The following is a 57,321-nucleotide window of genomic DNA, read 5'->3' on the forward strand; positions in this document are numbered from 1 at the left end:
CGAAAGTCGCCGTCGCCAGCAGCGCCGCCGCCCTCGTTCAGTGAGCGGACTTATAAATCCACCCAACCAAACAAGTCAACACAGCAATATCAAAAAAAACAAGAAATGTGATATCTAACTGATTGTAAAAGGGAATTTCGTTTTCATGAGCTTATCGGCATAGAAAGACGCAACCACACTCCTGGTTTTGCACAGGAGAACAGGCCGCCGGGCGTCAAGGCAGGGCTCGCGCCTTCTTTTAGCCCCCTTCCTCGCTAATTGCTTCGTCAACGAAGCGTTAATACGAGACATGCCTGCGCGTGTCCTTATATGGGCTGCTGCGACATGTCCCGCTGGTGCGTCGACCGATTTGACTCCCAGCTTTGAAAGTTGCACACCTTCGCCTGAAGTTTCTGGAGAGCGCATGACCGACGGGGCACAGCTGGTATGACTGCGGATCGCAATGTGATCCGGTCGCTAGGCACGGAACCGCCAATTCTGGCGGAAGGGCGCCGTGCACCCGATCGTCGCGAAATTTCGCTCCGATGGCTTTCCGGCACGTTCCTCACCGGCATTACCTCTTCCATATTGATGGGCGTGGCGCTGTTTGCCGCTCTTGATGGTCGCCAGCAGCTTGCCATTCCCGCCGAAGCCTTCGCCAAGGCGGATATGGGCAACAATGCCACCGAAGCCGCCCGTCGCGGAACGCGCCTCGTCGCACCGAATATCGCGGCCCGGCCGTCCGACCGGTCGATCATGGAAGTCTCCACCGTCATCAATGAAGGCGACAAGGAAGTGGTCCGCAAGGTTCCCTTCTCCCACGTCAAGATTCCGCTGGCGTCAAATTACGCCAAGCAGGATGACTATCCCGCCTTCGATCCCCTGAATATTTTTGCCAGCAACGAGGACAAGGACGCATCGGCACCCGCGCCTAGCCGGACGGGCACGATCTATGGTTCCGAAGTTGAATCCGAAGTCAGCCTGAAGACTGTCGCCTTTCCCGTCCAGCATTCCAAATATGCCTTCGCCGGCTCATTGAGCTTCGACGAGGTCGAGGAGGCGGTGCGCTCGAACGGTTCGATCCTGACGGATGGCAACGAGCAGCTGGCAGCGCTCTATTACATCGACCCACGCCGTTTCGATAATGACGACGGCGATGTCGATATTACCGCGGGCCTTGCCGCCCGTGTCGTCGAACAGAACATGTCGGTATCGACCCCGCAGTCCGCCTCAGTGCCTGTCAAGGAATATGCCGACGACGTGATCCCTGCCCGCCAGACCGAAACCATCGAGGCCGCCCTGTTCGGCGCCGGCTACTCCAAGGCGCAGTCCTCGGAAATCGCCGGGCTGCTATCGCCGCAAATCCAGTCGAACAATGTCGAAAGCGGCGATGTGCTGCGCGTCGGCATTATTCAGGAAGACGAGAAAAGCGACATCGTGCGCGTGAGCCTTTACCGCAAGGGCCGCCACATGGTCACCATGGCCATCGATGACAGCAAGCGCTTCATCAAGGCCAGCGAACCGCCGAAGCTCGATGCCGTGGCGACCGCCTTCGACAGCACCCCGGCGCCTGCCGCCGGACGCGATCTGCCGAGCGTTTATGACGGGGTCTACCGTGCGGCTCTGGCTTACGGCATGAACCAGGGCATGGTTTCGCAGCTCATCAAGCTTCTGGCCAGCAGCGTCGATTTTCAGGCGCAGCTCAAGCCGGCGGATACGCTGGAAGCCTTCTTCTCCGTGGAAGACGCGGATGGCAAGGCGACGGACAAGTCGGAACTGCTCTACGTCAACGCCAAATTCGGCGACAACGAGACACGTTTTTACCGTTTCCAGAACCCGGACGACAACAGCATCGATTATTTCGATGAAAACGGCAAAAGCATCCGGCAGTTCCTGTTGCGCAACCCGGTTCCGAACGGCCGCATGACATCCGGTTTCGGCATGCGCCGCCATCCGGTTTTGAAATTCAGCCGCATGCATACCGGCACCGACTGGGCCGCCGCCCGCGGCACGCCGATCATCGCGACGGGCAACGGCACTGTCGAGAAGGCCGGCTGGGCCTCCGGTTACGGCAACCAGACGCTGATCCGCCACGCCAATGGCTATGTCTCTTCCTATAACCACCAGAGCGCCATCGCCAAGGGTGTCACCGAAGGCGCAAAGGTCCGGCAGGGTCAGGTCATCGGTTATGTGGGATCGACCGGCCTTTCGACCGGCGCTCATCTGCATTACGAGCTGATCGTCAACGGCACCAAGGTGGATGCGATGAAGGTGCGCCTACCGGGCGGCAAGTCGCTTTCCGGCGAGGCGCTGGCGCGTTTCTCCGACGAGAGAAAGCGCATCGATAATCTGCTGAATATTGACGAAAAGCCCAATCAGGTGGCGAGCCGCTGATCTGCGGAGAGACCCGAACGACAATCCCGGTCATGTGAAAAGGGCCCGGTCATATAAAAAGGGCTCCGTTTCCGGAGCCCTTTCATTTTATGCCGCATCGGCCGTTTCAGCTTCGGCCTCGCCCTTGGCGGGCTTGACCTTGAACAGCAGCCGGTCCGTGCCCGAGGTCACCTTGACCCGCGATCCATCCGGGACTTCGCCGCCGAGGATCATTTCGGCAAGCCTGTCCTGAACCGCCTTCTGGATCACCCGCTTCAGCGGACGGGCACCGTAAGCCGGATCGTAACCTTTATTGGCAAGCCAGTTGCGTGCATCCTCATCCAGTTCGAGCGAAATCTTGCGATCGCCGAGCAGCGAGATGAGGCGCTTGAGCTGGATTTCGACAATTGCACCCATTTCGTCGCGCCGCAGGCGGTGGAACAGGATGATATCGTCGATACGGTTGAGGAATTCCGGCCGGAAATGCGACCGGACCCGCTCCATCACCAGATCACGAACCGAATCCACATCGTCATTGTCGCCCATCTGCGTCATGAATTCCGAACCGAGGTTCGAGGTCATGATGATGATGGTGTTCTTAAAATCGACGGTCCGGCCCTGGCCGTCCGTGAGGCGGCCATCATCCAGCACCTGCAAGAGGACGTTGAACACGTCCGGATGCGCTTTCTCGATCTCGTCGAACAGCACGACCTGATAGGGCCGGCGGCGAACCGCTTCCGTGAGCGCCCCACCCTCTTCGTAACCGACATAGCCGGGAGGCGCACCGATCAGCCGGGCAACGGAGTGTTTCTCCATATATTCCGACATGTCGAGGCGAACCATCGCGGTTTCGTCGTCGAACAGGAAGCGAGCGAGCGACTTGGTCAGCTCGGTCTTGCCCACGCCCGTCGGGCCGAGGAAGATGAACGAACCGATCGGCCGGTTGGGATCCTGAAGGCCAGCGCGCGAACGGCGAACCGCCTTGGAAACCGCCTGAACGGCCTCGCCCTGTCCGACAACGGACTTGGCAAGCTCGTCTTCCATACGCAGCAGCTTTTCGCGCTGACCTTCCAGCATCTTGTCGACCGGAATGCCGGTCCAGCGGGAAACGACATGGGCGATATTGTCCGCCGTCACCACTTCCTGAACCATCGAGCCGGCACCGCTGCTATCGCGGGCTTCCGCCGCAGCCAGTTCCTTTTCGAGACCCGGAATGATGCCATAGGTCAACTCGCCGGCGCGCTGGAACTGGCCATTGCGCTGGGCAATCGCCAATTCATTGCGGGCTTCGTCCAGCCGCTTCTTGAGGTCTGCGGCATGGCCGAGCTTCTGCTTTTCCGCCTGCCAGCGGGCCGTCAGCGCATCCGCCTTTTCTTCCGTATCGGCCAACTCGTCCTCGAGCTTCTTGAGGCGGTCGGCGGACGACTGGTCCGTTTCCTGCTTCAGGGCTTCGCGCTCGATCTTGAGCTGAATGATGCGACGATCCAGTTCGTCCAGTTCTTCCGGCTTGGAATCCACCTGCATGCGAAGACGCGAAGCGGCCTCATCCATCAGGTCGATTGCCTTGTCGGGCAGGAAGCGGTCGGTGATATAACGGTTGGAAAGCGTCGCAGCCGCAACCAGGGCCGAATCCGAGATACGGACCTTGTGATGCTGTTCGTATTTTTCCTTCAGGCCGCGCAGGATCGAGATCGTGTCCTCAACGGTCGGCTCATCCACCAGCACGGGCTGGAAACGGCGGGCAAGGGCCGGATCCTTTTCCACATGTTTGCGGTACTCATCGAGCGTGGTGGCGCCGACGCAGTGCAGCTCACCGCGGGCAAGCGCGGGCTTCAGGAGGTTGGACGCATCCATCGCACCATCGGCCTTGCCGGCGCCGACCAGCGTGTGCATCTCATCGATGAACAGGATGATGCCGCCATTTTCGGCCTGCACTTCATTGAGCACAGCTTTCAGACGCTCTTCGAACTCACCGCGATATTTCGCGCCGGCGATCAGCGCGCCCATATCGAGCGCCATCAGCTTCTTGTCCTTCAGGCTTTCCGGCACGTCGCCATTGACGATGCGCAGCGCAAGGCCTTCGGCAATCGCCGTTTTACCGACGCCCGGTTCACCGATCAGGACGGGATTGTTCTTGGTGCGGCGCGAGAGCACCTGGATGGTGCGGCGGATTTCGTCGTCGCGACCGATCACCGGGTCGAGCTTGCCTTCGCGGGCCTCTTCCGTCAGGTCGCGCGCGAACTTCTTCAGCGCATCGAAGCCCTGTTCGGCATTGGCGCTGTCGGCCGTGCGGCCCTTGCGGATGTCATTGATGACCTGATTGAGAGCCTGCGCCGTTGCACCGGCCTTCTTCAGGGAAGCCGAAGTGGTGGCGGAACTTTCAATCGCAAGCGCCTGCAGCAGACGCTCGACGGTGACGAAACTATCGCCCGCCTTCTTGGCGAGATCTTCCGCGGTCGAGAACACTTTGGCGAGCGGCGCGGTAAGCGAAAGGCCGCCATTGCCGCCGGAAACCTTGGGCAATTTCGCAAGCGCCGCATCATTGGCAAGACGCGCTTCCTTGGCGTTGCCGCCGGCGCGCTCGATCAGCGATGCCGCCATACCCTGCTCGTCATCGAGCAGAACCTTCAGAACGTGTTCGGGCGAAAACTGCTGATGGTTCTCCGCCAGCGCAAAGGTCTGCGCCGATTGCAGAAAACCGCGAACGCGCTCGGAGTATTTTTCAATATTCATAGTCGAACCTCCATAGACCGGCCCGCCCGCTTTCGGCACGGCTCCGGGTGTTAGGGTTGAGGCTCCCTCAAAAGGCAAGCCCCGCTGCGACAGCCGTGCTTAAAGGATTTCACGATTGCCGCCTCTCGACGGTCGGTTGCCGGCGAATGCGGCTTCCGTCCGTCCTGCACGAATATGGGAGGCATTTTCATCGGTTTAAAGGGAGAAAAACCCATCATCCGGGAAATTTTCATATGATTTGACAGGCATCAAATCCCATCGGCTGCGAACGGAATGTACATAGCCAACCGCCGAAAACAAAAAACTCCGGCAAGCCGGAGTTTTTCGATCGCAGAGTGGTTTGCAGAAGCTGCTTATTCGGCAGCGTTCTCAAGCGTGGCAGGTGCCGCCTCTTCACCGGCCGGCGCATCTTCGCCTTCGGCGCCTTCCGCAGCGGCGGTGCGGCGCGGGCGGCGCTGGCGCGATCCGGTTGCACGGCGCGTCTTCGGTGCGCGTTCGCCAGCCGGAGCTTCCGCCTGCTGCTGCTCTTCCTCGACGGCCACTTCCATGGGCGTGCCTTCGATGACGGGCTGCGGCGCCTGGCTAGCGTCGTATACCGGCGGCTGCTGTTCGGCGGCCACCTGCGGCTGGCGCGGCTGACGCTCCTGCCGCTCGCGGCGGTCCGGGCGCTCACGACGCTCCTGGCGCTGTTCGTTCCGCTCAGCACGCTCCTGACGTTCCGGCTGCTGCGCGCGCTCGGCCTGTTCGGCCTGCTGCTGCGGTGCAACGACGCCTTCATCGCCGTCGTTCACATCCATATCGTCGCCATCGGCAGCATTATACTCGCCGCGGTCGTCGCGCTGGAAACGTTCCTGCATCTGGGCCTGAGCCGAAGCGATGATGCGGTTATAATGTTCAGCGTGCTGCAGATAGTTCTCAGCGATCACGCGGTCGCCGGAACTCTGCGCGTCGCGCGCCAGAGCCGCATATTTTTCCGCTATGTGCTGGGCTGTGCCACGGATTTTAACATCGGGGCCGGAACTGTCATAAGTCCTGGTGAGCGGGTTGCCGCCCTTGCGGTTGAAGTTGTTGTTACCGCCACCATTGTTATTGTTGTTGTTTCCACGCCCCCGGCCGCGCTTGTTTTGCTGTCCTGGCCTCATCAATTGCTCACCTGAATTCTGTTTTGCTGACAATCTGGTTGTTTTCATGCAATTCCGGGCGGAAAACCGCTGGAAATTTTTCCTGAAATTGCTCCATCACGCGCCTTGCCGAAGATAACCCCAGGGCAAGACCTCGCGTATGACGACCGGCTGCGCAAATGCTGCACCGAGCCGCCTGCGAACAAAGTTTACTGATTCACATGCCGGAAACGCCCAGCCTTTCAGGGCTCTTTAAAGAACCCGCTTCGGGACTGACCCATACCCTGACGAATCTGTGCTCGTCCTCAGCCACCCGGCATGTGGCCGCAAACTATCCCGCTTCCTGCGGAAATCCAAGCCTTTTCTTTTGCTGTGCAAAATATCCTTGCAAAAAATCCGCATACATATCGCGAACAACTATCTCCGGAAGGTCAAAACTCTGTCGTTACCGCCATAATCCTTCACGGCGTCCAGAAGAGAGAAGCCGTGGGAAGCAAATATAGCGGAAACATCAAGCCTTTGATCGAAACCGATCTCCACACCGACAATCCCGTTTTCCACAAGAAAGCGGCCTGCATCGGCAGCGATGAGGCGGTACGGTGCAAGGCCGTCCTGACCTCCATCCAGCGCCGCCATCGGGTCGTGGATACGAACCTCCTGGTCAAGCGTTGCGACGATATCAGTCCTTATATAAGGCGGATTCGACACAATTATGTCAAAGCGGCCAGAGATTTTTTCAAACCAGTCGCTGCGGATGGCCTCGAAGCGCGCGCCGAGATCGTTTCGGGCCGCATTCCGGGCCGCCGTTTCCAGCGCATCGGCGGAAATATCGCTACCGATACCGGTTGCTTCGGGACATTCCTTCAACAGCGCCAGACAGATCGCGCCGGTCCCGGTGCCCATATCCAGAATGCGGGCGCTGCCCTTGGCGGAAACGGCTTTTTTCAGCGCCGGCAACAGCGTATCGACAAGAACTTCCGTATCCGGCCGGGGTTCAAGCGTCTCCTTCGACAAAAGAAGGTCGAGGCCATGAAATTCCCGGTGACCGAGAATGCGGTGAACGGGCTCGCCATTCGCCCGCCTTTCGATCATGGCGGCGATACGGGCGCTTTCTTCCGGTGTCACGACACGATCGGGCTTCATCACGAAATCGGTCAATGAAAAACCGACGACCTCCGCAATCAAAAGCCGCGCATCGAGAAGCGGATCGGCGATCCCCGCCGCCTGCAGCCTTTTGCGGGCTGCGGCAAGCGCGTTCGCAACACTCGCTTCAGCCGCCGTGCTCAAAGCTGTTCGCCGAGCTGTGCAAGCTGCCCCGCCTGATAGTCGGCGATCAGCGCATCCACAAGTTCATCGATCTCGCCTTCGATCATCCGGTCCAGCTTGTAGAGCGTGAGGTTGATGCGGTGATCGGTAACGCGGCCCTGCGGAAAATTATAGGTGCGGATACGCTCGGAACGGTCGCCGGAACCGACCTGGCTCTTACGGTCGGCCGAACGTTCGCTATCCACTTTCTGGCGCTCGATGTCGTAGAGACGCGAGCGCAGAACCTGCATGGCCTTGGCGCGGTTCTGATGCTGCGATTTCTCCGAGCTGGTGACGATCAGGCCCGTCGGCAGATGGGTGATGCGAACGGCGGAGTCGGTGGTGTTGACGTGCTGGCCGCCCGCACCCGAGGCACGCATCGTGTCGATGCGAATGTCTTCCGGGCGGATTTCGATATCGATATCTTCCGCTTCCGGCAGCACAGCAACGGTGGCCGCAGACGTGTGGATACGGCCGCTCGCTTCAGTTTCCGGTACGCGCTGCACCCGGTGCACGCCGGATTCGAATTTCAGCTTGGAGAACACCCCGCGCCCGCTGATCGTCGCGATAATTTCCTTGTAGCCGCCCGCTTCGCCCTCGCTTGCGGAAAGCACTTCCACCTTCCAGCCCTCGGTCGAGGCGAAACGTTCATACATGCGGAACAGATCACCGGCGAAGAGCGCGGCCTCGGACCCGCCGGTGCCGGCGCGAATTTCGAGAATCGCGCTTTTTTCGTCCGCCGCATCCTTCGGCAGCAGCAGGACCTGCATGTCCTTTTCAAGCTCGCCGATGCGGACCTCGACATCCGGCAGCTCCATTTCCGCCAGGTCGCGCATATCCTTGTCGGTCGACTTGTCGGCCAGCAGCGCCTCGAGATCGGCGGCCTCGGAAACCGCCTTCTCGTAGTCGCGGATTTTCTTCACCACCGGCTCGAGTTCGGAATATTCCGAAGCCAGCTTCACATACACATCCGCAGCAGGCCCGGCCGACATACGCGCTTCGATCTCACCAAAGCGTCTTTCCAACTCGCGCATTTTTTCGACGGGAAGCTTCGCCACCAGTCACTCCAATAATGAAACAGATCTTTTAGAGCGTTTTCGCTTTTCTTCGAAACGCGAAAACGCTCTAACTTTTTGCTTTAACGCATTTCCGGACGGAAAACCGGGGTCCACTTTTCCTGGAAATGCTCTAAACGGGAATGGAATGCGTCGCGGCAAAGCGTAACAACACCTCGCGCGCGCTTTCCAGCGAATTATGGTCGTCCAGCGCCGCGTTCAGCTCTTCGGCCAGGCGCGCGGCATCGAGCCCGAGCAGCATGGCCTTGACCGGGCCGATGGCCGTCGGCGACATGGAAACAGAACGGAAGCCGAGGCCGATCAAAGCCATGGCCGAAAGCGGCTTGCCCGCCATTTCGCCGCACAGCGTGACCGAGGTGTGGTGCCTTTCGCCGGCGCGGACGATATCGCGCAGAATGCGCAGGAACGGCTTGCCCAGATTATCGAAACGATCCGAAACACGCGCATTGCCGCGATCCACCGCCATCGAGAACTGGAACAGGTCGTTCGAACCGACGGACACGAAATCCACCTCCTGCATCAGCTCATCGAGCTGCCACATCAGCGATGGCACTTCCAGCATGGCGCCGAATTGCAGCTTTTTCGGCAGCGCATGGCTGAATTTCGAAAGATGCTGCACTTCCTTCTGCAAAAGGTCGCGAGCGGCGCGGATTTCCGACACTTCCGTCACCATCGGCAGCATCATGCGCAGCTCGGCGCCCGAGGCGGCACGGAGCAGCGCGCGCATCTGCGTGCGCATCAGGCCCGGCCGGTCGAGCGACAGGCGGATCGCCCGCCAACCCAGTGCCGGGTTTTCCTCTTCCTGACCGCGCATATAAGAAACGACCTTGTCGCCGCCGATATCGAGCGTGCGGAAGGTGACGCTCTTGCCCTTCGCCTGCCGCAGAACGGAGCGGTAGAACGCCTCCTGCTCCTCGCCCTTCGGCATGTTGGAGGCGATCATGAATTGCAGCTCGGTGCGGAACAGGCCAATGCCGTCGGCGCCGGATTCGTCGAGCTGCGGCAGGTCCACCAAAAGGCCCGCATTCATCTTCAGATTGACCTTCTGGCCATCCTTGGTGATCGGCTCGACGTTGCGCAGCGCGCGGAACTGCTCCTGCCGCTTGGCGCGCAGGCGCACCTTTTCTTCATAGGCACGCTGCAAATCCGACATCGGGCGCAAATGCACCTGACCGTCATCGCCATCGATAATGATGGGATCGTTGTTTTCCGCCAGAGCGACGATACCGGTCGCCTGTCCGATGATCGGAATGCCCATGGCGCGGGCCACAATGACGACATGGCTCGTCACCGCGCCGTCTTCCAGCACCAGACCACGCAGTTTTTCACGCGGGTAATCGAGCAGTTCGGCAGCACCCATGGCGCGGGCAAGCACGATGGCGTCGAGCGGGAAATCCTGCTCCGGCCCACGACCGCCAAAACCGATCAACTGCCGCAGCAGCCGGTTGGCGAGATCGTCGAAATCATGCATGCGCTCGCGCAGATAGGGATCGGTCAGGCGCATCATGCGCGCCTTGGTGTCGCTCTGCACTTTCTCGACCGCCGCTTCCGCCGTCAGGCCGTTGCGGATCGCCTCTTCCATGCGCCGCACCCAGCCCTGATCGTGGGCGAACATGCGGTAGGTTTCCAGAACCTCGCGGTGCTCACCCTCGGTCGGCACATCGCGACGCTGCAGCATGTCATCGATGGAGAGACGCAGCGAGCCGATGGCATCGGCAAGACGTCGGATTTCCGTATCGGCATCTTCATTGAGCAGGTTGGTGACGACGATGCGCGGATCGTGCAGCACGACGTGGCCAAGACCGATGCCTTCGCCATAGCCGTCGCCATCGATGGAAACGGCGCGCGTCAGATCCAGCTCCACTCCGGGGCGGGTGATCTTCTTCAACTCGCCGCTCGCCACTATTTCGGCAATGAGCATCGCGGTTGTCTCAAGCGCTTCCACTTCATCCTCCCGGTATGTTCGGCTGGCCTTGTTCTGGACCACAAGAACGCCAAGAGTGCGACCGGAACGCAAAATCGGCACGCCGAGGAAGGAATGATAAATTTCCTCACCGGTTTCAGGGAGATAGCGGAAAGCGGGATGCGCCTGCGCATCGGAAAGATTGAGAGGTTGGGCGGAAGCGGCGATGGTGCCGACAAGACCCTGCCCCATTTTCAGCTGGGCAAGATGCACGGCATCCTTGTTCAGACCTTCGGTCGCGTAAAGCTCGAGCACGCTGTCGGAGCGCAGCACATAGACCGAGCAAACCTCCGCCACCATGTTGCTGGCAATCTGACGGACGATCTGGTCCAGACGGTCCTGCGGTTCAAGGTGCTCCGCCATCATTTCGCGCAGCCGCTTGAGCAGGACGCGCGGACCTGCGGAAAGGTCTCTCATCGCGTTTGCTCCCCGACACTTCCGATCCGAATGTCATAATATTCGAGAATCAAAAGGTCATTTAAAAATTTATAGCGCGAGAAGCGCGTCCCGCAAGGGACACGCTTTCATGAAACGCCACATCGGAAGAACGCAACTCCGAAGAATCGGAGCATCGGGAACCGATGTCTCGGCTTAGCTCTTATCGAGACCGTAGGCGGAATGCAAAGTGCGAACCGCAAGTTCGGCATAGGCGCCGTCGATCAGGATCGAAATCTTGATCTCGGAGGTGGTGATCGCCTTGATGTTGATGTTCTTCTCGGCAAGCGCCTTAAACGCGCTTGCGGCAACGCCGGCGTGGCTGCGCATGCCGATACCGATGACCGAAACCTTGGCGAGACCTGTCTCGTTCTGCGCAACATCGAAGCCGATCTGGGCCTTGTTGTCTTCCAGAAGCTTGATCGCCTTGGCAACGTCGCCCGAAGGAACGGTGAAGGTCATGTCGGTGCGCGAACCGTCTTCGGAGATGTTCTGCACGATCATGTCGACGTTGATATGCGCTTCGGCAAGCGGCCCGAAGATCGCGGCGGAAACGCCCGGACGGTCGGCCACGCGGCGCAGCGAGATCTGTGCTTCATCCTTGGCATAGGCGATGCCGGTTACGACTTCCTGTTCCACGATTTCATCCTCGTCACAAATCAAAGTACCGGGCGGGTTGATGAGGTCGCCCATGCCCGGCGCATCGGGATCCTCGAAACTGGAGCGAACGAAGGTGCGCACCTTGTGTACCATGGCAAGCTCAACCGAGCGAACCTGCAGAACCTTCGCGCCGAGAGACGCCATTTCGAGCATTTCCTCGAAGGCGATCTTCTTCATGCGGCGAGCCTTGGGCTCGATGCGCGGATCGGTCGTATAAACGCCGTCGACATCGGTATAGATGTCGCAACGATCCGCCTTGACGGCGGCGGCAATCGCAACGGCGGACGTATCCGAACCGCCGCGACCAAGCGTCGCGATGCGATTGTCCGGGCCGATGCCCTGGAAACCGGCGACAACGGCCACCTGGCCTTCACCCATGCGATGGATGATATCCGAACCGTCGATTTCGAGAATGCGGGCGGCGCCATGCGCATTGTCGGTGCGGATCGGGATCTGCCAGCCCTGCCAGGAGCGCGCATTGATGCCCATGGATTGCAGCGTGATCGCCAGAAGACCCGATGTCACCTGTTCGCCGGATGCGACAACCGCGTCATATTCGCGCGCATCGAAAAAGGAGGCGGCGTTGGCGCCGGCCACCTTCGCGGCGTTCTGCACCCAGTCCACCAGCTCATTGGTTTTGCCGGACATGGCGGAAACGACCACGGCCACTTCATGGCCGGCATCCACTTCGCGTTTCACATGCCGTGCGACATTGTGAATGCGTTCGAGGTTCGCGACGGACGTGCCGCCGAATTTCATGACAATGCGAGCCATAGCCTTGACCAGTACCATCCCATTTTCCCGCCGGCTCCTTCGAAGAGCGGACGGACAAGAACAAACCCAGTCGGCTCTTCCTGACAAAGAGCCTCAAGTTGCGGGTCTCTTAGCGAAAAGGCGGGGGGCACGCAATGCCGTTTATGAACCATGCGGTACGCCTTTTTCGCAGCATCGCTCAGGAACAATGGCGGGATGAAAACGTCGACGGGATAAAGCACCCGCAAAAGAGCGTACCGCAGTGCACTGTACAAACCGGCCCATTCGCAGTATGAGCGCGGCAATGCAACCGGCCAGATGGCCGAAATGGCCTGCATTGGCTGCCCCGGAGACTTTAGGACCTATTGGTTTCGGGCGGATGCGGGCGGCTTCATATCCGAAAGACGGTAGATGACAGACACCCAGGGTATCGCCCCGGCGATCGCGCAGGCGTTGGAAAAACGCGGCTATAAAGATTTGACCCCCGTGCAGCAGGCCATGCTTGCGCCCGAACTGGCCGACAAGGATGCGCTGGTTTCCGCACAGACCGGTTCCGGCAAGACCGTTGCCTTCGGCATTGCACTGGCGCCGACGCTGCTGCCGGAGAGCGGCCGCTTCGGTCAGGCCTCCGCACCGCTGGCGCTCGCCATCGCGCCGACCCGCGAACTGGCCATGCAGGTCAAGCGCGAGCTGGAGTGGCTCTATGAATTCGCCGGTGTCTCGATTGCCTCCTGCGTCGGCGGCATGGATGTGCGCAACGAGCGCCGTGCGCTCGAACGCGGCGCTCACATCGTCGTCGGCACACCCGGGCGTCTTTGCGACCACATCAAGCGCGGCGCGCTCGATCTGTCGTCCATCCGCGCCGTGGTGCTGGATGAAGCCGACGAGATGCTCGATCTCGGTTTCCGTGAAGATCTGGAATTCATTCTGGAAGAATCGCCGGAAACCCGCCGCACGCTGATGTTCTCGGCCACCGTTCCGCGCAGCATCGCCAAGCTTGCGGAAAGCTATCAGAAGAACGCCGTGCGCATCGCCACCGCTTCCGAACAGAAGCAGCATGTCGATATCGAATACCGCGCCATGCTGGTGACGCCGGCCGACCGCGAGAACGCCATCATCAATGCGCTGCGCTTTTATGAAGCCCGCAACGCCATCGTCTTCTGCTCCACCCGTGCGGCGGTGAACCATCTGACGGCGCGACTGAACAATCGCGGCTTTGCCGTCGTGGCCCTTTCCGGCGAACTGACCCAGAATGAGCGCACCCATGCGCTGCAGGCCATGCGCGACGGCCGCGCCCGCGTCTGCGTGGCGACCGACGTTGCCGCCCGCGGCATCGACCTGCCGGGTCTCGAACTCGTCATCCACGCCGACCTGCCGACCAATTCCGAGACGCTTCTGCACCGCTCCGGCCGCACCGGCCGCGCCGGTCAGAAGGGCGTCAGCGCCATCGTCGTGCCGATCAACCAGCGCCGCAAGGCAGAGCGCCTGCTGGAAGGCGCCAAGGTCAGCCCGGCATGGGTTCGCCCGCCTTCGGCCGAAGAGATCGTCGAGCGCGATGGCGCCCGGCTTCTGGCCGACCCGTCGCTGACCGAGGCCGTGGCCGAGGACGAGCGCGATTTCGTCACCAGGCTTCTGGAGCAGCATGGCGCTGAAAAGGTCGCCGCCGCTTTCGTGCGCCTGTACCACGCTGGACGTTCCGCGCCGGAGGACATCGCCGAAGTCTCGCTCGATAACAACCGCAAGCCGCGCCGCGACAGCTTCGAGACGGTCGAGAACAATGCGCCGCGCCGTGAGCGTTCCGATTTCGCCGACAGCGCCTGGTTTTCACTGTCCGTCGGCCGCAAGCAGAGCGCCGAACCGCGCTGGCTGATCCCCATGCTCTGCCGTTTCGGCAAGATCACCCGCCAGGATATCGGCGCGATCCGCATGCAGCAGACGGAGACCTTCGTGGAACTGGCGGCCGATGCCGTCGACCGTTTCACCTCCGCCATCGGCAAGGATATGACGCTCGAAAAGGGCATCCGTCTGAGGGCGCTGGAAGGCAAGCCGGAAATGACCGGCGGTTTCCGCGAAGACACGCGCCCGGCCAAGGCGCAACGGAAATTCAGCAAATCGGACAATGCGAGCGGCCCCCGCGATGACCGCAAGGGCGACGACAAGCCCTGGAAGAAGAAAAAGCCCTTTGGCGACAAGCCGAAATACGAGGGCAAGAAGGACAAGCCCTTCGAAAAGCGCGGGCCGAAGCCGACGAAGGGCTGAGGACGTCCCGGCTTTCAGGCTTATCGAGATAAAGGTCCCGTTTGCGCGGGACCTTTTTTATTGCGCCATTCTACGACATGACCGCTGCTACCGCTCCTGAGGTCAGTCTTTGGTTGTCACTTCGACAAGCGCCGTGACCGGCTTGCCGTCGACCAGAACAGGCTGATGGTGATCATCTGCCAGCAGAATGCCGATGACGTGCCGGCCGGCCGGACTTGGGCAATGTCCGAACCGTGCCTTGATGAGATCACCGCCGAAATCGCTGTTCATGCTGTTATAGGCGCGGTAGGGAATGTTGCATGTATCGCCCGAAGGGTCGATTTTCATATGTACATGGCCGCATTGGCCGTCTCCTCCACACTGCCCGGCGGGAAGCAGCTTGAAGCTGCTCTTGACAACGACGCCGATAGCCCGTTCGGGATCATTGCCCAATTCGATGACATCACCGGCCTTTGGCCACACGATTTCCAGCTTCGGGCTGTCCTGCGCATGAGCGGCGACGATCGGGAAAAATGCAAATGCGAGAGTGATTTTTAGAACCGGGTGCAACATTGAAATCTCCATATCTCAATGTAATCGATGCTTACATAAAGCTTCATTCCGACGCAATAAAATAATCAGTGATTACATCCCGATTTGGTGCTACCCAATGGCCTATGGAAAAAGCTCAGGACAAGAAGACGGGACGCGACAGGCCCTACCACCACGGCAACCTTGTCGATGAACTTATTGCGGCAACAATCGCAATCATCGAGGAACGGGGTGCTGAAAATGTTTCCGTCCGTGAGGCCGCCAAGCGTGCCGGCGTCTCACCGGGAGCGCCGTTCAGGCATTTCCGCTCAAAAACGGCCCTGATGACTGCTGTCGCGGAGCAGGCGATGAACCGGCTGACCGAATCCGTCGAAACCGCGAGAGCGCAGGCCGGCGATGAGGACCCGCTTGTCGCCTTCGAAGCCATTGGCCACGGCTATCTGCGCTGGGCGCTGGCCAACCCGACGCATTTTGAAGTCATAAGTTCGCGAACGCTGATCGACTTCAATTCGTCTGATATTTTACGCGAGCAGAACGATGCCATAAGGCGCTTGATGATAAATCTGCTGATGCAGGCGCGTGAAAACGGCCAGCTCCCCCACGGCCTCGATCTGGATCAGCTCGTACTGGGCGCCCGCGCGCTGGTCTATGGCCTTGCCCGCATGGCAATCGATGGACATTTTCCGGAATGGCATGTTGCCGAGCCCCCTTCGGAGGCAATGCATAAAACGCTGCATCTGTTCATAGGGCAACTCACCAAAAGCTGAGGCCGCCATTAAAAAAGCCCCGCTCTCGCGGGGCTTTCTATTTAACGCAATCACAACACCGGCAATCAGAATTCCAGCGCGCGGTCGCCGTTTTCGTCCTTGATGCGGTTCGGAAGGCCGATCCTGTTCAGAATGTTCAGGAATGGCTTCGGCGGCAGTTCTTCCACATTGGCCATCTGCTTCACGTCCCATTCGCCGGTGGCGATGAGCATGGCGGCGGCGACCGGGGGAACGCCGGCGGTGTAGGAAATGCCCTGCGAGCCGACTTCTTCATAGGCTTCCTTGTGGTCGGCCACGTTGTAGATGAAGACTTCGCGCTCCTTGCCATCCTTGATACCCTTGACGATATCACCGATGCAGGTCTTGCCGACATAGTCGGGCGCCAGCGAAGACGGATCGGGCAGCACGGCCTTGACCACCTTCAGCGGTACGACTTCGAGACCTTCGGCGGTCTTGACCGGCTTTTCGGACAGGAGGCCGAGGTTCTTCAGCACCGTGAAGACGTTGATATAGTGATCGCCGAAGCCCATCCAGAAGCGCACATCGGCGCCGTCCATGTTCTTGGACAGCGAATGCACTTCGTCATGGCCGGTCATATAGGCCTTCTGCTTGCCGACGACCGGCAGGTCGAATTCCTGGCCGACTTCGAACATCTGGTTCGTCTGCCACTCACCCTTCTGCCAGGAATAGACGACGCCGGTGAATTCGCGGAAGTTGATTTCCGGATCGAAGTTGGTCGAAAACCAGCGGCCGTGGCTGCCGGCATTGATATCGACGATATCGACCGAGGTGACCTTGTCGAAATAATCATCCTTGGCGAGACGCGCATAGGCGTTCACCACGCCCGGATCGAAGCCGACGCCGAGAATGGCGGTAATGCCCTTTTCCTTGCACTCTTCCGCGCGCTTCCACTCGTAGTTTCCGTACCACGGCGGCGTCTCGCAAATCTTGGTCGGATCCTCGTGGATCGCCGTATCCATATAGGCAACACCCGTGTCCATGCAGGCACGAAGAACGGACATGTTGACGAAAGCCGAACCGACGTTGATGACGATTTCCACGCCGGTTTTCCTGATCAAGGCTTTCGTCGCCTCGATATCCATCGCGTCAAGCGCATGGGCCTCAAGTTTCACATCTGTCTTGAGGCTCTTCTTTTCGCGTACGGACTCGACAATCTTGCGGCACTTTCCCAAAGTCCGTGACGCAATATGAATGTCTCCCAATACATCGCTGTTCTGGGCGCATTTATGCGCCACGACCTGTGCTACGCCACCGGCGCCGATGATCAGAACGTTCTTCTTCATTTCAGGTGATGCCTCCTTTTCCCCGCAGGGATGAGCTTCGTTTCATGTTAAAAACAGGGTTTAAGACAGGCTTTGCTCGAAATCGGCAAAGTCGAATTCACGAACGGCGCGAACGGTGCCGTCCAGTTCCTTGATGGCGATGGTCGGCATCTTCACGCCGTTGAACCAGTTCTTCTTGACCATGGTGTAGCCGGCCGCGTCCTGGAAGGAGATGCGGTCGCCGACCTTCAACTCCTTGTCGAAGCGGAAATCACCGAAAATATCGCCCGCAAGGCAGGATTTGCCGCAGACCATGTAGGGATGCTCGCCCTCGTTCGGCGACACCTTGGCGGTTTCCCGATAGATCAGCAGATCGAGCATATGCGCTTCGATGGAGCTGTCGACGATGGCGAGGTTCTTGCCGTTGAACAGCGTGTCGAGAACCGTCACTTCGAGCGTCGTGCTCCTGGTGATCGAGGCCTCGCCCGGCTCCAGATAGACCTGCACGCCGTATTTTTCCGAGAAGGCCGCCAAGCGGTCGCAGAACTGGTCGAGCGGATAATTGTCGCCGGTGAAATGAATGCCGCCGCCGAGGCTGACCCATTCCGCACGCGACAGAAGCGATCCGAATTTCTCCTCGATCTGCGTCAACATGCGGTCGAACAGGGAAAAATCGCTGTTTTCGCAATTATTGTGGATCATGAAACCGGAGATACGGTCCATGACCTTGTCCACCTTGGCCACGTCCCATTCGCCCAGCCGGCTAAAGGGGCGCGCAGGATCGGCAAGATCGAAGCTCGAAGAGCTGACCTGCGGGTTGAGGCGCAGACCGCGCGTAATGCCGGAGGCCTTGTCGGCGAAACGCTCCAGCTGACCGATGGAATTGAAGATGATCTTGTCCGCATTCGCAATCACCTCGTCGATTTCATAGTCGGCATAGGCGACGGAATAGGCATGGGTCTCGCCGCCGAATTTCTCGCGGCCGAGACGCACCTCATAGAGCGAGGACGAGGTGGTGCCGTCCATATATTGCGACATGAAATCGAACACCGACCATGTGGCGAAGCACTTCAGCGCCAAGAGCGCCTTGGCGCCGGATTTTTCCCGCACATAGGCAATCTTCTCCATGTTGCGAAGAAGTTTTGTCTTGTCGATGAGGTAATAGGGCGTCTGGAGCATGTCGTTTCACATATTGATTGAAGTCAAGGTACGTCTCGATGATGGGCCTTATAGGATGCTTGTGACAGGAAAACAAATGTCCGGCACCGAATTCCTCGAAAATCGCCCCCGAGCCGAAGTGCCGTCAAGAAAACCCGTCCCGTTGCGGAACCAAGCCGGCATCGGCGCGTTTGACTGACGGACAGGCGGGTGTTTCGGCCGCCGAAACGAAGCTTCACGGACGGCGGCGACGTGTCGTCGTCCCCTCAATGATGTTCAGGAAGGACCTCCCCTATGGCAAGCGTGCGTAGCAGCGTCAGCGACAAGATCCAGCAATCCCTCGAAAACGGCGATGCGGCCGATGTGGCAGCGCAGCTCGCCCAGCTTCGCGAAGATCTGGCTAGTCTTGCCAAGAGCGTGAAGGCGCTCGGCGTCGGCGCTTCGCATGAGCTGAAGGCGCAGGCCGCCCGTGTGGCCGATGACGCCCTCACCGCATCCGGCGAAATGGCCGACAGCGTTCGCAATGAAATCTCCACGCTCAACGACAACCTCACCGACCACGTCCAGAAGAACCCGCTCCAGTCCCTCGGCATCGCCGTCGGCGTCGGTTTCGTGCTCGCCCTTCTGACGCGTCGATAAGGCCGCGCTCATGCTTGAGGCATTGCTGGTCTATCTGGGGGAGACCCAGCGCGAGGGGCGCGTCGTTACACGGCGATTGCGCGCGACCATAATCCTGTCGGTTCTGACCGGGATATTTTTTCTGATCGCCTTCATCGCCGCCGTGGTGGCGGGGTCAATCTATCTTGCCCGGCACGTGGGTGCAGGCCCTGCCGCGCTCGTCGTCGCCGGGACCGCGTTCCTGCTCGGCGTCATCATGCTGGTGGCGCTGGCGATCGTCAAACGTCCGAGGGTCTATGCCGCACGGCCCGCTGTCGCGCCGTTGACGGCGGCGCCGCTTGCCGCAGCGCCGCTCGCCCTGCAATCGCTGCTGACGCTGGCGATCCAGGCACGTCCCTATGCGACGCTCGCCGTGGCTGTCGCGGCCGGTTTCCTGGCCACAAGGGTCAATACGAAAAAGTCCAAGTAATTTCTTGGCGACACGACAAGGCAAACCGCGCGTCCAGACGATGGATGCGCGGTTTTTTTTATGTTACCCGCGAAGGATAGACTGGTTGATGGCGTTACCCGCCACGCCGCCCTTATTTGAACAAAGTGACATACAGTCTCGGGCAGTCTCGGCGCGTCCGTAATTTTCTGAAAGGCAATTGATGAAGAAGAAAGTCCTTGTCGTCGGCGGTGCCGGCTATATCGGTTCGCACACCTGCCTTCTCCTGTCTGAGCGAGGATATGAACCGGTCGTTTTCGACAATCTGTCCAACGGGCATGAGGAATTCGTCCGCTGGGGACCCTTCGAACAGGGCGATATTCGCGACCGGGCGCGGCTGGACGAAGTCTTCGCCAAACACCGGCCGGAAGCCGTTCTGCATTTCGCCGCGCTGATCGAAGTCGGTGAATCCGTAAAGCAGCCCGTGGCTTTCTACGACAACAATGTCATCGGCTCGCTCAACCTCCTCTCCGCCGCCATCGATGCCGGCGTCACGGCATTCGTTTTTTCGTCCACCTGCGCAACTTACGGTTTGCCGGAACAGGTGCCGATCGACGAGACGCACCGGCAGGCGCCGATCAACCCCTATGGCCGCACCAAATGGGTGGTGGAGCAGGCGCTGAAGGACTACAGCACCTATAAGGGGCTGCGCTCGGTGATGCTGCGCTACTTCAATGCCGCCGGCGCGGATTTCGAAGGCCGCATCGGCGAATGGCACAAGCCGGAGACCCACGCGATCCCGCTGGCCATCGAGGCCGCCCTCGGCCGGCGTCAGGGCTTCAAGGTGTTCGGCACGGATTACGACACGCGCGACGGCACCTGCGTGCGCGACTATATCCACATTCTCGATCTCGCCGATGCACATGTGCGAGCCGTGGATTATCTGCTGGCCGGCGGGGAGACCGTCGAACTCAACCTCGGCACCGGCACCGGCACCACGGTGAAGGAATTGCTGGCGGCGATTTCGGACGTTTCCGGCCGCCCCTTCCCCGTCGAATATACCGGGCGGCGCGACGGCGATTCCACGACGCTTGTTGCCAATAACGACAAGGCGAAGGAGGTTCTCGGCTGGGAACCGCGTTATTCCCTGTTGGACATCATCAAATCCGCCTGGGCGTGGCATTCCTCCCGCAATGCCGGGGATTGAACAGCCGGCGAACAAACATAAAAAGACACCGGCCTGTTGGCCGGTGCCTCCCGCGGGACAGCCGATTGAAGCCGGTCCCGCTCCTGCCTCCCAGGGACGGGAATTAGGGCTTGGTGGCGGACGTCGTCGTGCTGTCGGGAGCCGCCGGCATTGCCGCATTCTTTTCGCTGGCCTTCTGTTCCAGCGTCTTGAATTCAGGAGCGGCCTTCAACGTTTCCGCCGTTTCGGTCGTTGTCAGGCGGATGGTGCCGTCCTGCGCATTGCGCGTCATCGTTACCTTGTCCATCGGAACGGCGACGTCCTTTGCGCCGATACCCAGGAAGCCGCCGACGCCGATCACGGCCGCAACCAGACCACCATCTTCTTCCATGATGAGGTTGGTGACGTTACCGATGCTTTCATCGGCCGCAGTATAGACCGCCTTGCCGATATAATCGTTGGCGCTGACCTGCGTTTCGCCCTGTTCGGTGAGATAAGCGCCGCCTGTCGTTGTCGCCGCGCTGTCATTGGTCGAAGGAGCAGCAGGCGTCATCGGGGTGGCGGGCGGGGTTGCCGGCTCCGTCTGCGCAATCGGATTTGCCGGCGCAGGCTGGGTCGTGCCCTGAGCGATGGCCAGCGGCGCGAAAGCCGTCGTGCCCATCAGAGCGGCAGTGACGAGGATTGTAAGTTTCTTTGCCATTTCGTACCTTCCTTTCATCGTTCTCAACTGGCCGGCGGTGATGAATTTCATGTCCGCTTCTCGGCCGGTTCGTCTGGCAAACGGGTTGGTCGTTGAAATAGTTCCGATTTTTTCAACCGGGCCGGTGCAATTGTGACCTGCCGCAACAACCGAAGGTAAAAATCAGGCATTGCTAAAGGGGGACGGCACGGTATTATCCGTGTCGTAACAATGCCATAACTGCCGGAGTTTTTTTGTATGCCTCGACCCGGCGACAGACTGAAAGACATGATCTCGGCTTTGCGTCGGCGCAGCGCGAATTTTTTCCCGACCGCCTCCATCGGCACCTATCTGGTCGTGATGGCTACCGTCATCACCCTGCCGCTCATTCTTTTCGGCGGCTATCTGATGCTGCGCCTCGAGGCGGAAAAACGCGACGACCTGCAACGGGAAACCATCGAGGATGTGCGGGTGGTCTCCCGCAACATCGACCGCCGCCTGCAGGAAATCGCCACCTCGCTCAATCTCCTGTCGCAATTCCCGGAACTTGAGAGCGGCAACCTCGCCGCGTTTCAGGGGCGCGTCGCCGACAGTCTGAAGCGGGAGGGTCTCTACGCCATTCTCGCCACCAAAGATGGCCAACAGCGTCTCAATACGCGCGTGCCCTATGGCCAGCCGCTCGGCAAGGTGCCAACGGAAGCCAATCTGGCCAAAGCGATCGACTCCCGCCGCATCACCGTCTCGGACATGTTTTTCGGCTCGACCAGCAAGGAATGGGTGTTCAACGTCACCATGCCGCTCGGCCCGGACCTGGACCCCGCCGGAGACGCCCTGATCCTGACGCAGAATACCAGCGACCTCAGCCGGCTCATCCCCACGGAAAACCTGCCGCGCAACTGGGCGGTCGCCATCATTGACGGCAACAACCGCGTTGTCGTCTCAAGCGCGCCCGAAGAGGCGGAAGTGGGCAAGCCGTTTGTCACCCCCGATGTCCTTTCGGAAATGCAGGCCTTCAGCGGCAATTTTTTCGACGGCAAGGGTAATCTCTATGCCTATGCTCAATTGCCGGGCTGGCAATGGAAGACGGTGATGTGGGGTCCGCTCGCCGCAAGCCAGGCGGCGCTGATAGACACCTGGCGGCAGATGATGATCGGCAGCCTGCTGCTGGTGCTGATTGCCATTGGCGGCGCCTATCTGGTCGGCCGGCAATTGCGAAGCTCCATTCGTGACCTGACCCTGATGGCCGAGCGCATCGGCGAGGGCGAGATCGTCGCACCCGTCGATACCAAGATAAAGGAGGCCAACCAGGTCGCCATCGCGCTCTCCAACGCGTCCTTCGACAGAAGTCAGTCGGAAGAGCGTCTGCAATTGCTGCTGCACGAGCTGGTTCACCGTTCCAAGAACATTCTGACACTGGTTCAGGCGATGATACGGCAATTGGGACGCGAAAATAAAAGCATTCCGGAATTTCAAAAGGAGGTGGATCACCGCCTGCGCGGCCTTGGAATGTCGATCCGGGCTCTGGCGGAGGTTCAATGGCAGGGTCTGCCGATCCGCAAGCTGATCGAAACCCACCTCGATGTTTTCGGAACCGTGGCGCAGCGCATCGTGCTGGTGGGAGACGATTTCATGCTTTCCCCGGAAGCGGCACAGAATTTCGGTCTGGTGATCCATGAGCTGACGACGAATTCCATCAAATATGGCTCATTGTCGGTTCCATCGGGAAAAATTACCCTGCGCTGGCAGTCGCTTGAAAAAGACGGGCGGCAGATGATCCATCTCGTCTGGACCGAAACCGGCGGACCGCCGGCCAGAGAACCGAGCCGCAAAGGCTTCGGCACCACTGTCATCAAAAGGCATGCGGAAGGCGCCTTCGGCGGGCAGGTGCTGACGGAATATCGTGAATCCGGCTTCGAGTGGTCGCTGGAAGCGCCGATGCGTTATTTCACGCCCAAACGATCGGAACAGACAGGCACGCATTGAGGCCGAGACTTGCGTACCTATCCGCCGTGCAAACGGCAAAAAACTGGGCAAAAATGGCCGGTATTTTGCACAATGTTAAAAAAACGCATTTTTTGGGAACCGAATCCGGTCGAGCGTGTTTCTACTGCAGGCCAAGCAATTCCCCCGTCCCCGCCTGAAGCTTGGCTGAAAATAAACAGGTTTCGCCCCTGAAAACCTGTCATAAAAATAGCACGGCTCTTTCATGAGCCGTGCTTTTTGTTTTGGTTTTCAGGAAATGAAAGAGGGACCCGGCGCTGCGCGCAATCTTGAGATTTCAGGCATCCGCGCCGTCGCCGGAAGGAAATTTCAGCCGGTAGACGATCCGCTCCGGCGTCAACTCGTATTCGGCGCTTCCCCCCAATGCGGACGGAACCACCTTTTCCAGCACCACGCTGCCGAAGCTGCCGCGCCGGGTCTCCGCCGGCTCTTTCGACGGCATCATCGGCTCATTCCATTCAACGATATAAAAATCGCCCTCCTGACGACATTGCAGGGATATGGGCGGGTGATAGGCTAGATTGCCGCTATGACTGACGGTGTTGACGACCAGCTCATGGAAGGCGAGCCCGATATAAAGCGCGCCATTCGGATTGAGCAGCAGGTTTTCGCCTTCCATGTGGATGAGGTTCGGATATTCCGGCACATAAAGATCGAATTGCTGGCGCAGCAACTCGAATATGCGCGCGCCCCGCCAGTCCGAATCCGTGATGAGATCCTGACTCTGGGCGAGAGCGTGCAGTCGGCCGCGGAACTTACGCAGGAAATCATCCTTGGTCAGGCTGAAACGGGCCGTCTGGCCGGCAAGGCTCTGGATGATCGCCAGGAGATTCTTGGAACGGTGACTGACCTCGCGCAGCAGCGAGCGCAGAAGCTGCTCGCGCCGCCTTTCCGCCGTTACCTCCCGGATGGTGGTTTTCAGCACCGTCTGGTTCGACTGGTTGAAGGTGGAATGGACCTGAAACTGAAAAACCCGGTCCTTGCCAGCGTTGACTTCCAGCATGCCGCGGCTGCCGGCCGTATTCATGTCCTTTTTAAGTTCGGCAAGCCTGGCGGAAAGGTCGTTACCGAACAGATTTTCATCGGTCGGATGGGAATCGACCGGAAGTTTCCAGACATCCGGCAGATTGGCCACGAATATATAGTCGCGGTTCCAGTCCTGCAGCATGACTGTCTCACCCGAATCGAGCAAGGCGAGGACGAGCGAATCGTGAAGTTCGCTTTCGTCCCTCTCCGCGTTATGCCATGCCAGCCGATGCAAATTCGTCTCCTTGCAGAAAGCCGCGGGGCAGTCCCACGACCGTAACCGCCAACGCCCGGGCACCAGAGTGGTTCCCGGTCAGCCTGCGGTTTCGGCAAAATTCACGCCGCGACGCGTGAGCTTTCGTTGAAAAACAGGGCCTGGCTGATAAGCGCTTTCACCATGTCCGGATTAAACGGCTTCGTCACAAGGAAGGTCGGCTCCGGCCGCTCGCCCGTCAGAAGACGCTCGGGGAAGGCGGTGATGAAGATTACCGGCAGCGTGGTCATCTGCAGGATGTCCTTCATCGCATCGAGACCGGAACTGCCATCGGCGAGCTGAATATCGGCAAGGATCATCTTCGGCTGGGTGCGATGGAAGAGATCGAGCGCTTCCGTGTGGGTGCGGGCGATGCCCGTGACGCGGTGGCCGAGATCGGTGACCATCTGCTCGATATCCATGGCGATCAGAGGTTCGTCCTCGATGATCATGATATCGGTCGCCACCTGCCGGGCGATTTCAGACGCTGCCTCGTCGATCAGCTTGCCGACCTGATCCTCGGAGACTTTCAGAACCTCTGCGGTTTCCGAAGGCGTGAATTCTTCGACCGTGGTCAAAAGGAATGCCTGACGGGCCAGGGCCGGCACGGCGGAGAGGTTGGCCGAGGCGCGTTTTTCCCATCCCGAGAGATTTTCGTCGGTCTTAATATTGATCGTGACGGAACTAAAGATCGATACGAACAATTGATAGAGCGAAACGCGATCGCTGCTTGTCTGCGGAAAAATGCTGATATCGGCGATCAGAGCTTCGAGTGTTGCCGCAACATAGGCATCGCCCGTCGATTGTGAGCCGCAAACGGCACGCGCGAACCTGCGCAGATATGGCAGGTGCGGTGCGATGCGTGTAGAAACTGACATGGAATTCTCCCCTTTCATGCGGTCTGCAACGCAAACCCACGATAGCAACGTGCGCATTGCAAAAAAAGTTCCGGAGCGCCGGAACTATTTTTTTCACGGCGCATTCTTTGCCACGACGCAAAAGGAATACCGGACGTTATGAGCATATTTCAATCGGACCAAGATCAGCCGGACAATTCGGCCGCCCCCCAGGTTCCACACTCCGGGCGGGCGGTGATTTCCCGTAAGCTCAGGGAGCTTTATGATGCCGTTCAGGATGAAGGCATCCCTGACAAATTCCTCGACCTTCTCGAAAAACTCGATGAAGCCGAAAGCAGAGCCAAAATGAAGGCTTCGGAGGAATGATGGCGAAAGAGCCGGAGCAGACAGAATACAATTTCAAACGGGAAATGCTGGCGGCGCTGCCGAACCTGCGCGCCTTCGCGATCTCGCTCATCCGCTCGCGGGACCGTGCCGACGACCTCGTGCAGGACACGATCATGAAGGCATGGGCGAAACAGGACAGCTACCAGCCGGGCACCAATATGCGGGCATGGCTAGTAACGATCCTGCGCAACGAGTTCTACAGCCAGATTCGCAAATCCGGCCGTGAGGTGCAGGATACGGACGGCGTCTATACCTCGCGCCTGTCGGTGCCGCCGGAACAGCATGGTTCGGTCGACCTTCAGGATTTCCGCGCGGCACTCGCAAAGTTGCCGGACGACCAGCGTGAAGCGATCCTGCTGATCGGTGCTTCGGGTTTTGCCTATGAAGAAGCCGCCGAAATCTGCGGTTGCCCCGTCGGCACCATCAAGAGCCGTGTCAGCCGCGCAAGGCTGCGCTTGCAGGAATTGCTCGGGATCGAAAACGAAAACGAGTTCGGTCCGGACGCGCAGATGAGCGCGGTCACCGCCGCCGCCACGGCGCGCTGAGAGCGCTGAATTCGGACAGTGGCGAACGGGCAGGCCTGCGTCTGCCCGTTAAAACGATGACAAAGGCCGCAAACCTCTCCTCCGTCATGCCGGACTTGATCCGGCATCCAGCCACGGCGCGTCTGCGCCGTGAAAGGACTCTCTCGCGATCAATGACTTGATCGCACTGGACCCTGGATCTAGTCCGGGGTGACGGTGTGCGGATGATACGGCGAGCGCGCGCCCGCCACTGTCTTCGTGTTACCCCTTCAGATACCCGTTTCCTTGACCGATTGCATGACCACGAAGGTCGAGGTGTTGGCGACGGATGGCAGGCTTGAGATTTTCTCGCCGAGCACCCTTCGATACTTGCGGATATCGCTGGTGCGCACCTTCAGAAGATAATCGAAGGCGCCGGCGATCATGTGGCACTCCTCCACCTCCTTGATCTTGCGCACCGCCGCGTTGAACTCCTCCAGCGCCTTTTCGCGCGTATCGGAGAGCTTTACCTCGGCGAAGGCGATGTGATCGACACCGAGCTTCTGCGGATTGAGCATGGCGCGGAAGCCGAGAATATAGCCCTCATCCACCAGCCGCTTCAGCCGCGTCTGGCAGGGAGTCTTTGAAAGACCGACCCTTTTCGAGAGCTGCAGCACGGACATGCGCCCGTCTTCGCTCAGCGCCTCGAGAATCTTGAGATCGAAGTGATCCAGATCGTCTGTTTTTTGACTATTTGCCATGTAATTTTACGCCATATCTCAAAAATAAAAGTTCATATTGCCTGTTTTATCCTGAAAATAGGGCCATAGCAATTTCTGCGGTGATGATATTGTCTGCCACAGGATGACAAGCGGCGGGCGGAGGACACGCTGCCGCCGAAGGTCTGTCTTCAACAGCGTTTTCAGGATTTTCAGAATGGCCGATGGTGCAAGCAACGCCGGTGTAGTGGCGAACGGTATCTTCCAGAATTTTGCGCCACCAGTGCGCGAGCAAAGCCTGCTGCGCAAGGCGATCACCGCCGCCTATCGCCGCCCGGAGGAAGAATGCCTGGCGCCGCTGATCGAGGCGGCGACGGTGACGGCGGAAGAGACGAAAGCCATTCGCGACACGGCCCGCAAACTGATCGAGGCATTGCGCGCCAAGACCAAGGGCACCGGCGTCGAGGGACTGGTGCAGGAATATTCGCTCTCCAGCCATGAGGGCGTGGCGCTGATGTGCCTTGCCGAAGCGCTGCTGCGCATTCCCGACACCGCTACCCGCGACGCGCTGATCCGCGACAAGATCGCGCGCGGCGACTGGAAATCCCATATTGGCGGCGGGCGTTCGCTCTTCGTCAATGCCGCCACCTGGGGCCTCGTCATCACCGGCAAGCTGACCTCGACGGTAAACGATAGCGGCCTTTCGGCGGCGCTGACCAAGCTGATCGCTCGCGCCGGCGAACCCGTCATCCGTCGCGGCGTCGATATGGCCATGCGCATGATGGGCGAGCAATTCGTGACCGGCGAAACCATCGGCGAAGCGATCAAGCGTTCGAAGCCGCTGGAAGAGCAAGGCTTCCAATATTCCTACGATATGCTGGGCGAAGCCGCGACCACCGCGAAGGATGCGGAGCGTTATTACAAGGACTACGAAAACGCCATCCACGCCATCGGCAAGGCGTCTGCCGGGCGCGGCATCTATGGCGGGCCGGGCATTTCCATCAAGCTTTCGGCGCTGCATCCGCGTTACGCCCGCGCGCAGGCGGAGCGGGTGATGGCGGAGCTGCTGCCGCGCGTCAAATCGCTGATGCTGCTCAGCAAGAAATACGACATCGGCCTCAATATCGATGCCGAGGAAGCCGACCGGCTGGAACTGTCGCTCGATCTTCTGGAAGAGCTGGCGCTCGACAGGGACCTCGCCGGCTGGAATGGCCTCGGTTTCGTCGTGCAGGCCTATGGCCGCCGCTGCCCCTTCGTTCTGGACTACATTATCGATCTCGCCCGCCGTTCGGGCCGGCGCATCATGGTGCGCCTCGTCAAGGGCGCCTATTGGGATGCCGAAATCAAGCGGGCGCAGGTGGAGGGGCTGGAGGACTTCCCGGTCTTCACCCGCAAGGTCCACACGGATGTCTCCTACATTGCCTGCGCCCGCAAACTGCTCGCCGCGCGCGATCTGGTTTTCCCGCAATTTGCGACCCACAATGCGCAGTCCATGGCGACGATCTACCATCTCGCCGGCCCCGGCTTCAAACTCGGCGACTATGAGTTCCAGTGCCTGCATGGCATGGGCGAACCGCTTTACAGCGAAGTTGTCGGCAAGAAGAAGCTCGACCGGCCCTGCCGTTTCTATGCCCCCGTCGGCACACATGAGACGCTGCTGGCCTATCTCGTCCGCCGCCTGCTGGAAAACGGTGCGAACTCTTCCTTCGTCAACCGCATTGCCGACCCAGCCGTGCCGGTGGATTCCCTGCTGGAAGACCCGGTTGCCGTCGTCAAGGCCTATACCGTTCCCGGCGCACGTCACGACCGCATCGCCGCCCCCGAAGGCCTGTTCGGCCCGGAACGTAAAAACTCCGCCGGCCTCGATCTTTCCAGCGAAACGACGCTCGCCGCACTGGACAAAACCCTGAAGGCAGGTGCTGCGACGGAGTGGAAAGCGTCGGCACCGCAGGCAGGCGGCAACACGCGCCCGGTTCTCAACCCCGGCGACCACAATGATATCGTCGGCCATGTGACGGAGCCCACCGAATCCGATGTCGAAGCGGCCATGCAGCGGGCGGCGGCCTCAAGCTGGCCCTCCACCCCGGTGGAAGAGCGTGCCGCCTGCCTGGAGCGCGCCGCCGACGCCATGCAGGCTGAAATGCCCGCCCTGCTCGGCCTCATCATGCGCGAGGCAGGGAAATCCATGCCCAACGCCATTGCCGAGGTGCGCGAGGCGATCGACTTCCTGCGTTATTATGCGGCGGAAGCCCGCAGGAACTTCAAGTCCGGCGAAACGCCGCTCGGCCCGGTCGTCTGCATCAGCCCGTGGAACTTCCCGCTTGCGATCTTCATCGGTCAGGTAACGGCAGCGCTGGTTGCCGGCAATCCGGTTCTGGCAAAGCCCGCCGAAGAAACGCCGCTGATCGCAGCGCAGGGCGTACGCCTGCTGCATGAGGCCGGCGTTCCGCAGGATGCCGTGCAGCTTCTGCCGGGCGACGGCAAGACAGGGGCCGCACTTGTTGGCTCACCCCTTACAGCCGGCGTGATGTTTACGGGCTCGACGGAAGTGGCGCGGCTCATTCAGGGCCAGCTTGCCGGCCGGGTTCTGGCCAATGGCCAGCCGGTGCCGCTGATTGCCGAAACCGGCGGCCAGAACGCCATGATCGTCGATTCCTCCGCGCTTGCCGAGCAGGTCGTCGCCGATGTCATTGCATCCGCTTTCGACAGCGCCGGCCAGCGCTGCTCGGCGCTGCGTATTCTCTGCCTGCAGGAAGATGTGGCGGACCGCACGCTGACCATGCTGAAAGGCGCGCTGCACGAATTGCGCATCGGCCGCACCGACAAGCTTTCCGTCGATGTCGGCCCCGTCATCACCGCCGAGGCGAAGGGCATCATCGAAAAGCATATCGAGGGCATGCGCGGGCTCGGCCATCGCATCGAACAGATCACGCTTGCCGGCGAAACCGGCAAGGGCACCTTCGTGCCGCCAACCATCATCGAAATGAAATCGCTCGCCGATCTGAAACGCGAAGTCTTCGGCCCGGTGCTGCACGTCATCCGCTTCAAGCGCGACAATCTCGACCGGCTGATCGATGAGATCAACGCCACCGGTTACGGCCTGACCTTCGGCCTGCATACCCGTCTTGACGATACGATCCAGCATGTGCTGTCGCGCGTCGCGGCCGGCAATCTTTATGTGAACCGCAACATCATCGGCGCGGTTGTCGGCGTGCAGCCCTTTGGCGGACGCGGCCTCTCCGGCACCGGTCCCAAGGCCGGCGGGCCGCTCTATCTCGGCCGTATGACGCAGACCGCACCGAGGATCGACCGCATCGCCAGCCAGCAGGATCAGGCCGCCGTCGATCTCGCCCGCTGGCTGGATGAAAACGGCGAAACCGTTGCGGCGGAAGCCGCACGGCAGGCGGCGGCACTTTCCGGCCTCGGCTTCGAAACCGAGTTGGCAGGTCCTGTCGGCGAGCGCAATGTCTATGCGCTGCATCCGCGTGGAAAGGTTCTGCTGGTTCCGGCAACCGAACAGGGGCTTTACCGCCAGCTTGCGGCAGCGCTTGCAACCGGAAACGCGGTTGTCATCGATAATGCTTCGGGACTGGAGAAATCCATTTACGGACTGCCGGCAAGCGTGACCTCGCGCATCGTCTGGGCGGATGACTGGGAAAAATCAGCGCCCTTCGCCGGCGCGCTGGTCGAGGGCGATGCGGCGCGTATCGTGGCGGTCAATAAAAAGATCGCCGCCCTGCCCGGCCCGCTGGTTCTCGTTCAGGCCTCGGCAACGGAAGCGCTTTCCGGGGAAAGCCAGCCCTATAATCTCGACTGGCTGGTCGAAGAGGTTTCCGTCAGCGTCAACACCACGGCCGCCGGCGGCAATGCCAGCTTGATGAGCATTGGCTGATGATATCGTCCGGCGAGGTCTCGGCCCTGCCGGTTCATGCCTTATCCGTTGGTCTCGCCACGGCCGAAGAGCTGGTTCAGAACCTGCTCTTCCAGCCTTGCGAATTCCGCCGTGCCATGACGGCGCGGACGGGGCAATTTCACATCGAGATCAAGCGCGATGCGCCCTTCATCGATGACGACGATGCGATCCGCAAGCGCCACGGCCTCGGAAACATCATGGGTGACGAGCACGGCGGTGAATTTCTGCTTGCGCCAGATGCGCTCCAGCAGAAGCTGCATTTCAATGCGGGTGAGCGCATCGAGCGCGCCGAGCGGTTCATCCAGCGCCAGGATTTGCGGATGGGCCACCAGCGCGCGCGCCAGGGCAACGCGCTGCTTCTGGCCGCCGGAAAGCACATAGGGCCACTCACCCGCCCGGTCCTTCAGACCGACCTCATCGAGAATGGCAAGCGCCTGCTCCTGCGCCGCCTCACCTTTGGCAATGCCCGTCAGGCCCACGGAGACATTATTCGCTATCCGCTCCCAAGGCAGAAGACGCGGCTCCTGAAACATCATGCGGGTGCGGCTCGATGCATCTTTCGAGACGGTTCCGGTGGTCGGCGTGTCGAGGCCGGCCAGAATGCGCAGGAGCGTGCTCTTGCCACAGCCGCTCTTGCCGATGATGGCCAGAAACTCGCCTTCCCGCACATCGAGATCGATGCCGCGCAGAACCGGTTTGTCGCCAAAACTCTTCGCCACATTGCGGAAGCTGAAGGCGACCTTGCCTTCTGTCGTCTTCTCGCGTTGTTCGATTTTCGCCTGCGACGGAAGGGATGGCGGGGCATCCGGGCGTCTCAGCGTCGTAACATTGCCGGTCGACATGGGTTACCTCAGACTTTCTTGAAGGCTGGATGCCATTGCAGGAAGATGCTTTCGAGGAAGCGGGCGAAACTGTCGGCCAGCTTGCCGAGAAGCGCATAGATGAGGATCGACAGCACGACGACGTCGATCAGCAGGAACTCGCGCGCCTGCATGGCCATATAGCCGAGGCCGGAGGAGGAAGAGATGGTTTCAGCCACGATCAACGTCAGCCACATGATGCCGAGCGCATAACGCAGGCCGGTGAAAATGGCGGGCAGCGCGCCGGGCAGAATGACCCGCCGGAACAGCGTGAAGGGCGACATGCCGTAGGTGCGGCCCATTTCCACCAGTTGCGGATCGACCCCCTGAATGCCGAGCAGCGTGTTGATGTAGATCGGGAAAAACACCCCGAGCGCGACGAGGAACAGCTTCGCCTCCTCATCGATGCCGAACCAGAGGATGACCAGTGGAATGAGCGCCAGATGCGGAATATTGCGGATCATCTGCAGCGTCGTATCGGTGAAGCTGCGGGAAAATTTCGAGAGACCATTGGCCAGCCCGAAGATGAAACCGATGGAGCCGCCAATGGCGAAACCGGCGAGCGCGCGGGCGGAACTGACGCCGATATTGGCGACAAGCTCACCCGAGAGCAGAAGCCGCCAGAAGGCTTCCGCGACAGCCGAAGGGGCCGGCAGCACATTGGCGGAAATCAGACCGGCCCGCGCCGCCGCCTCCCAGCCCGCAAGAATGAGTGCGGGGAGCAGCCAGCCTGTGATGCCGCCAATCTCGATACGCTTTCCGGTGCTCATGGCATGCCCTCCGGCTCTTGCTCAGTTCGTCGCGCCCGACCAGACGGCATCCTTGATGCTTATCTGTTTCGGGATCAGGCCGAGACGATAAAAGCGGTCGGCCGTTTCCTGCTGACTGGCGACGATCTTGTCGTCGATCTTCGTAATGCCGAATTCCGAGCGGTTCGCGGCGAGCGTCTGCGCCTCCAGCGGCACGCCCGTCACTTCATGCAAAGCTGCAGCAACCTTGTCGCGGTTGGCAGCGGACCATTTCGCCGCCTCGCCTAGAGCATCGATGGTGATGTTGATGGTATCCGCATTGGATTTGGCGTAATCGCGATTGGCGAGGAAATAGGTGCTGACGGCGAGCACATCGCTGGTGCGGGCCAGAGTGACCGGCTTGTAGCGGGTTTCGGCAATCGCATAGAAGGGATCCCAGACGGCCCAGGCGTCGATCTTGTCGCTGGCGAAAGCTGCCGCGGCATCGGCAGGGCTGAGATAGACCACCTCGATATCGCTGAATTTCAGGCCGTTCTTCTCCAGCGCCGCCACCAGCAGATTGTGCGCGCTGGTGCCCTTGCCGACGCCGACCTTCTTGCCCTTGAGATCGGCAACAGACTTGATGCCGCTTTCGGGCTTGGTGAAGATCGCTTCGCCCTTGCCGTTCGAAGGAAGGGCCGCGACATAAACGATGGCGGAACCTGCCGCCTGACCGAAGATAGGCGGCGCATCCCCCGTCCAGCCGACATTGATGGAGCCGACATTCAGGGCTTCCACCAGCGGCGGGCCCGCCGTGAATTCGACCCAGGAAACCTTCACGCCCTTGGCCTCCAGCGCCTTTTCGATGACACCCTGCTGGCGGGCTATCACCGGCAGGCCGGTTTTCTGGTAACCGATCTTCAGCTCTTCCGCCGCCTGCGCCTGCAGCGGCAGGGCGGAGAATGCGGCGGCAACAAAAAGGCTGGCGGAAAGCGCGCGGCGGGTGATGGCTGGCATTTCATCTCCTTGTCACCAGCCCCTCTGGCCGGTTCACGATATGGAGCATATGCTAGGGTTTTCCATTAAAACGATAGAGAGACGATAATTCAATATGAGCAATATTGCGGGAATAAAATTCCGCGCAAATACCTCTTTTCCGCAAATCGTCGCGGACGCCCTCGTCCAACCCATCGAATAGAAATGCCGGCGCGGATGGAGCCGCGCCGGCATGATGGATCAATTTGTCTATAAGGACGCGATTATTCGATATCGAAGGAAACGCCCTGCGCCAAAGGCAGCGCCTTGGAGTAGTTGATGGTGTTGGTGGCGCGGCGCATATAGGCCTTCCACGCATCCGAACCAGATTCACGGCCGCCGCCGGTTTCCTTCTCACCGCCGAAGGCACCACCGATTTCCGCACCCGAAGTGCCGATATTGACGTTGGCAATGCCGCAATCGGAACCTTCCGACGACAGGAACCGTTCCGATTCCTGCATATCGCGAGTGAAGATCGATGAGGAAAGACCAGCAGCGACGGCGTTATGGTCGTCTATCGCCTGATCGAGATCGCTGTATTTCATGACATAGAGGATCGGCGCGAAAGTCTCTTCCAGCACAGGCCCCGCCTGCTTCGGCATTTCGACCAGCGCCGGCTTGACGTAATAGGCATCCGGCGCACCCGTATCCACGCGGCCGCCGCCATTCACCACGCCATCATGGGCTTTCGCCGCTTCGAGGGCCTTCTGCATGCCGTCGAAAGCCGCCTTGTCCACCAGCGGACCGACGAGTGCCGATGTTTCCAGCGGGTTGCCGACGGAAACGGAGGCATAGGCCTTTTTCAGGCGCGGCACGAGTTGGTCATAGACGCTGTCATGCACGAAGAGACGGCGAAGCGTGGTGCAGCGCTGGCCGGCCGTGCCCATGGCGCCGAAGGCGATGGCGCGCAGCGCCATGTCGAGATCGGCGGAAGGGCAGACGATGCCGGCATTGTTGCCGCCGAGTTCCAGAATGGCGCGGGCGAAGCGTTTCGCCAGACGCGGGCCGACATCGCGGCCCATGCGGGTGGAACCGGTGGCCGAAACGAGCGGCACCTTGGGATTGTCCACCAGAGCTTCACCCACGGCGCGGTCGCCGATCAGAAGCTGCGAAAGACCTTCCGGCGCATCGCCGAAACGGGCGACAGCGCGCTCGAAGATGCCCTGCACGGCAAGCGCCGTGAGCGGGGTCTTTTCCGAAGGCTTCCAGACAACCGAATTGCCGCAGACGATGGCAAGCGCTGCATTCCACGACCAGACGGCGACCGGGAAGTTGAAGGCGGAGATGACGCCGACGACGCCGAGCGGATGCCAGGTTTCCATCATGCGGTGACCGGGGCGTTCGGTGGCGATGGTGAGACCATAAAGCTGGCGGGAAAGGCCGACCGCGAAATCGCAGATATCGATCATTTCCTGCACTTCGCCGAGGCCCTCGGAGGGAACCTTACCCGCTTCCAGCGAGACGAGACGGCCGAGATCGGCCTTGAAGGCGCGCAGCTCTTCGCCGAGCAGCCGGATCAGTTCGCCACGGCGGGGCGCCGGCACATTGCGCCATGCCTTGAAGGCGGCATCGGCCCGGTCGATCACGGCTGCGACACCCTCGACCGAAACGGTCTTGAGATTCGCGACCTGTTCACCCGTCACCGGGCTGAAGGAGGCCATATCGCCGCCGGTATAGAGATCGCGGGCAACGCCCATCCTGTCGAGCAGGGCCGCAGCTTCCTGTTTCACGTCGAGCTTCGTGGTCGCATCCATGTCCATCGTCCTTTTGGCTTAAAAGGGGAGGAAAGGCCGTTTCGATACGGCGCTTTCAACTCCCGTCACTCTTCTTTCCCCGAATTTGCCATTCGTTATGTGGAACTGATGTTTTACACCGTTCCATTCTTTCCCGTAATCATATATGGCCATAATGACCCTTTTCCAATGAGGAAAGCGGGTAAGTTGATGCGAGAATGGAATGGATCCGCGCAGAAGACTGGTCCCTGACATCGTTACCCTGCAGGCGTTCGAATGCGCGGCACGGCACGGCAATTTTACGCGTGCGGCGGAAGAACTCAACCTCACGCAGAGCGCGGTGAGCCGGCAGATCGGCGAACTGGAAGCGCAGACCGGAATGCAGCTTTTCGAGCGCATCCGCAGGCGGGTCGTGCTTTCGGAGGCGGGGCGTAAATTCCTGCCCGATGTGCGGCGCCTGTTGCAGCAATCCGAACAATTGATGGTGCGCGCGGTTTCAGCCGGAACATCGCACGCATCGCTTTCCGTCGCGACATTGCCGACATTCGGCAGCCGCTGGCTGATGCCGCGCCTCCACCGCTTCATCGACGCCAATCCGGAAATAACGATCACCATCGGCTCGCGCTCGCATCCCTTCGACTTCGACGAGGAAGGTTTCGATCTCGCCATTCACTACGGCCAACCGGTCTGGGCGCATGGCACCTGCACATTTTTGTGCAACGAGGTGATCGTGCCGGTCGCAAGCCCCGCCCTTGTGCGCCGCGCCAGCGTGAACCAGCCACAGGATCTGACCGGGCAACCGCTCCTGCATGTGACGACGCGGCCGAAACTATGGACGGAATGGCTGGAGATGAACGGTGTGACGGCGGAGAACGCCTATCAGGGCAGCCGTTTCGACCAGTTCTCGATGATCATCGAGGCCGCCGCAAGCGGCATCGGTTTTGCCCTTCTGCCGAAATATCTAATCGAGGCGGAGATCGCCTCCGGCCGCCTCGAAATCGTCTTCGACATTCCCCTGCAGACTGACAAGAGCTATTACGTGGCCCTGCCGGAAGGACGGCAGGACAATGCGCTGGCACGCGCCTTTCAGGCATGGCTGCTCGATCAGGTCGGCAAGCCGGTCTAGTCCATCATCCGCTCAGTTCGATGGGCGGAGAGAAACGTCATACAGCCCCGGAAGATCGGGGCCGACAGGCACGATCCGGGTCGGATTGAGCGCCTTGATGGAATAATAACCGCGCTTGATATGGTCGATATTGACCGTGTCGCGCACGCCCGGAATGGTCAGCACCCGCATCATATAGGCCTGAAGGGCGGGATAATCGGCGATACGGCGAAGATTGCATTTGAACAGGCCATAATAGGCGGCATCGAAACGAACCAGCGTCACGAAAAGCCGGACATCCGTTTCGGTCAGCAGATCGCCGAAAAGGAAAGGCCCGCCTGAGACGAGGCGGCTTTCGAGCTCCTGAAGCGTTGCGAACACATCGGCGAAGGCCTCTTCATAAGCGACCTGCGTGGTGGCGAAACCGGTCCGGTAAACGCCGTTGTTGAGGCGCGGATAGATGTGGTCATTGAGAGCATCGATCTCACCGCGCAAAGCTTCCGGATAGAGGTCCACGCCATTATCGGCCAGAGCGCCGAAACCGGAATTCAGCATTCGCAGAATATCGGCGGATTCGTTGTTGACGATGGTTTTCGTCTTTTTGTCCCAAAGCACGGGCACGGTGGCGCGGCCGGTATAATGCGGATCCGCGCTGGTATAGACCTCATGCATATAGGTGAAGCCGTTGAGCGTATCGCGATCCGCGCCCGGATAGTCGCCGAATTTCCAGCCCTCGTCGGAAAGGGCGGGCTCGACAACGGAAACGGAAATCACCTCTTCCAGCTTCTTCAGCTTTCGGCCGATCAGCGTGCGCGATGCCCAGGGGCAAATCAGCGCGACATAAAGATGATAACGGCCGCTTTCGGCCGCAAAACCGCCCTCACCCGTCGGCCCCGCCGAACCGTCAGGCGTCACCCAGTTGCGGAAGCCGGAGGTCTGGCGAACGAAGCCGCCTTTCTTGTCGGTTGCCTGCACCGGATGCCATTCGGCGGTCCATTTTCCATCCACGAGCATTTGCGGCTCTCCGTTCATCTAAAGATGAAAGCCTTATGGGCCGGGTTGCCGCCGCTTCACAAGCCGCGCTTCGGTTGACGCACTGTTTCCGATCAAGGGTGAGTTCAAAGCCGATTGCGGAAAAACGGGTTCCAGCGCACGGTGCCGAGCCTCACCTTTTCGCGGATCATCGTCAGCAGTCCCGATGCGGCGATGACGGCCAGACCAAGCACGGCGACCGCATCCGGATATTCGTGGAAGAAAGCCATGCCGATCGCCACGGCCCAGAGGATTTGCGAATAATGCGATGGCGCGATCTGGCTCGCCGGCGCGATGCGGGTGGCGACCAGAAGGGTAATCTGCCCCGTGGCCGTGCAAAGGCCGATGAAGGCGAAGGCCAATAGCTGGTGCAGGGTGGGCATGACGAATTCGGGGATGGAGGCAATGCCGTTGAAGGTGAGGCCGTAGATCAGCAGCACGCCCATGATTGAGGTACGCTTTTCCTTGCCCGCAAGCGAGCGCAGCAAAACGATGGTCATCGCCGCCAGGAAGGCGACGCCGATGGCGGCGAAATGTCCGAGTTCCAGCGTCTTGAAGCCCGGCCGCACGACGAGGATCACGCCGACGATACCCGCCAGAACCGCCGCCCATCGCCATGGGCCAATGTTCTCCTTCAGCACGACGGCGGAAAGCACTGTGACGAAGAGCGGCGACAGAAAGATCAGCGCATAGGCTTCCGCCAGTGGAATGGTGGTGAAGGCATAGATGCCGAAAATACCCGCGAAAAGGCCGGAGATGGCGCGCCCGTGCACGGCGAAGGGCCGGCTCATGCGCCAGAATTCACGCCACCTTTCCTCGCGCGGCTTGCTGAAGAAAATGAAAATACCGGAAAATAGAATGCTGAAGAAGCCGATTTCGAAAACGCTGATCTGCGATCCAAGCGACTTGATGGTGGCATCGCCCATGGAAAAGGTCGCATAAGCGAACAGACCGAGCAGAAAACCCTTTTGCATTTGAACGTCCCCAAACACCGACCGCAATGCAAAGCATCCCCCGGCCGCGTGGAACGCGACCCGGACGCCCCTTCAAGGGACAGACAGTCTGGCAGATTTGATCCTCACCCTATGGCTAGACCCGGCTACCTATGAGTGCAAGCCGCAAAAGAAGTAAAATTGCCCGATTGGCCCCGACCGATGAAAATGGCTGCAAGGTGCGGCAAATTTGTCCCGCCATGGCCATCACATCACCGTCATGGAAAGAGGTTAGCCGGTGTTGATCGTGGCGCTTGGCGACGGGCATGAAGGCGGCTAAATATTATCGTGCGATTTTCATCCGCCGATTTCCCCGGCTGATATTGCTGCGTTACCATGGCCTCGCTAACCGAAAGGAAAAAGAATGCGGATTGTGATGATCGGTTCGGGTTATGTCGGCCTTGTGTCCGGCGCGTGTTTTGCGGATTTCGGCCATGACGTGGTCTGCGTCGACAAGATGCCGGAGAAGATAGAGGCCCTGAAAAACGGCCATATTCCGATCTTCGAGCCGGGTCTCGATGTCATCGTCGCCAACAATGCCAAGGCCGGGCGGTTGAGCTTCACCACCGATCTTTCCGCAGCCGTCGCCAATGCCGATGTCGTCTTCATCGCGGTCGGCACGCCCTCGCGGCGCGGCGATGGCCATGCGGATCTCGGTTATGTCTATGCGGCGGCAAAAGAGATCGCCCATTCGCTGGACGGCTTCACGGTCATCGTCACCAAATCCACCGTTCCCGTCGGCACCGGCGACGAGGTGGAGCGCATCATCCACGAGGAAAACCCCTCGGCTGATTTCGCCGTCGTCTCCAACCCGGAATTCCTGCGCGAAGGCGCTGCCATAGAGGATTTCAAGCGGCCGGACCGCATCGTCGTCGGCCTTTCGGACGAGCGCGCCCGCCCCGTCATGACCGAGGTTTACCGCCCGCTTTATCTCAATCAGTCGCCGCTGCTTTTCACCACAAGGCGCGCTTCCGAACTCATCAAATATGCCGCCAACGCCTTTCTGGCGATGAAGATCACCTTCATCAACGAGATGGCTGACCTCTGCGAAAAGGTCGGCGCCAATGTGCAGGATGTCTCGCGCGGCATCGGTCTCGATGGCCGCATCGGCCCGAAATTCCTGCATGCCGGCCCCGGTTATGGCGGTTCCTGTTTCCCGAAGGACACGCTGGCGCTCGCCAAGACCGCGCAGGACTATGATGCGCCGGTGCGGCTGATCGAGACCACCATCGCCATCAATGACAATCGCAAGCGCGCCATGGGCCGCAAGGTCATCAATGCGGTGGGCGGCGATGTGCGCGGCAAGAAAATCGCCGTGCTTGGCCTTACCTTCAAGCCGAATACCGACGACATGCGCGACAGCCCGGCAATCGCCATCATCCAGACCCTGCAGGACGGCGGTGCGAAAGTGGTGGGTTACGATCCGGAAGGCATGGCGAATGCCCGCCATCTGATGGAAGACATCGACTATGCGGCCGGCCCCTACGAGGCGGCGGAAGATGCCGACGCCGTGGTGATCGTGACGGAATGGAACCAGTTCCGCGCGCTCGACCTGCCGCGCCTGAAGGCGATCATGAAAACCCCTGTTCTGGTGGACCTGCGCAATATCTACCGCACGGATGAGGTCGCCGCGCATGGCTTCATCTATGCCGCGGTCGGTCGCCCGCATGAAGGCGGTTCCGACAAGGGCGCATAGAGGTTTCGTTTTCGCCATTTCATTAAAAGGTTTTCTGCGCTTCGGTCAGACCGCAAACGCACCAACGGATTCGGGATATAATCATCATGCGTTATCTGGTTACCGGCACGGCTGGCTTCATCGGCTTTTATGTTGCCAAGCGACTGTTGGACGCCGGCCATTTCGTGACCGGCTTCGACGGCATGACGAAATATTACGATGTCAGCCTCAAGGAAAAACGCCACGCCATCCTTTCCCGCTCCAACGGCTTCCGGGCCGAAATCGGCATGCTGGAAGATACGGATGCGCTGAAGCGCGCGGCTGAGGCCGCCGAACCTGAAATCATCATCCACCTCGCCGCACAGGCGGGCGTCCGCTACAGTCTTGAAAATCCACGGGCCTATATCGATTCCAATCTCATCGGCTCGTTCAACATGCTGGAGCTCGCGAGAAGCTTGCAGGTCAAGCACCTGATGCTGGCGTCGACCTCCTCCATCTATGGCGCCAACGAGAAAATACCCTTCGCGGAAAGCGACAAGGCCGACGAACCGATGACGCTTTACGCCGCCACCAAAAAGTCGATGGAGCTGATGGCGCACAGCTATGCCCATCTACACAAGCTGCCCACCACCGCCTTCCGTTTCTTTACGGTCTATGGCCCCTGGGGACGTCCGGACATGGCGCCGATCAAATTCGTCGACGCCGTTTCCAACGGCCGGCCGATCGATATTTACGGACAAGGCAATATGAGCCGCGATTTCACCTATATCGACGATCTGGTGGAGGGCATCGTCCGGTTGAGCGCGGTCATCCCTTCCGAGGAAAACCGTGTTACGCAGGAAGGTGTCACCGACACGCTCTCACACCACGCGCCCTTCCGCGTGGTCAATATCGGCGGCGGCCAGCCGGTGGAGCTGATGCATTTTGTCGAGACGGTCGAAAAGGCGGTCGGCAAACCCGCGATCCGCAACATGCTGCCGATGCAGCAGGGCGATGTTCCCCGCACCTTCGCTTCGCCCGATCTTCTGAGGGCATTGACCGGTTACGTGCCGCAAACCCCGGTCGAGGAGGGCATCAAGGCCCTCGTCGCCTGGTATCGCGAGATGCACCCGGCCGAATTACGGGAATAACCTCACAGCGTCGCCAGCAGGCGGTTGGAGATGGTGCCGCCGGAAGCGCTCTGCATGGCGATCTTGGTTTCCACGGCCTCGATGATCGTGTCGCTGAAATCCATCTCCGTGAGATCGCGGATGTTGGAAAGGCCACCCGGGGAAAACACGTTCACTTCCAGTATCTTGTCGCCAACGATATCCAGCCCGACAAGGAACATGCCGTCCTCCACCAGCTTCGGCCGCACCATTTCGGCGAGCGCCACGATTTCATCGGTCACCGTCGCCGCCTCCGCCGTACCATGGGCATGAATATTGGAGCGCAGGTCTCCCTTGGCCGGCACGCGGCGAAGGGCGGCATATTTGCCTTCACGCATCAGCGGGCGGCCATTCATCATAAAGAAGCGGATGTCGCCATCCTTGGCGGCCGGCAGATAGGCCTGCGCGATCAGATAACCTTCGAGGCTCACCGCCTCGAAAATCTGGTTGAGATTGGTCTCCTTGCTGGAGCCGATCTTGAAGACGTTCTTGCCGCCGGAGCCCTGCAGCGGCTTGACGATGACGCCCTTGGGGTGCGCGTCGGCAAAGGCGCGGATTTCCTCGACATTGCGCGAAATGATCGTGGTCGGGCGAACGATTTCGGGAAAGCTCTGGAAATAGAGCTTGTTCTGCGCGAGCGCCAGACCTTCGGGATCGTTCAGCACCACGACGCCCCGCTGTTCGGCAAGCCGCCCGAACAGGATGCCGGCATGCACCGCCCATGGCCGCGTCGTCTGGTCGAGCGAGGGGTCGTTGCGCAGCATCAGCGCATCGATTTCCTCCACATCCATGGTTCGCCGCTCCAGCGCCTTGTCCTGAAGCGTGGAATGGAACGTCTCGCCTTTCTTGACTTTACCCTTCGGCAGCACGGTGGCATGGATGGCCAGGCTGTCATCCGAGCGCAAGGTGAAATCGCCGGGCGTCAGATAAACCACCTCATGGCCGCGATTGAGCGCGGCCATGGCAAGCAGCCCGGTCGCGTAGTTCGGCCCCTCTGTTTCGATGGAATTGACGAAAAATGCGATACGCATGAAGCCCCTCCTATAATGTCGCCAGTTCGGCAATGGATAATCCCGCCCGTATTTTTTCCAGCCGTTCATTGGCCTTGGCGGGCAGCAGAAATGCGGGCCTCACGCCCGGCGGGCGAAGCAGGCCGCGCAGGGCAAGCTCCTGCATCACCGGAAAATGGGCGGCGGCGATCTTGCCCATCCAGAACGGATCGAGCGCCCCGCCCCTGCGCAGATGGTCCAGCACCTCCGCCAGCCCGCGCAGATAGATCGCATCCTTGGAAAGGCCGCCGCCGCGATAGATGCGCAGCACCATGTTGAAAGCCCCGGCCTCATCGAAACCGTGATCGCGGGTCATGATGCGGAAGGTCTCGACGAAGCTTGCCCCATCCAGCATGGCGGCGCAGCCAATAACGCGGCCGGCGATCAGCCGCAGGCGCTCACGCGTCATGCCACCGGCCAGATGTTCCGCCAGCACCGCCAGCCCTTCCTGCACGCCCTCATAACCGGAGAGGCCGGTGCGGAAGAGCCGCAACCCCTGAAACGAGCCGTTGAAATAGGTGAGAAGATGCACGCCGATCTCATGCGACAGCAGCGCATCGACACGGCGCTGTTCCATGACGGTGTGGCGGGAAATCAGAAGCTTCTCGCCCGTCACCATCAGGCCCGGCGGCAGGTCGTCGCGGATCTCGACGCGCGCCTTGAATTCCGGGTCTTCCGCAAGATAGGTCTCGACCATCTCCCGCGACTTCTTCGCGACCGCGTAACAATCGACCATGGCGATTTCACCGGTCTCCTCCCCGCGCGGGCAATCCGCAAGCACCCGCAGTGCCAGCTGAAGGAGGGCCGGTTCGACAGCGCCATAAAGGGCGCGTGAAAAATCGGTGAAGGTGCGATGGTGCAGATTGGCGAGCATCGTCAGCTGCAGATCGATCTCCTGCTGTTTCTCCCGGTAGAGATTATAAAGCACCGGGTCTTCCAGATGATCGAAAACAACGGAATAAAGCTTGCGTTTCTGCTCCTCGACATCGACGCCGAGCGGCCGGTAGAGCAGGCGCGGCGCGAACTGAAAGCCGCCATCGCGAAACTCTTCGAAGGCCCGGCGAGCATTGATGGGCGTGACGGACAGAAGAAAATCAAAGGATGAAACAATATCGTCGACGGACCGGTCGGCACGCCTGACCGCATCAACGAAGGCCTTGCGCCCCAGCGCCCGATGGCTGGTAACCTTGAGCGCGTCCTTGCCCGAAGCGAAGGATGAAAAAGCCCGCAAGCCGGCATCGAAAAGATCGGCGATCATCGTCACCCGCAGGCCCGGATAATCCGCACCGGATTCCGGCTGGCGGTAGATAGGCGCAAAACGCACGCTGATACAGGGAAAATCGAGGCCCGCTTTCTTGAAGCGCTGAACCGGATCGGCATCCGGTTCCGGCCGGGTGATGCGCGGCGTGCGAAAGCGTACCTCGGCTTCACAAACCGCCTTGATGAAGACCCGGCGGGCATTCTGCGTTTCTGGCTCAGCCGTCGCCGAGACGGACACCTCATAATGCGGCAGGAAAGGTGAATCGTCGGCCAGCAGGATGTCATGCTCCAGCTCGCCGATATCGAGGACGATGAAGGCGCCGAAACGCTGCCGCATGACCGTGCCAACGGCCTCGATCAGCGGCGCAGCCTCCTGAATGGTCGACGCGATCAGATAGGAGGCATGGGCGGCGGCGATATCGCGGGCGGCTAGATTTTTCGTGCCGCCCGTCAGATGCAGGCAGAGGAACGGCAGCGGCCGGTCGATATGCAGACGACCGTCTTTGCCGACATCGCGGCGAATGGCCTTGCCGGCTTCGAGGCAGGACACGACGTCATCGACCAGATCGGCGATGGGAGACGGTGCGCTGCGGGCGGGAGAGAGGTTCATCGCCGCGACCTCAGGCACTCTTCGAGCACCGGCTGGAGTGCTGCTATCGCTTGGCGAATATCCGCCACCACACGCGCATCCGGCTTTCCCGTCCACTCGTCCATGAAGAATTTCTTGAACTCGATTGCGATGGCGCAGCCATTTTCGGCGAACCTTTCGTGGATGAAACGGGTCTGCTCCCCCTTACCCTGAAACGCCACGTTCTCGCGAACATCGAGGCGGCGTCCACCGATGGTCGCTGACGCGAAATGGTGCCCGACAGCGCTCACGATATCGCCCCAGCGGCTGCGATCCATGGAAAAGGTGCCGATATTGATATCGGGCGCCTCCGCCTGCGCCGTCGGCGGCGCGGCGGCGCCCTGCCGACGATGATTATAACTGTGTACATCCAGCACCACGAAAGCGCCGTGCCGCCTTTCGATTGCAGAGAGCACGGTCTCCAGCATCGCATAATAGTCGGCGTGAAAATCGAGCGACTGCCGGATAGCTTCCTGCGCCGGCTGCTCTTTCCAGACCTCAAGCCCCCAGGATTGTTCCGGCTTCAGATAGATCGCCTGATCAGCCGCACGGTTGAGATCGATTTCGAAACGCGAATGGTGAACGACGATGCGATTCGTCAGTCCCGCGACCATCTCACCGGTGAAAGGGTCTTCCTCCCGCAGCCGCTGTTCCGGGGAAAGGGCGATGAGCCCGGATACGTCCGGTCTAATGCGATGACCGTCATGAATGGCCGTGCCGATAACCGGTGAATTGCCGAAGTCGATCGACCAGAAACCCTTGTTTTCGTTGTCACCGTGGTATTCGCCGTCACTCTGTCTGGCTGCCATGCTGCCTCCCCTGCATCGGGGATAAAACAGCGGGACATGCCCGTTTGTTCCGGTAAAAAATTGCGCGCGATACACTCGGCTTCGGCAACGACGCCGCCGGAAAAAACTGCGGAACCTTACCGGAAAGCCCACGTTGTTCCAGCAGGAGGGGCTGCCGTGTCAAGCGGACGCGATGGCGCTGAAGAACATCGGGATTTTTCCGTTTTCTCCCGGTGGCCGACGAAATGGCAGCCGAGCTTCTTACCCATCCGGCACCCCTCCGTTCCCGCTTTCCACGCACAAGGAGCCGCGACATGGAAAAGACCGAAACACGCAAACTTGCGGAAGAATATTTGCGTCTCGGCGGCACGCGTCAGGTGATGATCGACGACAACAAGACCTTCGTGCGCCAATGGCAGCACGAACCGGCGGAAGCCGAACGGTTCTGGCAAACGCATATCGAAAATCTCGACGCGGAGCGCCTCAAGGACGTGGAATTTTTCCTGCCCTCCATGAATTCCGACAAGGAAGACTGAACCCAGAAGGAGACAGACATGACTGCCATCAACGCTGCAAAAATCCTCATTCTCGCAACGGACGGCTATGAGCGTTCCGAATTGCGCGTGCCCTATGACCGGCTGCAGGCCAAAGGTGCGGACGTCAAGATCGCCTCCATCAAGGAGGGCGAGATCAGGAGCTGGGACAAGAAGAACTGGGGCGACAGCATCGCCGTCGACCTTCCCGCCAAGGCCGTAAAAACGGAAGATTTTGACGCGCTGGTTCTTCCCGGCGGCCAGATCAATCCGGACGTTCTGCGCCATGACGAGGATGCGATGCGCGTGGTGCGTGATTTCATCAAATCCGGCAAGGTGGTGGCCGCCATCTGCCACGCGCCATGGCTGCTTGTCGAAGCCGACGCCCTGCGTGGCCGCGACGCCACCTCCTATTGGTCGATCAAGACCGACCTCAAGAACGCCGGCGCAAACTGGAAGGATGAAAAGGTGGTGACCGATAAGGGGATCATTACCTCCCGCAGCCCTGACGATCTCGACGCCTTCGTCGCCAAGATCGTGGAAGAGGTCGAGGAAGGCCGCCACGAACGCCGCGCCGCTTAGGACACGCACCCTATTCCCGTGCCGCCGGTTTCCCGGCGGCACTTCTATTTGGGAGGAAGACATGAAAAGCAGATTGCTGGCAAACGGCGCGGAGCGCACCTTCATCCTCGTCATCGATCCCGAGGAAGAAGCCTTCGAGGCCATCAGGCGCTTTGCCAGGGCCGAGAACATCAACGCTGCCTCGGTGAGCGCGATCGGCGCCTTCGCCACGGCAACACTCGCCTTTTTCGATCTTTCGACGCAGGACTATAAGGAAATACCGGTCACCGATCAGAGCGAGGTTCTGAGCCTGCTTGGCGATATCACCCTTGACGAGAACGATACGCCCAATCCGCACCTGCATGTGGTTCTGGGCTTTGCCGATGGCTCCACCAGGGGCGGCCATTTTCTAAAAGGGGTGGTGCGGCCCACGCTGGAAGTCGTCATTCGCGAAACACCTGCGGAATTGCGGCGCAGCTATCGCCCGGAATTCGGCATCGCTCTCATCGATCCCGCGAAATAAACGCACGGAACCGGAAAAACGCCATTGCGTTATCGCTGTGGACAGGGGGCGGCATGGTGGCGGCGATCAATCGAAGAGATGCGGACGATGACGAGGTCGGGCAATTTCTGATCGGCCTCGCGCGCGGCACGGCGGGCGCATTGCTGTTTGCCCTGCCCATGCTGATGACCATGGAAATGTGGTTTCTCGGCCTTTACGTCAATTCCTGGCGGCTTCTGCTGCTCTGCATCCTCAACCTGCCGCTGCTGCTTCTTCTCGCCCGCCGCATCGGTTTTGAGAATATTCACTCCTGGAGCCAGGCGCTGCGCGATGCGATAACGGCCTATGGGCTGGGCATTGCGGTCAGTGCCGCCGTGCTGCTGCTGTTCGGCATTCTGAACGACCAGATCACCGCCTCCAACATCGTCGCCAAGATTGCGCTGCAATCCGTTCCAGCCAGCATCGGCGCACTGCTTGGGCGCAGCCAGCTCGGTCAGCATTCCGACGCGGAGGATGAAGAGGAGGGCGAATATTCCGGCGAGACGGGTTATCTGCACGAACTGTTCATGATGGTGGTCGGCGCGCTTTTCCTCAGCCTCAATGTTGCGCCGACGGAAGAAATGATCCTGATCGCCTATAAGGTGACGCCCTATCACATTCTGGCGCTTTGCCTGCTGTCGGTCGCCATCATGCATGGCTTTGTCTACGCGCTTCACTTCAAGGGCTCGCACCAGCTTCACGAGGGGCAGAAGTGGTGGCAATCCTTCATCCGCTTCACCCTGCCCGGCTATGTCATCGCCATCGCCATCAGCATCTATACGCTCTGGACCTTCGAGCGCCTCGACCACACCTCGCTGTCGCAGATCATGAATGCCGCCGTCATTCTCGGCGTCCCCGCCTCGATCGGCGCGGCCTCTGCCCGGCTGATCCTGTGAGGACAAGATGACGATATCCAGGGGTCGCAAACATACGGAAAGCCCCGAGCCCCATTGGGTGGAATGGCTGACGGGCGCCATCTGCACGCTTCTTGTCGTCGCCATGCTCGGCTGGATCGGTTATGATATTTATCGCTACAGGCCGGAGGATGCCCGCTTCGAAATCGCCGTTACCGGCGTGGAGGCGCAGGCCGGGCAATACCGGGTGCGGTTCGATATCCGCAATCTTTCCATGACGACGGCGGCGCAGGTGCAGGTGCGCGGCGACCTGCAGCAAAACGGCGCGACGCTGGAGAGCGCCGATGTGACATTCGATTACGTCGCCTCGGAGTCTCGCGATACCGGCACGCTTTTCTTCCGCAACGATCCCCGCAGCGCAACGCTCACCATCAATGTCGCCGGCTATACCGAGCCGTGATACCTTTCAGGATGATTTCATGCCGACATCGGAACTGACGAAAGAACGCGACCTCAGGGATTCAAAGCCCGTGTGGGCGGATACGCCGCGCATCGGCGTCCGCAGCAGGCACACGCCGGAGGCCGACCATTACGACACGATCGTCGTCGGCGCTGGTATCAGCGGCGCGCTGGTGTCCCACGCCCTGCAACGGCCGGGTCAATCCATGCTGATCGTCGACCGGCGCGAGCCGGTCATGGGCAGCAGCGTCGCCAGCACCGCGATGATCCAGCACGAAATCGACACGCCGCTGACGCAGCTTCGAAAGATGATCGGCAGGCACGCGGCTGACAGGGCATGGCAGCGTTCCGCCCGCGCCGTCCTGCGGCTGGAGGAAATCGTTTCTTCGCTCGGCATCTCCTGCAGCATGAGGCGCAAACAGGCCCTTTATCTGGCTGGAGACGAAATGGGATCGCGCGCGTTGAAGGCCGAAGCGGCAGCCCGCAAAGAAGCGGGCATCGAGGCCCGCTTTCTCACCGCCGCGGAACTGAGAGAGCAATACGGCTTGCACCGGACCGGGGCCATCCTCAGCGATATTTCGGCCTCCGCCAATCCCGCGCAGCTGACGGCCGGCCTGCTGCGCCACACGGCGGGCGCCGGCGCCGAAATCGTCTCCCAGCTTGAGATCACCGATCTCAGGAACCTCGGCGACGAGGTTGTCCTTGCCACCGCCGGTGGCAAAATCCTTTCAGCGCGCAATGTCGTTTTCTGCACCGGCTATGAATTCCTGAAAATGCTTGAGAGCCCGAAACACCAGATCATTTCCACCTGGGCGCTGGCGAGCAGAAAGGGGCTAGACCTACCCGACTGGCTGGAGAACCATATCGTCTGGGAGGCATCCGATCCCTATCTCTACCTGCGCACCGACCGCGAGGGGCGGATGATCGCCGGAGGCGAGGACGAGGGAAACCCCACCGCCTACCAGTCGGAGCGCAAGCTCGCCGCCAAGGCAGAGACGATCCGTCGCAAGATCGAAAAGCTTCTCGGCATCGATATGGGAAAGCCGGAATATCGCTGGGCGGCCGCCTTCGGCACGACCACCACCGGCCTGCCGCTGATTGGCGCGGTGCCCGGAATGAACAACGTCTATGCCGTGATGGGTTTCGGCGGCAACGGCATCACCTTCAGCCAGATCGCCGCTGAAATCGTGGCCGCCGCCGTCAATGGCGGCAAGGACCCCGACGCCGATCTTTTCCGCTTCGGCTGACGTCGTTCATTCCTCCTTGATGCCCGCCGCCACCTGTATGCGGCGCAGCGTCCACAGGACGACAATGCCCATTACAGAAGCAAGAAGGGCAAGCGGCCACATGCCAAGCCCGGCCGAGAGGCCGATTGCCGCCGAAAGCCACATGCTGGCGCCCGTCGTCAGGCCTTTGACATCGCCTCTGGTATAAACGACCACACCCGCCGCGAGAAAGGCGATGCCCGCCGTCACGGCCTCCACCAGCCGGATGGGGTCGAGCCGCGCGGCCTCATGGCCTTCCGCCATCGTTTCCATCATGTGAATGGTGATGGCGCAGAAGGTGACGGCGGCAAGGCCAATCAGCATGTTGGTGCGCAGTCCGGCGGTGTTCTTGTGAAACTCACGTTCCAGACCGATCAAGCCGCACAGGATAACCGCGCCGAACACACGCACCAGCAGCACCTCGAAGGGGATGGAAATATTCATGGAAAATTCTTCTGCAAGGCTCTGGGGCACTGTCGCGTCTCCTCCCGAAATTTCTTCACACTAAGTTCGCAGAGGCGTGTTGGTTCCGCGCGGCAATATAAACGTTGCGCGCAACCGAGCCGGAACCATGGGCGCAGCAAAGGGTTTGTCTCCCGTGCGCATGGGCGCACGTCATGCATTTTCACACATGGGAGAAGGAACAATGGCCGAGAAGAAACTCGACGACCTGTTTTACGATACGCTGAAGGATATCTACTACGCCGAGAGGCAGATCCTGAAAGCCCTGCCGAAAATGGCGCGGGCGGCGACCGATCCGAAGCTGAAACAGGCCTTTGAAAAACACAAGGAAGAAACGCAGGGACACATAGAACGCCTGCAGGAAGTGTTCGAGATCATCGGCAGGCGGGCGCAGGGCAAGACCTGCGAGGCGATCCAGGGCATCATTGCCGAGGGTGAGGAGATCATCGACGATTTCAAGGGCACCGCGGCTCTCGATGCCGGCCTCATCTCGTCGGCGCAGGCGGTCGAGCATTACGAGATCGCCCGCTACGGCACGTTGAAAGCCTGGGCGGAAAAGCTTGGACACGGCAATGTCGTTTCCCTGCTGGACGCCACGCTGAAGGAAGAGTCCAAGACCGATGACGCGCTGACTTCGCTCGCCAAGACTTCGATCAATGCGGCAGCCCAGAAAAAGGCGGCATGACGCTGTCTGCAACACAAACAAAAAACCGGAATGGGCGACCATTCCGGTTTTTTTAGTGTCTTGAAACCTGCGGAAGTTACGGTAGGGTATAGGCGATCACATAGTCGCCCGGCTTGGTTCCGACGGAGCCGTGACCACCCGCAACCATCACCACATATTGCTTGCCGCCATCCAGCGCATAGGTCATCGGCGTTGCCTGACCGCCGGCCGGCAGGCGCGCTTCCCAAAGCTGCCTGCCGGTCGTCAGATCATAGGCGCGCAGGTAGTTGTCGACGGCAGCACCGAGGAAGGCGACGCCGCCCTTGGTGATCATCGGCCCGCCAATGCCCGGCACACCCAGCTTGAAGGGCAGCGGCAGCGGCGTCATGTCATGGACCGTGCCGTTCTTGTGCTTGTAGGCGATATCGCCGGTGCGGAGATCAGCACCCGCGACATAACCCCATGGCGGGGCCTGGCAGGGGATTTTCAGCGGACCGAGGAACGGGCCCATGAACACGCCGTAGGGGGCGCCGTCGTTGCGGTTCAGGCCCTGTTCGCTACCCTTTTCGTCCTGACCCTTCGGCGGAATGTCGGCGCGCGGCACCAGCTGCGAGGTGAAGGCGAGGTAGGTCGGCATGCCGAACATGACCTGACGCTCCGGATCGACCGCCACGCTGCCCCAGTTGAAGGTGCCGAAATTGCCGGGATAGATGATCGAGCCTGTCAGCGAGGGCGGTGTGTAGCGACCCTTGTAGTTCAGCTGATGGAAGCGGATGCGGCAGGCGAGCTGGTCGAACATGGAGACGCCCCACATGTCCTTTTCCTGCAAGGGCGCCGGCTTGAAGGACAGGGCTGTTGTCGGCTGCGTCGGAGAGGTGAAGTCCTCCGGGATAGCGCCGCCCGGTGCGGGCTCTTCGGTGATCGGCAGAAGCGGCTCGCCGGTGCGCCGATCGAGAACGTAGATATCGCCCTGCTTGGTGGGGCCGACGAGAGCCGGCACGGTCTGGCCATCCTTGGTGATGTCGAGCAGCACCGGCTGGGCCGGCACGTCCATGTCCCAGAGATCGTGATGAACCGTCTGGCGCACCCAGCGATCCTTGCCGGTGTTTATATCCAGCGCGACGATGGAGGAGGAATATTTCTCCACATTCTCGCTGCGGCCCATGCCGAGCTGATCCGGCACCTGATTGCCGAGCGGGATATAAACGAGGCCGAGGCCTTCATCGTAACTGAAGACCGACCAGCTATTCGGAGAATTGGTGGTGTAGGTTTCACCCGCCGCAATCGGTTCGGTTTTCGCCGGGTTGCCGGAATCCCAGTTCCAGACGAGCGCGCCGCTGTTCACATCGAAAGCACGGATGACGCCGGACTGTTCCTGCGTGGAATAGTTGTCGTTCACTGCACCGCCGATGATGATCTTGCCCGCCACGATGACGGGCGGCGAGGTCGAATAATAATAACCGGCAGGATTGTATTTCATGCCCTGCTCGAGATGCAGCACACCCTGATCGGCAAAGGACGTGCAGACCTGACCGGTGGCGGCGTCAAGCGCGATCAGCCGCGCATCCGAGGTCGGCAGGTAGACGCGCTCGGCGCAGGCCGTGCCTTGAGCGGCATTCGGCTCGGCATAATAGGAAACGCCGCGGCAGGTCTGGTGCTGGCGATCCGGATTGAGACCGACATTCGGATCGTATTTCCATTTTTCCTTGCCGGTGGCGGCATCGATGGCAATCGCCCAATTATGCGGCGTGCAGATATAAAGCGTGTTGCCGATCTTCAGCGGCGTCACCTGATAGGTGGTTTCACCCACATCATCGGGCAGCTTCACATCGCCCGTCTGGTAACGCCAGGCTTCCTTGAGCTGCGAGACATTGTCGACATTGACCTGGGTGAGCGGCGAATAACGCTGCCCATAAGGCGTGCGGCCATATTGATGCCAGTCACCGTCAGGCACATTGCCGCCATAGGCGGGCGTGGCAGAGGCCGTTTCCTGAGGCAGGGAACCTGCCGTATCGTGCGGATCCTGCGCCATGGAATATCCGGCCACCACGATGGAGGCGAGGACGGAAAGGGCAAGCGGCCAGGCATTCGGCCCGTAGCTAAGCCCGGTCGGGCTCGAAAAACCGAGCGGCTTTCTGACCCATGGAACCAGAAGCCAGAGACCGATGAGAATGATGATGCCGCCGCGCGGGCCAAGCTGCCACCAGTCGAAGCCGACTTCCCAGATGGCCCAGGCGAGCGTCGCGACAATGAAGACGGCATAGACGTGAAGGGCTGCGCGATTGCGCTTGAACAGCAGAACGGCCGTCAAAAGAAAGGCCAGTCCGGAAAGCACGTAATAGAAGCTCCCGCCCAGCATGACGAGCTGAGAGCCGAAACCGAACAGCGCAAGACCGATCAGCGTGAGAACAACTGCAGTGACGGTGACTGCCATGAATGAAACCCCCGATTCCTGTCACTTTGCGTGAAATGAAATCGGGCGCGATCTGGTTCCATGAAAATTATCATCGGCGCGAAAAAACTTCACGCCATGGTGGTCACGGGTTTTGCGGTGCTCCGGTCGAATCCTGCGGGGCGGGATTTGTCTCTGTCGATGACGGCGGCTGGGCGCGGCCATTCGCCGGATTGTTGTCGAAGCTTCCGGATCCGGACGGCTGCTGCGGCACGGGCGCAGTCTCGGTCTGCGGGTTCTGCGGCAGGTTTTCGTCCGGTTCGAAAACCGAATATTCGACAACGGCCCACACCACCAATGCAAGAAGCACGCTGACGATCAGAATGACGAGGACGGGACGTCCGCGCGACCCCTGCCGCGCGCGCGTTGCCGTTTCGCTTTTCGGCGCATCCCGACCGTCGAGATAGCTGGCATTTTCTCTGGCCATGTCGTTCACTCCCTGTAACCCTGTTGATCTAATCATTGGGGTCAGGGTTTTGTTCCAGATCGCAGAAAAACGACGTTAGCCTCACTCGGCCGGCAAACGCGCCCTGTCACAGTCCGCCATATCCACCGCACTAAAGCTTTGCCCAAGGCCGAGCCAGGAAACCGGCCGCCGCGCTCCATCATCCGTTTCCGATGGATCGTCTGCGGGGCTGTCTGAATTCACCAACGGCAAGGGTGATGGCCGCCTGCGAAATCGGGTTCCGGAAAAGGAGAGGTGTTGTTTCAACGCATGGCGCCATTGGCGACACAGGTCCAGAAAAGCGAGGATTCTCAGCATCATGATTGTCAGGCAATATATTGATAAAAATAACCTGCCCTGTTTGGCACGTCTGGAAGATATGCGCATCCCTATCGCGCCGCAGCCTCAGCGAATGGTCGGATTGTGCCAACAAACCCGCATAAAGTGTCAGAAGGGCATCCGAAAAAGCGTGGTCAGCGGCCGAGCTGCACGATCCAGCGGGTCCATTCCGCGCTATCCGGCTTCACAATATCCGACGTGAGGTCGCGGTTTTCCGAAGCGAAATGCCGCATCTGACGCGGCGAAAGGCCGAAGGTCTTCTTGAAGACGCGGCTGAAATTTTCCGGATTGGTGAAACCATAGGACGCCGCCACCTCGGCAATCGTCATATGTGCCGATTGCGGTGCCCGCAGAAAATCCATCGCGCGCTCAAGACGCCGATGGGTGATGCAGGCCGAAAACCCTCCCAGCGGCTCAAACAGCCGATAGACGGTGCGTCGCGACACGCCAAATTCGCCCATCACCTTTTCCACCGACAGGGCCGGATCGAGCAGGTGATTGTCGATATAGCGCCGGATGGATGCCCTGAGCGCCCGCTGCACGCCCTGCGCATTGTCGTGCCCGACATGATTGTTGATGGCGGCCGCAGCAAGCTCCAGAAGCGGCGAAACCGTCGCTGCGCCTTCACTGGCGTTCATCACGTCGAAATGGCGATAGATGCTCGTCATCGTTTCGCGCAGCAGCGATACGAGCGGCAGACCGGCCGGCAGCACACGTTCATGATGATTGCCGGAACCGACAAGCCTGCCCTCCAGCAGCCGGCGCGGCACGACGAGGCTGAGATGGTCGTGATCGGTCGTTGCAGTGGCAAGCGGCTGCGCCATATCGATGAGATAGAGGTCGCCGGGGCCTGCGGTCTCGCCCGATCCGCGCCGCGACATGCTTTGTCCGCTGGCGTAGAATTGCAGGAGAAAACCGTCCATGCCGTCGCGGGCAAGCTTGTGGCGCGAACGGTCGAAATCCTGCGCCGAGGACTGGGTGCGGCCGAGCGCGACATTGCCGATGAAAGCCGCATCGACGCTGGCGAAGAAACCGTCATCCTGCGGGCGGCGCAGGCGGGCATCGAACAGCACGTTGATCGAATCCCGCCAAAGCCCCATGGCGTCGCGTTTCGGCACCTGGCGCGTATCGAAGCGCGAGCGCGCCAGCGGCGCTTCAAAAGACCCTGTGTTCATCATGACGCTTTTCCGTAAACACGGCGCTGACCTCGCCGTCCACGAAAACTATACAGGATTGAAACCGCCCAACAATGCCGGACGCCGATGAGACGGTTCGCTTCAAGCGCGTGCGCGAAAATTATTTCGCCGTCCAGCCGCCATCGATGGAGATGGTGGTGCCGGTGATGGAGCGGGCCATATCGCCCGCGAGATAAAGCGCCATTTCCGCCACTTCTTCCGGTTGCACGAACCGCCTTGTCGGCTGCGGCGCAAGCATCACCTTCTTCACCACATCCTCCTCGCTCATGCCATGCACGCGCGCCTGATCGGCAACCTGGGCGGCGACGAGCGGCGTCCAGACATAGCCGGGGCAGATGGCGTTGCAGGTGATGCCGAGTTCGGCCACTTCCAGCGCCACGCTTTTCGTCAGGCCCACCACCGCATGTTTGGTCGCCACATAAGGCCCCTTGAAGGGCGAAGCGCGCAGGCCATGCGCGGAAGCGATGTTGACGATGCGGCCCCAGCCTCTTTCCTTCATGCCCGGCAAGGCCGCATGGATGGTGTGAAACGCGCTGTCGAGCGAGATAGCGACAATATGGGAGAAATCGGCAAAATCGAACTCGTCGATCGGCGCGACCTTCTGAATGCCGGCATTGTTGACGAGGACGTCAATATGACCGAATTCGGCGATGACGGTTTCCGGCAGATGCGCGCTTTCATCATAATTGGCGAGGTTGGCGGCAAAATAGACCGGCCTGTGCCGCGCCACCTTCGCGACAGCCTCCAGCGCCTGCGTCGCCTCCTCGGCCGTCTCTATGCCATGCACCGCGACCAGATACCCCGCCTCGGCGAAACGCCTGGCGATGGCAAGCCCGATGCCGCTGGTGGAACCCGTGACGAGCACGGTTTTCGGTTGATCCTCCATCGGCCTAGTCCTTTAGCTGCGGCAGGTTGCGGAAAAGCTCGAGCGCTTCGGGATTGGCGAGCGCATCGGCATTCTTCACCGGCCGGCCATGGATGGTGTCGCGCACCGCGATTTCGGAGATCTTGCCCGAACGGGTGCGGGGAATGGCGCTGACGGCAATGATCCTTGCCGGCACATGCCGCGGCGTGGCGCCCGAACGGATACGGCTGCGGATAGTTTTTTCCAGCTCTTCCGTCAAAACCGCGCCGCCCTTCATGCGCAGGAAGAGGATGACCCGCTGGTCGCCGTCGATATCCTGCCCCACGGCAATCGCCTCCTCGACTTCAGGCACGGTTTCCACCTGCCGGTAGATTTCGGCAGTCCCGATGCGCACCCCGCCGGGATTGAGCGTCGTATCCGAACGCCCATGGATGACATAGCCGCCGGAGGGGCGCATTTCGGCGAAATCACCATGCGCCCAGATGCCGGGGAACCGGTCGAAATAGGCGGCCCGATAGCGCGAACCGTCCTCATCGCCCCAGAACTTCACCGGCATCGACAGGTGCGCATTGCGGCAGACGAGTTCGCCGGCAACGCCGCGAACGGAACGGCCCTCATCGTCCAACGTGTCGATATCCATGCCGAGCATCGCACCCTGCAATTCGCCGCGATGCATGGGCTGCAAAGGGTTGCCGCCGAGGAAACAGGCGCAGATATCCGTGCCGCCAGAAATGGAGGCAAGGTGCACGTCGGCCTTCCAGTCGCGATAGATATAATCGAAGGATTGCGGGATGAGCGGCGAGCCGGTGGAAAGAATTGTCCTCAGCGACGAAAGATCGTGGCTTTCGCGCGGCTTCAGCCCGGCCTTCAGGCAGGCGTCGATGAACTTCGCCGACGTGCCGAAAGTGGCGATCCGTTCGGCGTCGATGAGATCGATCAGCCGCGCGGATGTTGGATAACCGGGATTGCCGTCATAGGTCACCAGCGTTGCGCCAAGCGCCAGACCGGAGACCTGCCAGTTCCACATCATCCAGCCGCAGGTGGTGAAATAGAAAAAGCGTTCCCCTTCCTGAATATCGCATTGCAGCTTCAGCTCTTTCATGTGCTGAAGAAGCAAACCGCCGCCGGAATGGGTGATGCATTTCGGCTTGCCGGTCGTGCCCGAGGAATAAAGGATCGCCAGCGGCGCCTTGACGGGCAGACGGTTGAAGGCGATCTCGCCCGCCGCATAAGGCGCGACGAAATCCGTAAGCGTCACGCAGCCGAGATCGGCAAGGTTTTCGGGCACGGCGTCGCCGATCAGCACGATCTTTTCAGGAATAGCACTTTCCGCCACGGCGCGGATGGTCGGGCCAACATCGATGCGTTTGCCGGCATAACCATATTCCGGCACGGCGATGAGGATTTTCGGACCGATCTGCGACAGGCGGTCGGAGGCTCCCGCCGGCCCGAAATCCGGCGAGCAGGAGGACCAGATCGCCCCGATGGCGCTTGACGCCAGATAGCTGACAATCGCCTCGATATCATGGGTGACGATGGCCCCGACGCGGTCGCCCTGCCTCACACCGGCATCGGCAAGCGCCTGCACCATGCGGGACACTTCGTCGTAAAGCTCTCTGCGGGTAATCTCGCGCCTTGTGCCATCGTCGCGATGGGCGATGATGGCCAGCCGCGCGTCGGCATTGCG

48 protein-coding genes and 1 pseudogene (1 of these 49 only partly in view) are annotated in these 57,321 nt (G+C 60.3%); 21 read left to right on the top strand and 28 right to left on the bottom strand.

What is annotated here, in order from left to right; translation table 11 throughout:
* The first annotated feature begins 426 nt into the window (after nucleotides 1–426).
* Nucleotides 427–2,373, top strand: a complete 1,947-nt coding sequence (locus ACQZ60_RS22690; RefSeq protein WP_020811299.1) for a M23 family metallopeptidase — start codon at nucleotides 427–429, stop codon at nucleotides 2,371–2,373.
* Between the two features lie 87 nt (nucleotides 2,374–2,460).
* On the opposite strand, the gene clpB is transcribed toward ACQZ60_RS22690, so the two are convergent.
* The 6 genes from clpB to ACQZ60_RS22720 all read right to left on the bottom strand — a co-directional run bounded on the left by clpB (nucleotide 2,461) and on the right by ACQZ60_RS22720 (nucleotide 12,419).
* Nucleotides 2,461–5,085, bottom strand: coding sequence for an ATP-dependent chaperone ClpB (gene clpB, locus ACQZ60_RS22695; RefSeq protein WP_003522543.1), 2,625 nt, complete (start codon nucleotides 5,083–5,085; stop codon nucleotides 2,461–2,463).
* 353 nt (nucleotides 5,086–5,438) lie between these two features.
* Nucleotides 5,439–6,227: a DUF4167 domain-containing protein gene (locus ACQZ60_RS22700; RefSeq protein WP_448736169.1), complete on the bottom strand. Its 789-nt coding sequence runs from the start codon at nucleotides 6,225–6,227 to the stop codon at nucleotides 5,439–5,441.
* A 396-nt stretch (nucleotides 6,228–6,623) separates the two neighbouring features.
* Nucleotides 6,624–7,493 carry a peptide chain release factor N(5)-glutamine methyltransferase gene (prmC, locus tag ACQZ60_RS22705; RefSeq protein ID WP_448736170.1) on the bottom strand — a complete coding sequence of 290 codons (870 nt, stop codon included), beginning with the start codon at nucleotides 7,491–7,493 and terminating at the stop codon, nucleotides 6,624–6,626.
* Nucleotides 7,490–8,569: a peptide chain release factor 1 gene (gene prfA, locus ACQZ60_RS22710; RefSeq protein ID WP_448736171.1), complete on the bottom strand. Its 1,080-nt coding sequence runs from the start codon at nucleotides 8,567–8,569 to the stop codon at nucleotides 7,490–7,492. Before prfA ends, prmC begins: the two co-directional genes overlap by 4 nt.
* 130 nt (nucleotides 8,570–8,699) lie before the next feature.
* On the bottom strand, nucleotides 8,700–10,967 hold the full coding sequence (gene ptsP / locus ACQZ60_RS22715) for a phosphoenolpyruvate--protein phosphotransferase (protein WP_174058480.1): 2,268 nt from the start codon (nucleotides 10,965–10,967) through the stop codon (nucleotides 8,700–8,702).
* Nucleotides 10,968–11,141: 174 nt separating this feature from the next.
* Nucleotides 11,142–12,419 carry an aspartate kinase gene (locus tag ACQZ60_RS22720; protein ID WP_003522538.1) on the bottom strand — a complete coding sequence of 426 codons (1,278 nt, stop codon included), beginning with the start codon at nucleotides 12,417–12,419 and terminating at the stop codon, nucleotides 11,142–11,144.
* A 390-nt stretch (nucleotides 12,420–12,809) separates the two neighbouring features.
* On the opposite strand from ACQZ60_RS22720, the gene ACQZ60_RS22725 reads away from it, so the two are divergent.
* Nucleotides 12,810–14,657 carry a DEAD/DEAH box helicase gene (locus ACQZ60_RS22725; protein WP_448736172.1) on the top strand — a complete coding sequence of 616 codons (1,848 nt, stop codon included), beginning with the start codon at nucleotides 12,810–12,812 and terminating at the stop codon, nucleotides 14,655–14,657.
* A 102-nt stretch (nucleotides 14,658–14,759) separates the two neighbouring features.
* Here the strand turns inward: ACQZ60_RS22725 and ACQZ60_RS22730 are convergent, their stop codons facing one another.
* A complete protein-coding gene (locus ACQZ60_RS22730) occupies nucleotides 14,760–15,209 on the bottom strand; it encodes a hypothetical protein (protein WP_448736173.1) in 450 nt (149 codons plus the stop codon).
* Between the two features lie 104 nt (nucleotides 15,210–15,313).
* Between ACQZ60_RS22730 and ACQZ60_RS22735 the strand changes: the two are divergent.
* Together ACQZ60_RS22735 and ACQZ60_RS22740 are read left to right on the top strand one after the other, a co-directional pair.
* A pseudogene (locus tag ACQZ60_RS22735) lies at nucleotides 15,314–15,511 on the top strand (helix-turn-helix domain-containing protein); the annotation flags it as partial.
* Between the two features lie 24 nt (nucleotides 15,512–15,535).
* On the top strand, nucleotides 15,536–15,955 hold the full coding sequence (locus tag ACQZ60_RS22740) for a TetR-like C-terminal domain-containing protein (RefSeq protein WP_448736286.1): 420 nt from the start codon (nucleotides 15,536–15,538) through the stop codon (nucleotides 15,953–15,955).
* A gap of 65 nt (nucleotides 15,956–16,020) precedes the next feature.
* Here the strand turns inward: ACQZ60_RS22740 and ACQZ60_RS22745 are convergent, their stop codons facing one another.
* Nucleotides 16,021–17,259 carry a saccharopine dehydrogenase family protein gene (locus ACQZ60_RS22745; RefSeq protein WP_142781058.1) on the bottom strand — a complete coding sequence of 413 codons (1,239 nt, stop codon included), beginning with the start codon at nucleotides 17,257–17,259 and terminating at the stop codon, nucleotides 16,021–16,023.
* 60 nt (nucleotides 17,260–17,319) lie between these two features.
* Nucleotides 17,320–18,417, bottom strand: coding sequence for a carboxynorspermidine decarboxylase (nspC, locus tag ACQZ60_RS22750; RefSeq protein ID WP_020811602.1), 1,098 nt, complete (start codon nucleotides 18,415–18,417; stop codon nucleotides 17,320–17,322).
* A gap of 273 nt (nucleotides 18,418–18,690) precedes the next feature.
* Between nspC and ACQZ60_RS22755 the strand changes: the two genes are divergently transcribed.
* The 3 genes from ACQZ60_RS22755 (at nucleotide 18,691) to galE (ending at nucleotide 20,648) form a co-directional block, all read left to right on the top strand.
* Nucleotides 18,691–19,035 (top strand): DUF883 family protein, encoded by a 345-nt coding sequence (locus ACQZ60_RS22755; RefSeq protein ID WP_003522534.1) that lies wholly within the window; start codon nucleotides 18,691–18,693, stop codon nucleotides 19,033–19,035.
* A gap of 10 nt (nucleotides 19,036–19,045) precedes the next feature.
* Nucleotides 19,046–19,483, top strand: a complete 438-nt coding sequence (locus ACQZ60_RS22760; RefSeq protein WP_003508754.1) for a hypothetical protein — start codon at nucleotides 19,046–19,048, stop codon at nucleotides 19,481–19,483.
* Between the two features lie 181 nt (nucleotides 19,484–19,664).
* Nucleotides 19,665–20,648 (top strand): UDP-glucose 4-epimerase GalE, encoded by a 984-nt coding sequence (gene galE, locus ACQZ60_RS22765; protein WP_269831850.1) that lies wholly within the window; start codon nucleotides 19,665–19,667, stop codon nucleotides 20,646–20,648.
* 103 nt (nucleotides 20,649–20,751) lie between these two features.
* On the opposite strand, the gene ACQZ60_RS22770 is transcribed toward galE, so the two are convergent.
* On the bottom strand, nucleotides 20,752–21,327 hold the full coding sequence (locus tag ACQZ60_RS22770; protein WP_448736174.1) for a PRC-barrel domain-containing protein: 576 nt from the start codon (nucleotides 21,325–21,327) through the stop codon (nucleotides 20,752–20,754).
* A gap of 237 nt (nucleotides 21,328–21,564) precedes the next feature.
* Here ACQZ60_RS22770 and ACQZ60_RS22775 point away from each other — a divergent pair, with 237 nt between their 5' ends.
* Complete coding sequence (locus tag ACQZ60_RS22775) at nucleotides 21,565–23,289, top strand: sensor histidine kinase (protein ID WP_448736175.1); 1,725 nt, start codon at nucleotides 21,565–21,567, stop codon at nucleotides 23,287–23,289.
* Nucleotides 23,290–23,584: 295 nt separating this feature from the next.
* Here ACQZ60_RS22775 and ACQZ60_RS22780 read toward each other — a convergent pair whose 3' ends face one another.
* The gene (locus ACQZ60_RS22780) at nucleotides 23,585–24,568 is read right to left on the bottom strand and encodes a sensor histidine kinase (protein WP_059756822.1); all 984 of its coding nucleotides are present in this window, start codon (nucleotides 24,566–24,568) and stop codon (nucleotides 23,585–23,587) included.
* Between the two features lie 101 nt (nucleotides 24,569–24,669).
* The gene (locus ACQZ60_RS22785; RefSeq protein WP_003522529.1) at nucleotides 24,670–25,464 is read right to left on the bottom strand and encodes a response regulator; all 795 of its coding nucleotides are present in this window, start codon (nucleotides 25,462–25,464) and stop codon (nucleotides 24,670–24,672) included.
* 138 nt (nucleotides 25,465–25,602) lie between these two features.
* Here ACQZ60_RS22785 and ACQZ60_RS22790 point away from each other — a divergent pair, with 138 nt between their 5' ends.
* Nucleotides 25,603–25,809, top strand: coding sequence for a NepR family anti-sigma factor (locus ACQZ60_RS22790; protein WP_003522527.1), 207 nt, complete (start codon nucleotides 25,603–25,605; stop codon nucleotides 25,807–25,809).
* Entirely contained in the window at nucleotides 25,809–26,375 is a 567-nt protein-coding gene (locus ACQZ60_RS22795; protein ID WP_003508744.1) for an RNA polymerase sigma factor, read from the top strand. The genes ACQZ60_RS22790 and ACQZ60_RS22795 overlap by 1 nt, the downstream gene beginning before the upstream one ends.
* A 248-nt stretch (nucleotides 26,376–26,623) precedes the next feature.
* Here the strand turns inward: ACQZ60_RS22795 and ACQZ60_RS22800 are convergent, their stop codons facing one another.
* Nucleotides 26,624–27,094 (bottom strand): Lrp/AsnC ligand binding domain-containing protein, encoded by a 471-nt coding sequence (locus ACQZ60_RS22800; RefSeq protein WP_003522526.1) that lies wholly within the window; start codon nucleotides 27,092–27,094, stop codon nucleotides 26,624–26,626.
* A gap of 175 nt (nucleotides 27,095–27,269) precedes the next feature.
* Here ACQZ60_RS22800 and putA point away from each other — a divergent pair, with 175 nt between their 5' ends.
* Nucleotides 27,270–30,944, top strand: coding sequence for a trifunctional transcriptional regulator/proline dehydrogenase/L-glutamate gamma-semialdehyde dehydrogenase (gene putA / locus ACQZ60_RS22805; RefSeq protein ID WP_448736176.1), 3,675 nt, complete (start codon nucleotides 27,270–27,272; stop codon nucleotides 30,942–30,944).
* Between the two features lie 41 nt (nucleotides 30,945–30,985).
* Here putA and ACQZ60_RS22810 read toward each other — a convergent pair whose 3' ends face one another.
* From ACQZ60_RS22810 to amaB, 4 genes are all read right to left on the bottom strand, one after another.
* A complete protein-coding gene (locus ACQZ60_RS22810; RefSeq protein WP_448736177.1) occupies nucleotides 30,986–31,807 on the bottom strand; it encodes an ABC transporter ATP-binding protein in 822 nt (273 codons plus the stop codon).
* A gap of 8 nt (nucleotides 31,808–31,815) precedes the next feature.
* A complete protein-coding gene (locus ACQZ60_RS22815; protein WP_020009953.1) occupies nucleotides 31,816–32,595 on the bottom strand; it encodes an ABC transporter permease subunit in 780 nt (259 codons plus the stop codon).
* Nucleotides 32,596–32,616: 21 nt separating this feature from the next.
* A complete protein-coding gene (locus tag ACQZ60_RS22820) occupies nucleotides 32,617–33,570 on the bottom strand; it encodes an aliphatic sulfonate ABC transporter substrate-binding protein (protein ID WP_448736178.1) in 954 nt (317 codons plus the stop codon).
* 242 nt (nucleotides 33,571–33,812) lie between these two features.
* Nucleotides 33,813–35,342, bottom strand: a complete 1,530-nt coding sequence (gene amaB, locus ACQZ60_RS22825; RefSeq protein ID WP_448736179.1) for an L-piperidine-6-carboxylate dehydrogenase — start codon at nucleotides 35,340–35,342, stop codon at nucleotides 33,813–33,815.
* A 202-nt stretch (nucleotides 35,343–35,544) separates the two neighbouring features.
* Here amaB and ACQZ60_RS22830 point away from each other — a divergent pair, with 202 nt between their 5' ends.
* Nucleotides 35,545–36,447, top strand: a complete 903-nt coding sequence (locus tag ACQZ60_RS22830; protein ID WP_059756833.1) for a LysR family transcriptional regulator — start codon at nucleotides 35,545–35,547, stop codon at nucleotides 36,445–36,447.
* 12 nt (nucleotides 36,448–36,459) lie between these two features.
* Here the strand turns inward: ACQZ60_RS22830 and ACQZ60_RS22835 are convergent, their stop codons facing one another.
* Both ACQZ60_RS22835 and ACQZ60_RS22840 read right to left on the bottom strand, forming a co-directional pair.
* Complete coding sequence (locus ACQZ60_RS22835; RefSeq protein ID WP_448736180.1) at nucleotides 36,460–37,440, bottom strand: glutathione S-transferase family protein; 981 nt, start codon at nucleotides 37,438–37,440, stop codon at nucleotides 36,460–36,462.
* A gap of 104 nt (nucleotides 37,441–37,544) precedes the next feature.
* Nucleotides 37,545–38,432 carry a DMT family transporter gene (locus tag ACQZ60_RS22840; protein ID WP_174037347.1) on the bottom strand — a complete coding sequence of 296 codons (888 nt, stop codon included), beginning with the start codon at nucleotides 38,430–38,432 and terminating at the stop codon, nucleotides 37,545–37,547.
* 382 nt (nucleotides 38,433–38,814) lie between these two features.
* On the opposite strand from ACQZ60_RS22840, the gene ACQZ60_RS22845 reads away from it, so the two are divergent.
* The gene (locus ACQZ60_RS22845) at nucleotides 38,815–40,146 is read left to right on the top strand and encodes a UDP-glucose dehydrogenase family protein (protein WP_448736181.1); all 1,332 of its coding nucleotides are present in this window, start codon (nucleotides 38,815–38,817) and stop codon (nucleotides 40,144–40,146) included.
* Between the two features lie 86 nt (nucleotides 40,147–40,232).
* Nucleotides 40,233–41,255, top strand: a complete 1,023-nt coding sequence (locus ACQZ60_RS22850) for an NAD-dependent epimerase (protein WP_020811546.1) — start codon at nucleotides 40,233–40,235, stop codon at nucleotides 41,253–41,255.
* 2 nt (nucleotides 41,256–41,257) lie between these two features.
* Here ACQZ60_RS22850 and ACQZ60_RS22855 read toward each other — a convergent pair whose 3' ends face one another.
* Genes ACQZ60_RS22855 through ACQZ60_RS22865 form a run of 3 tightly spaced genes read right to left on the bottom strand, consistent with a single transcriptional unit; the run spans nucleotide 41,258 to nucleotide 45,019 of the window.
* On the bottom strand, nucleotides 41,258–42,304 hold the full coding sequence (locus ACQZ60_RS22855) for a glutathione synthase (protein WP_448736182.1): 1,047 nt from the start codon (nucleotides 42,302–42,304) through the stop codon (nucleotides 41,258–41,260).
* Between the two features lie 10 nt (nucleotides 42,305–42,314).
* The gene (locus ACQZ60_RS22860; RefSeq protein WP_448736287.1) at nucleotides 42,315–44,192 is read right to left on the bottom strand and encodes a flavohemoglobin expression-modulating QEGLA motif protein; all 1,878 of its coding nucleotides are present in this window, start codon (nucleotides 44,190–44,192) and stop codon (nucleotides 42,315–42,317) included.
* A complete protein-coding gene (locus ACQZ60_RS22865) occupies nucleotides 44,189–45,019 on the bottom strand; it encodes an N-formylglutamate amidohydrolase (RefSeq protein WP_448736183.1) in 831 nt (276 codons plus the stop codon). The genes ACQZ60_RS22860 and ACQZ60_RS22865 overlap by 4 nt, the downstream gene beginning before the upstream one ends.
* A gap of 293 nt (nucleotides 45,020–45,312) precedes the next feature.
* Here ACQZ60_RS22865 and ACQZ60_RS22870 point away from each other — a divergent pair, with 293 nt between their 5' ends.
* The 6 genes from ACQZ60_RS22870 (at nucleotide 45,313) to ACQZ60_RS22895 (ending at nucleotide 49,193) form a co-directional block, all read left to right on the top strand.
* Nucleotides 45,313–45,534, top strand: a complete 222-nt coding sequence (locus tag ACQZ60_RS22870; protein WP_448736184.1) for a hypothetical protein — start codon at nucleotides 45,313–45,315, stop codon at nucleotides 45,532–45,534.
* A gap of 18 nt (nucleotides 45,535–45,552) precedes the next feature.
* Nucleotides 45,553–46,113 carry a type 1 glutamine amidotransferase domain-containing protein gene (locus tag ACQZ60_RS22875; RefSeq protein WP_448736185.1) on the top strand — a complete coding sequence of 187 codons (561 nt, stop codon included), beginning with the start codon at nucleotides 45,553–45,555 and terminating at the stop codon, nucleotides 46,111–46,113.
* 61 nt (nucleotides 46,114–46,174) lie between these two features.
* Nucleotides 46,175–46,615 (top strand): PPC domain-containing DNA-binding protein, encoded by a 441-nt coding sequence (locus ACQZ60_RS22880; protein ID WP_448736186.1) that lies wholly within the window; start codon nucleotides 46,175–46,177, stop codon nucleotides 46,613–46,615.
* Nucleotides 46,616–46,668: 53 nt separating this feature from the next.
* Nucleotides 46,669–47,529, top strand: a complete 861-nt coding sequence (locus ACQZ60_RS22885; protein WP_448736187.1) for a TIGR02587 family membrane protein — start codon at nucleotides 46,669–46,671, stop codon at nucleotides 47,527–47,529.
* Nucleotides 47,530–47,536: 7 nt separating this feature from the next.
* Nucleotides 47,537–47,947 (top strand): TIGR02588 family protein, encoded by a 411-nt coding sequence (locus ACQZ60_RS22890; protein WP_448736188.1) that lies wholly within the window; start codon nucleotides 47,537–47,539, stop codon nucleotides 47,945–47,947.
* 19 nt (nucleotides 47,948–47,966) lie between these two features.
* Entirely contained in the window at nucleotides 47,967–49,193 is a 1,227-nt protein-coding gene (locus ACQZ60_RS22895) for an NAD(P)/FAD-dependent oxidoreductase (protein WP_448736189.1), read from the top strand.
* A 6-nt stretch (nucleotides 49,194–49,199) separates the two neighbouring features.
* Here ACQZ60_RS22895 and ACQZ60_RS22900 read toward each other — a convergent pair whose 3' ends face one another.
* Complete coding sequence (locus ACQZ60_RS22900) at nucleotides 49,200–49,685, bottom strand: MgtC/SapB family protein (protein ID WP_448736190.1); 486 nt, start codon at nucleotides 49,683–49,685, stop codon at nucleotides 49,200–49,202.
* Between the two features lie 172 nt (nucleotides 49,686–49,857).
* Here ACQZ60_RS22900 and ACQZ60_RS22905 point away from each other — a divergent pair, with 172 nt between their 5' ends.
* Nucleotides 49,858–50,358 (top strand): YciE/YciF ferroxidase family protein, encoded by a 501-nt coding sequence (locus ACQZ60_RS22905; protein WP_020811535.1) that lies wholly within the window; start codon nucleotides 49,858–49,860, stop codon nucleotides 50,356–50,358.
* 76 nt (nucleotides 50,359–50,434) lie between these two features.
* On the opposite strand, the gene ACQZ60_RS22910 is transcribed toward ACQZ60_RS22905, so the two are convergent.
* The 5 genes from ACQZ60_RS22910 to ACQZ60_RS22930 all read right to left on the bottom strand — a co-directional run.
* Nucleotides 50,435–52,771 carry a glucose/quinate/shikimate family membrane-bound PQQ-dependent dehydrogenase gene (locus ACQZ60_RS22910; RefSeq protein WP_448736191.1) on the bottom strand — a complete coding sequence of 779 codons (2,337 nt, stop codon included), beginning with the start codon at nucleotides 52,769–52,771 and terminating at the stop codon, nucleotides 50,435–50,437.
* Between the two features lie 103 nt (nucleotides 52,772–52,874).
* Nucleotides 52,875–53,216: a flagellar basal body-associated FliL family protein gene (locus tag ACQZ60_RS22915; RefSeq protein WP_269829403.1), complete on the bottom strand. Its 342-nt coding sequence runs from the start codon at nucleotides 53,214–53,216 to the stop codon at nucleotides 52,875–52,877.
* A 491-nt stretch (nucleotides 53,217–53,707) separates the two neighbouring features.
* Nucleotides 53,708–54,751 carry a helix-turn-helix domain-containing protein gene (locus tag ACQZ60_RS22920; protein ID WP_196378944.1) on the bottom strand — a complete coding sequence of 348 codons (1,044 nt, stop codon included), beginning with the start codon at nucleotides 54,749–54,751 and terminating at the stop codon, nucleotides 53,708–53,710.
* 118 nt (nucleotides 54,752–54,869) lie between these two features.
* Entirely contained in the window at nucleotides 54,870–55,655 is a 786-nt protein-coding gene (locus ACQZ60_RS22925) for a 3-hydroxybutyrate dehydrogenase (protein WP_448736192.1), read from the bottom strand.
* Between the two features lie 4 nt (nucleotides 55,656–55,659).
* Nucleotides 55,660–57,321, bottom strand: the 3' portion of a protein-coding gene (locus ACQZ60_RS22930; protein WP_448736193.1) for an acetoacetate--CoA ligase. It continues 294 nt past the right edge of the window; 1,662 of the gene's 1,956 nt are visible here — the last part of the coding sequence; its start codon lies beyond the right edge, outside the window; its stop codon occupies nucleotides 55,660–55,662.

The sequence above is a fragment of the Agrobacterium sp. 22-223-1 genome (genome assembly GCF_053522385.1).

Excerpts from the sequence above, each read along its gene's own strand:
- ACQZ60_RS22760 (WP_003508754.1), top strand. The coding sequence starts at position 19,046 with ATGCTTGAGGCATTGCTGGTCTATCTGGGGGAGACCCAGCGCGAGGGG.
- ACQZ60_RS22920 (WP_196378944.1), bottom strand. The coding sequence starts at position 54,751 with ATGATGAACACAGGGTCTTTTGAAGCGCCGCTGGCGCGCTCGCGCTTC.
- ACQZ60_RS22775 (WP_448736175.1), top strand. The coding sequence starts at position 21,565 with ATGCCTCGACCCGGCGACAGACTGAAAGACATGATCTCGGCTTTGCGT.
- ACQZ60_RS22875 (WP_448736185.1), top strand. The coding sequence starts at position 45,553 with ATGACTGCCATCAACGCTGCAAAAATCCTCATTCTCGCAACGGACGGC.
- ACQZ60_RS22720 (WP_003522538.1), bottom strand. The coding sequence starts at position 12,419 with ATGGCTCGCATTGTCATGAAATTCGGCGGCACGTCCGTCGCGAACCTC.
- ACQZ60_RS22890 (WP_448736188.1), top strand. The coding sequence starts at position 47,537 with ATGACGATATCCAGGGGTCGCAAACATACGGAAAGCCCCGAGCCCCAT.
- ACQZ60_RS22700 (WP_448736169.1), bottom strand. The coding sequence starts at position 6,227 with ATGAGGCCAGGACAGCAAAACAAGCGCGGCCGGGGGCGTGGAAACAAC.
- ACQZ60_RS22850 (WP_020811546.1), top strand. The coding sequence starts at position 40,233 with ATGCGTTATCTGGTTACCGGCACGGCTGGCTTCATCGGCTTTTATGTT.
- ACQZ60_RS22865 (WP_448736183.1), bottom strand. The coding sequence starts at position 45,019 with ATGGCAGCCAGACAGAGTGACGGCGAATACCACGGTGACAACGAAAAC.
- ACQZ60_RS22800 (WP_003522526.1), bottom strand. The coding sequence starts at position 27,094 with ATGGCAAATAGTCAAAAAACAGACGATCTGGATCACTTCGATCTCAAG.
- ACQZ60_RS22820 (WP_448736178.1), bottom strand. The coding sequence starts at position 33,570 with ATGCCAGCCATCACCCGCCGCGCGCTTTCCGCCAGCCTTTTTGTTGCC.
- ACQZ60_RS22740 (WP_448736286.1), top strand. The coding sequence starts at position 15,536 with ATGAACCGGCTGACCGAATCCGTCGAAACCGCGAGAGCGCAGGCCGGC.
- ACQZ60_RS22795 (WP_003508744.1), top strand. The coding sequence starts at position 25,809 with ATGGCGAAAGAGCCGGAGCAGACAGAATACAATTTCAAACGGGAAATG.
- ACQZ60_RS22885 (WP_448736187.1), top strand. The coding sequence starts at position 46,669 with ATGGTGGCGGCGATCAATCGAAGAGATGCGGACGATGACGAGGTCGGG.
- ACQZ60_RS22915 (WP_269829403.1), bottom strand. The coding sequence starts at position 53,216 with ATGGCCAGAGAAAATGCCAGCTATCTCGACGGTCGGGATGCGCCGAAA.
- ACQZ60_RS22910 (WP_448736191.1), bottom strand. The coding sequence starts at position 52,771 with ATGGCAGTCACCGTCACTGCAGTTGTTCTCACGCTGATCGGTCTTGCG.
- ptsP (WP_174058480.1), bottom strand. The coding sequence starts at position 10,967 with ATGAGAGACCTTTCCGCAGGTCCGCGCGTCCTGCTCAAGCGGCTGCGC.
- ACQZ60_RS22770 (WP_448736174.1), bottom strand. The coding sequence starts at position 21,327 with ATGGCAAAGAAACTTACAATCCTCGTCACTGCCGCTCTGATGGGCACG.
- ACQZ60_RS22870 (WP_448736184.1), top strand. The coding sequence starts at position 45,313 with ATGGAAAAGACCGAAACACGCAAACTTGCGGAAGAATATTTGCGTCTC.
- amaB (WP_448736179.1), bottom strand. The coding sequence starts at position 35,342 with ATGGATGCGACCACGAAGCTCGACGTGAAACAGGAAGCTGCGGCCCTG.
- nspC (WP_020811602.1), bottom strand. The coding sequence starts at position 18,417 with ATGCTCCAGACGCCCTATTACCTCATCGACAAGACAAAACTTCTTCGC.
- ACQZ60_RS22840 (WP_174037347.1), bottom strand. The coding sequence starts at position 38,432 with ATGCAAAAGGGTTTTCTGCTCGGTCTGTTCGCTTATGCGACCTTTTCC.
- ACQZ60_RS22815 (WP_020009953.1), bottom strand. The coding sequence starts at position 32,595 with ATGAGCACCGGAAAGCGTATCGAGATTGGCGGCATCACAGGCTGGCTG.
- putA (WP_448736176.1), top strand. The coding sequence starts at position 27,270 with ATGGCCGATGGTGCAAGCAACGCCGGTGTAGTGGCGAACGGTATCTTC.
- ACQZ60_RS22745 (WP_142781058.1), bottom strand. The coding sequence starts at position 17,259 with ATGAAGAAGAACGTTCTGATCATCGGCGCCGGTGGCGTAGCACAGGTC.
- ACQZ60_RS22905 (WP_020811535.1), top strand. The coding sequence starts at position 49,858 with ATGGCCGAGAAGAAACTCGACGACCTGTTTTACGATACGCTGAAGGAT.
- ACQZ60_RS22845 (WP_448736181.1), top strand. The coding sequence starts at position 38,815 with ATGCGGATTGTGATGATCGGTTCGGGTTATGTCGGCCTTGTGTCCGGC.
- ACQZ60_RS22725 (WP_448736172.1), top strand. The coding sequence starts at position 12,810 with ATGACAGACACCCAGGGTATCGCCCCGGCGATCGCGCAGGCGTTGGAA.
- ACQZ60_RS22790 (WP_003522527.1), top strand. The coding sequence starts at position 25,603 with ATGAGCATATTTCAATCGGACCAAGATCAGCCGGACAATTCGGCCGCC.
- galE (WP_269831850.1), top strand. The coding sequence starts at position 19,665 with ATGAAGAAGAAAGTCCTTGTCGTCGGCGGTGCCGGCTATATCGGTTCG.
- clpB (WP_003522543.1), bottom strand. The coding sequence starts at position 5,085 with ATGAATATTGAAAAATACTCCGAGCGCGTTCGCGGTTTTCTGCAATCG.
- ACQZ60_RS22730 (WP_448736173.1), bottom strand. The coding sequence starts at position 15,209 with ATGTTGCACCCGGTTCTAAAAATCACTCTCGCATTTGCATTTTTCCCG.
- ACQZ60_RS22810 (WP_448736177.1), bottom strand. The coding sequence starts at position 31,807 with ATGTCGACCGGCAATGTTACGACGCTGAGACGCCCGGATGCCCCGCCA.
- ACQZ60_RS22785 (WP_003522529.1), bottom strand. The coding sequence starts at position 25,464 with ATGTCAGTTTCTACACGCATCGCACCGCACCTGCCATATCTGCGCAGG.
- ACQZ60_RS22755 (WP_003522534.1), top strand. The coding sequence starts at position 18,691 with ATGGCAAGCGTGCGTAGCAGCGTCAGCGACAAGATCCAGCAATCCCTC.
- ACQZ60_RS22835 (WP_448736180.1), bottom strand. The coding sequence starts at position 37,440 with ATGCTCGTGGATGGAAAATGGACCGCCGAATGGCATCCGGTGCAGGCA.
- ACQZ60_RS22925 (WP_448736192.1), bottom strand. The coding sequence starts at position 55,655 with ATGGAGGATCAACCGAAAACCGTGCTCGTCACGGGTTCCACCAGCGGC.
- ACQZ60_RS22830 (WP_059756833.1), top strand. The coding sequence starts at position 35,545 with ATGGATCCGCGCAGAAGACTGGTCCCTGACATCGTTACCCTGCAGGCG.
- ACQZ60_RS22880 (WP_448736186.1), top strand. The coding sequence starts at position 46,175 with ATGAAAAGCAGATTGCTGGCAAACGGCGCGGAGCGCACCTTCATCCTC.
- ACQZ60_RS22895 (WP_448736189.1), top strand. The coding sequence starts at position 47,967 with ATGCCGACATCGGAACTGACGAAAGAACGCGACCTCAGGGATTCAAAG.
- ACQZ60_RS22690 (WP_020811299.1), top strand. The coding sequence starts at position 427 with ATGACTGCGGATCGCAATGTGATCCGGTCGCTAGGCACGGAACCGCCA.
- ACQZ60_RS22855 (WP_448736182.1), bottom strand. The coding sequence starts at position 42,304 with ATGCGTATCGCATTTTTCGTCAATTCCATCGAAACAGAGGGGCCGAAC.
- ACQZ60_RS22860 (WP_448736287.1), bottom strand. The coding sequence starts at position 44,192 with ATGAACCTCTCTCCCGCCCGCAGCGCACCGTCTCCCATCGCCGATCTG.